This is a genomic window from Xanthobacter sp. NM-25 (assembly GCF_022138605.1).
In the GTDB taxonomy this organism is placed as follows: Bacteria; Pseudomonadota; Alphaproteobacteria; order Rhizobiales; family Xanthobacteraceae; genus Xanthobacter.
In genome coordinates, this window is record NZ_JACBFS010000001.1 from 55,375 (window position 1) to 113,045 (window position 57,671).

The following is a 57,671-nucleotide window of genomic DNA, read 5'->3' on the forward strand; positions in this document are numbered from 1 at the left end:
TGCTGCCCTGGCTGGCTGAGGCCAAGCGGCTGCGGGGGGTCGAGGAAATCCCCGGCGCGCGCTCCAACAGCACCATCATGTCGTGGGCGCGGCGCTGACATTCGATCTTGCGCGCGCTGACATTCGATTTTGCGCGCTACACTCCGATCTCGACCCGCGGTTGTTCGACACTACGTCGTGGCCGGTGGTGTTCGCCCATTTTCCCGAACTCGGCGAGCCCGACCGCGTCGAGCGCCTGCTGAGCGGCGTGACCCGGGTGCTGGCGCAGGAAACCCCTTTCGTGATGGTCTGGATTCCACCAACGCACGACCATGACGACGAGCCCCATGCGGATGAGAAGGCCGCGACTGTCTGGCTGAAAGCGCACCGGGCTCGGCTCAATGCACACTGCCGGGGCTATCTCTATCTGGTGCGGGACGAGAAACTGGCCGCAGAGCTGGACGGCCGCATCCGCACCGTCGCCCGAATGTATGCCTTCCCCCTCCGACTTGTGCCCTCACGCGAGGCGGCCCTCGCCGCGGCAGCCCCACTGTTGCGATCGGCGCCAAGCGCCTGAGGCCACGCGCCTGAGGCCACGCGCCGCGCGGACACCCATCGCCACCGCGCGACCGCCACCCACCGGCGGCCGTGCACCCGCTCGCCCGTCGCCACGGCGCCCCCCTCCATCCAAGCGAAGCCAACGGCGCCACGCGGGCGCGCCACAGCACGCGCGCAGGCGCAAAGCGCCGCAGCACATCCTGAAATCGCCGATTGAATGGAAGGTCTCGGATCGCCAGCCGCTGTCGGATGGCAAGATGGTGCCGCGGAAGGGATTCGAACCCCCGACCCACGCATTACGAATGCGTTGCTCTACCAGCTGAGCTACCGCGGCACGCCGCTTCTCATACGGGCACCATCCGGCATTTTCAAGGGGAAGGCTGTGGACGACCCCAGCCGCGCCGCACCCTTTCGCGGGATCCGCGCGCCAGCCCTAATAGGTCAACACCGCCGGCAGGGTCTTCGCCTCCTCGATCCAGCGCGCCACCATGCTTTCCGCCGGCAGGGCGCGCACCAGCTTCTTAGTGGCGTTCACCTCGGCCATGGCCTTGGTGAGATTGGCGGGGTTGCGGGTCTTCAGCTCCTTCACCGTGTCCACGCCAGCGGCTTCCAGCAGCTCGGAATACTCCTCACCGATGCCCTTTACCCGCATCAGATCCGCCATATTGGCCCATTTGAGGATGCGCGGCGCCTCAATCCCGGTCTTCGCGGCCAGGTCCTGACGCCCCTTGGGGCTCGCGGCCGCCGCCAGCAGATCCGCCGTGGTCAGGATGCCGACCCCCTTCAGCTTCTCCGCGAAGACCGGCCCGATGCCTTCGATGTCAATGACCGGATAGGACATGTCTTTCCTCCCGAACACGCGATTCCCAAGCAAGACGCCGCTATCAGGGCACAACCTGCGTCAATTGCAAGTCACCGGGCGCCCCGACATGACACCCCGCTCACAGAACCTGCCGCAGACCGGGCACCGCGCGCACCACCGCGTCGATTTCCGCATCGCCTACGCTTTCGCGGGCATAGGCGACGATGTCGCGCACCGCCTCCTGCACCTGCGGCATGGTGAGGCCCTGCGCCATCATGCGATCGGCCACATGCATCAGCCGCGCGACACCACCGAAATGGCGTTCCGATAGCGCCGGTGCCGGCTCCTCCGGCGTGGCGGCGAGCACCTCGGGAATCCAGGGATGCGCCGCCAGCAGCGGGGCCAGCGCCTCGTGGGGCGCCTCATGACACAGGAATTTGAGCACGATGCCGACCAGGCTGCGGGCCGTGCCCGGCGAGACATCGAGGTGCTGCGTCAGTCGGGCGATCAAATCGTCCATCGGGATCTCCTTGCGCCGCATCGCATGAGAGGGGCCGCACCTTGCCGGGGGCTGTCCTGGGACGCAAGAGGCCACGGGATGGCCACGGGCTAGCCGCGGGGCAGCCGACGGACGGGCACAAGCCCCTTGCCCCTGCGCCCCCAAGCGCGCGAGAAATCTAGGAACCGATTCACCCCCAGCCGGCCGCTCGCGGCCGAGGGATGCGCCATGACACAGCCCGTTTCGAGCCCGGATATGGACGGCAAGATCTTCCTTGGCCGGCTGGAGCCCCCCACCGGCGGCAAAACGGCCAGCACCGGCGTGGTGGAAGGCGGTGAATACCTTGCTCTGCACCTTGCCAATCGCCACGGCCTGGTCACCGGCGCCACCGGAACGGGCAAGACGGTGACCCTCCAGGTGCTGGCCGAAGGCTTCTCCCGGGCCGGCGTGCCGGTGTTCGCGGCGGATGTGAAGGGCGACCTCTCGGGCATCGCAGCCATCGGCGAGGCCAAGGATTTCCTGCTGAAGCGCGCGGCCGAGGTGGGCATCACCTATCAGCCGGACAGCTTCCCGGTCATCTTCTGGGATGTGTTCGGCGAGAAGGGCCATCCCATCCGCGCCACGGTCTCGGAGATGGGTCCGCTCCTGCTGGCGCGCCTGATGGGCCTCAACGATACCCAGGAAGGCGTGCTCAACATCGCCTTCCGGCTGGCCGACGAGCAGGGCCTGCTATTGCTGGACCTCAAGGACCTGCGGGCGATGCTGGCCTATGTGGCGGAAAACGCCGCCAGCCTCACCACGCAATATGGCAATGTCTCCTCCCAGACGGTGGGGGCCATTCAGCGGCAGCTTCTGGTGCTGGAAAACCAGGGCGCCGACAAATTCTTCGGCGAGCCCGCTCTCGATATTCACGACCTGATGCGGATCGACCGCACGGGATATGGAACCATCTCGGTTCTGGCATCGGACAAACTGATGTCGTCGCCGCGGCTTTATGCATGCTTCCTGCTGTGGCTACTGTCCGAATTGTTCGAGCAGCTGCCGGAGGTGGGTGATCCGGACAAGCCGAAGCTCGTCTTTTTCTTCGATGAGGCGCACCTGCTGTTCGACGAAGCGCCCAAGATCCTACTGGAGAAAGTCGAGCAGGTGGTGAGGCTGATCCGCTCGAAGGGCGTCGGGGTCTATTTCGTCACGCAAAATCCCCTCGACGTGCCCGAAAGCGTGCTGGCGCAGCTCGGCAACCGGGTGCAGCACGCCCTGCGGGCCTTCACCCCGCGAGATCAGAAAGCGGTGAAGGCGGCCGCGGAGACTTTCCGGCCCAACCCGAAGCTGAACACCGCCCAGGTCATCATGGAGCTGGGCAAGGGCGAGGCCTTGATCTCGACCCTGGAAGGCAATGGCGTGCCGTCCGTCGTGCAGCGCACCCTGGTCCGCCCGCCGGCGGCGCGGGTCGGGCCCATCACCGAGGCGGAACGGGCGGCGGTGATGGCGCGCAGCCCCGTCGGTCATGCCTATGACACGCCGGTGGACCGCGATTCTGCCTTCGAGATGCTGCAGCGGCGCGCAGAGCAAAGGAGCACAGCTCCCGCCTCTGCCCCCGCCTCGCCCTCCGCCCCCAGCGGCGCGGCAGGCTCTGTCATCACCTCCGCCGGCGGCGGCCTGCTCGATGCGGTGCTCGGCACGGTGCTGGGGCGGCCCGAGGTTCGCACCGAGCCCCTGCCGCAGGGAAATACCCCGACGCCGCGCACGGCCGGTACCAAGTCCACCCGCAGTTCGGTGCCCAAAAGCTCCGTGCCCAAAACCGGCCGCAGCAGCACCCGCATGTCGACGACAGAAGTGGTGGTGCGGCAGGTCGCCCGCTCGGTCGCCACCCAAGTGGGCACCCAGCTGGGGCGCGCGATCCTGCGCGGAATCCTGGGCAATCTGAGCCGCTGAGCGCGGCCACCCGTTACCATATCCGGCCAAAAAGTAACACCCGACCCAGGTAGGGGGCGGTTGCCTCAGGGGTGCCGAAGAGATAATCTCCCATGTTACCGGTGCGATTGCGGGGTCGTGCTGGAGGTTCATTGATGCGTGAGCGTCGTGTGAGAACCATGACGCTCGGCGCACAGTTCATCGGAGCGCCTTATGAAGGTGTTACCCACCGCCCGCATTCTTCTCGTTGATTCCCAATCCGACCGGCGCGATGCGCTGCGGCTTGCCCTGACGGCCTTCGGCGTCGGTGCGGTTCTGGAGGCGGCCTCCACCGCCGAGGCCGCCGAGCCGCAGTTTCAGGGTGCCGTCGACGTTCTGGTCGTCCATACCGATGACCCGGATCAGGCGCCAGAGAACCCCTTTCGGGATGGCAATGGTGTGCCCACCATCCTGATCGCGGAGCTCCCCACCCAGGCGTTGATGCGCCTGGCGGCGCGCGGCGGATACGACGCAGCCGTGGGGGCGCCACTGGCCCCGCGCCTGCTGTATCGGCGGATTGGTTCGGTCATGCAGCGGGCCCGGCGCGTGGTGCGCAGCCTGGCGCCGGATGCGCCTCGCGTTGCCAGCGAGCCCGCAGCAGCCCTCGTCCCGACCAACTGAAAACGGCGGTCCCGGCGCCCCAGGCCGATCGCCGGGGCGCGCGGGAGCGCTCACAGACGGAGCACTCTCGGACAGCGCGTGCGCGTGGCATTGGGCACGTTGGATCCCGGGGGGGCGTGGCGGGGAGCCAAGGCCTGCGCGCGCGGCTTGCCGGTTTTACGACGATACGGCCGACCTGAACTCCGTATGACGGGCAGGTTCGGCCGGAACACAGGACGGGCGGGCGAGCAGCGGCCTCCCTCTCGACCTGCACCTCCGCCCTGCCCGCCCAGCTTCGAGACGTCAGTCGGAGGCCACGCTTGGCCGCTAGAGCGAGCGGGCTGGCCCGCCGGTTCTCCACCAAAGGGGAGAGCGGGGTTGAGCCGCCCCGCCTGTCGCTCATGCTTGGCTGTCATGCTTGACTGTCATGCTTGGCTGATGGCCCTTCGCCAATCATGTCTTGCCCGCCGGCGTCCCCGGCGCCAGCATCCGCCGGGAATCACGCAGGCGATGCGCGGCATCGTGGCGGCGGCAGGAGGCAAGTGATGACGGCGGTAGATGCAGCGCTACAGGCGGTGGACCAGGGGCTGGATGGGGCGCTGGAGCGGCTGTTTGCCTTTCTGCGCATTCCCTCCATCTCCACCGATCCGGCACATGCGGCGGCCTGCCAGGATGCGGCGCAATGGGTGGCGGCGGAGCTGGCGAGCCTCGACATCCCCGCCGAAGTCCACCCGACCAAGGGTCACCCGGTGGTGATCGGCCGGACCGATACCGGCGCAGCCCGCCGGGTGCTGTTCTACGGTCATTACGACGTCCAGCCGGTGGACCCGCTGAACCTGTGGCAGGATCCTCCTTTCGAGCCGCATTTCGGCGAAACCGCCGATGGCCGGCGCACCATCGTGGCCCGTGGGGCGGCGGATGATAAGGGGCAGGTGCTCACCTTCCTCGGTGCCCTGCGGGCGCTCAAGGAGAGCGGGGGCCGGCTGCCGGTGGATGTGACGATCATGCTGGAGGGCGAGGAGGAATGCGGCTCGCCGAGCCTGCCGGCGTTCCTTTCCGCCCATGCGGGTGCGCTCGGAGCGGATCTGGCGCTGGTGTGCGACACCGGCATGTGGGACCCCAAGACCCCCTCCATCACCACCTCGCTGCGGGGCATTCTCCACACCGAGCTGACCATCCACGGGGCCAATCGCGACCTGCATTCCGGCCTCTACGGGGGGGCCGCCGCCAACCCCATCCATCTCCTCTCGCGCATCCTCGCCGATGCCCATGATGCCGACGGCCGTGTGGCCATCCCGGGCTTCTACGACGAGGTCCGCGAGATGCCCGAAGCGGTGCGCGAGCGCTGGAGAAGCCTCAACCTCTCGGCCGAGGGCTTTCTCGGCCCGGTGGGTCTGTCGATTCCGGTGGGCGAGCGCGACCGCATGCTGATCGAGCAGATCCAGTCCCGCCCCACCTTCGAGGTGAACGGCATCTACGGCGGCTATATCGGCGAGGGCACCAAGACCATCATCCCGTCCAAGGCCACGGCCAAGATTTCCTTCCGCCTGGTGGCGGATCAGGACCCCGCCAAGCTGTGGGCGGCCTTTGCCGCCTTCGTCCGCGCGCGGCTGCCGGCGGATTGCACCATGGAGCTGAGCGAGGGGGACGGCGCCCGCGCCTTCCTGGTGCCGCCGGACAGCCCGGACCTCGCCAAGGCGGCGGCGGCCCTGGAACAGGAATGGGGGGTGAAGCCGGTGACCATCGGCACTGGTGGGTCGATTCCCATCGTCGGCCAGTTCAAGCAGCGGCTCGGGGTCGATACGCTGCTGATCGGCTTCGGCCTCGATGACGACCGGGTGCACGCGCCCAATGAGAAGTATGACCTCAGCTCGTTCCACAAGGGCACGCGCAGCTGGGTGCGCATTCTGAGCGCCCTGGCGTGAGGCGGCGGGGGACGCGCGAAAAAAGTTATCGCCGCTATCCCCAGACTTATCAACGGTGCAAGATTTCCCCCGGGCGGTGGGCCGGAATCCGGCCGCCTGGGGGTCTTCGGCACGGACTCTTAAGGGTCCTGTCTGCTAAACGAGGCCTCCAAGCTGTGGACTCGTGACCATGCTCGATCTTCTCGACAAAGGGGACCTCGACCCCTCCTATCGCCAGGCGCCGCACAATCTGGAAGCGGAGCAGGCGCTGCTGGGCGCCATCCTGGTCAACAACGAGGCCTTCTACCGTGTCTCCGACTTTCTGGAGCCGCGCCACTTCTTCGAGCCGCTGCACGGCAAGCTGTTCGAGATCATGGGCGCGTTGATCCGGGCCGGAAAAATCGCCACCCCGATCACCCTCAAGACCTTCCTGCCGGCTGAGCTCGACATCGGCGGCCTCACCGGCCCGCAGTACCTGGCCCGGCTGGCGGCGGAAGCCACCACCATCATCAATTCCGAGGATTACGGCCGGGCCATCTACGATCTGTCGGTGCGCCGCGACCTGATCCAGATCGGCGAGGAAATCGTCAACGAGGCCTATGACGCCGGTGTCGAAGCCTCGCCGCAGGAGCAGATCGAGCAGGCGGAAAAGCGCCTTTACGAGATCGCCGAGACCGGCCGCTACGATGGTGGCTTCCTGAAGTTCGGCGACGCGCTGCGCGAATCCGTGGACATGGCCTCCAAGGCCTTCCAGCGTGACGGGCATCTGTCGGGCATCGCCACCGCCCTCGACGACCTCGACCACCAGATGGGCGGCCTGCAGCCGTCGGATCTGATCATCCTGGCCGGCCGTCCGGCCATGGGCAAAACCTCGCTCGCCACCAACATCGCCTTCAATATCGCCGCCGCCTATCGCGGCGAGCAACGGGCCGATGGCTCCATCGAGGCGGTGTCGGGCGGCGTGGTCGGCTTCTTCTCGCTGGAAATGTCGTCGGAGCAGCTGGCCACCCGTATTCTCGCCGAGCAGGCCGAGATCGCCTCCTACAAGATCCGCCGTGGCGACATCTCCGAGGCCGAGTTCTCCAAGCTCGCCGCCGCCGCCCAGACCATGCAGTCCATTCCGCTCTATATCGACGACACCGGCGGCATCTCCATCGCCCAATTGGTGGCGCGGGCACGGCGGTTGAAGCGCCAGCGCGGGCTCGATTTCATGGTGGTGGACTATCTCCAGCTCCTGTCCGGCTCCAGCAAGTCGTCGTCGCAGAACCGGGTTCAGGAGATCACCGAGATCACCACCGGCCTGAAAGCCTTGGCGAAAGAACTGCAAGTGCCCATTATGGCGCTGTCGCAGCTCTCCCGTCAGGTGGAGAGCCGGGACGACAAGCGGCCGCAGCTGTCCGACCTGCGTGAGTCCGGCTCCATCGAGCAGGACGCCGACGTGGTCATGTTCGTGTTTCGCGAGGAGTACTATCTCAAGAGTCGCGAGCCGAAGCAGGGCACAGAGGAGTGGTTCAAGTGGGAGATCGACATGAAGGCCGCGGAGAACACGGCGGAAATCATCGTCGGCAAGCAGCGTCACGGCCCGACGGGGACGGTGAAGGTGCATTTCGAACCCCAGTTCACCCGCTTCTCGAACCTGGCGCGGGAGGATCACCTGCCGAACCGGGACTGAGCGGCACCCCCCTGCCCTCGCCCCCCACACCAGCGGAGGATCCGGAGCAGGCCGCGCGTGACGCGCGCGATGCCGGCGCCATCCTCACCATTGATCTGGCCGCCATCGCCGAGAACTGGCGCACCCTTTCCGCCCTCGCCGCCCCGGCGGAATGCGCGGCGGTGGTGAAGGCGGATGCCTATGGGCTCGGCATCGCTCAGGTGGCCCCGGTGCTGTGGCGCGCGGGGGCCCGCACCTTCTTCGTCGCCCATCTCAATGAGGCGCTCACGCTGCGCAGGCTGCTGCCCGAGGCCACCATCTACGCCCTGAACGGCCTGCTGCCGGGCACGGCGCCGCAGTTCGCCGCCCATGAGATCCGCCCGGTGCTGGGCTCGGAGCCGGAAATCGCCGAATGGAGCGCGGCCTGCCGCGACAGCGGCGTGAGCCGGCCGGCGGCCATTCATGTGGATACCGGCATGCATCGCCTGGGCATCGCCCTCGATGAGGCGGTGCGACTGGCGGAGACCATGCCCACCCTCGGCTTCAAGCCGAGCCTGATCATGAGCCATCTGGCCTGTGCCGACACCCCCGGCCATCCGCTCACCGCCCGGCAGCGGCTGGTGTTCGCCGATGTGGCGCGCCGCTTCCCGCGGGTGAAGGCCTCGCTGGCCAATTCCGCCGGCACCCTGATGGGCCGGGATTTTCGCTTCGACCTGGTGCGGCCCGGCATCTTTCTCTACGGCGGCGTCGCCATCAACGGCGTGCCACCGCTGAAGCCGGTGGTGCGGCTGGAGGCGAAGGTGATCCAGGTGCTGGATGTGGCGCGGGGGGAAACGGTGGGCTACGGCGCCACCGAGCGCCTGCAACGCGACAGCCGGCTCGCCACCGTCCATATCGGCTATGCGGATGGCTTCTTCCGCGCCGCCGGCTCCACCGACGAACGCAAGGCGGCGAAGGCCGGCGCGGTGGCCATGCTGGGCGGCCAGCCCTGCCCCCTGGTGGGGCGCATCTCCATGGATCTCGCCACCCTCGACATCACCGACCTGCCGCCCGGCACCGTCGGGCGCGGCGATCCCGCGGTGTTCCTGGGCGACGGCATCGGCGTCGATGATCTCGCCACCGCGGCGGGCACCATCGGCTATGAGGTGCTCACCAGCCTCGGCAAGCGCTACCTGCGCCGCTACGTGGGGGCGTGAGCGGGAGACGTGAGCGGACCTGACGTCGCGTCCCGGCGCCACCGGCTGGGGCGCGCGCGCCACACCGCCCCTCTATCTCCCCCACCGCGCACGCGGCCTCTCGACCTTCCCGGCGAACACCTCTAGCGTCCGCCTGTTCGTGGGGAGGCCCTCATGTCTGATCGATTCGCCTTGTCGCCGGAGCATTCCGGCCTGATTGACCGTTTCGTTTCCTCCGGCCGTTTCGACGGCCCCCATGCGGTGCTCAGCGCCGCCCTCTCGCTGCTGGAGGCCCGCGAGCGGGAGCGCAGCGAGAAGCTCAGCGCCCTGCATTCCGCCCTGGCGGCGGAGGCCGGCAAGCTGGCCTTCGACGTGGATGAGACCTTTCGCGAGATCGAGCGGCTGATCGGCTCCGGCCTCGGCGCGCCAGGCCTGCGCGAAGCCTGCTGAACGGCACGGGGCCAGCCGGATGCGGCGGCCGGCCCGGTGCCCTCACGGCAGAGCCCGCTGCTGGGCGACGAGCCTCTGGCAACGATCGACCGTGCTCATGAGCAATGCTGATGAGCAGGTCTTGATGCGTGCGTGCCGGCGGGCATCGGGGAGCGCCCCGGATGCCCCTTCGGCCCGGCGGCGGGTAGGCGCGCGCTTTGGCGCGTGATAGTTTCGGCGGGTGATGGTCTAGAGTGCGGCAGGCGAGGCGGATTCGGCCGCCCGCCCTTCGGATCTGTCATGGCCAAGCGCGACCACACCTTCGTCTGCCAATCCTGCGGCGCGGTCTATTCCCGCTGGCAGGGCAAGTGCGATGCCTGCGGCGCCTGGAACACCATTTCCGAGGAAGTCGCGGTGGTGGCCAGCGTGCCGGCCGCCCAAAGGTCCAGCCGCAAGGGCCGCGCCTTCGCGCTCGAGAGCCTGGAAGGCGGCGGCAATCCCGCGCCCCGCATGGTCTGCGGCATCGGCGAGCTCGACCGGGTGGCCGGTGGCGGCTTCGTGCCGGGCTCCATCCTGCTCATCGGCGGCGACCCCGGCATCGGCAAGTCGACCCTGCTGGTGCAGGCGTCGGCGGCGCTGTCGGCACGCGGGCTGAACGTGGTCTATGTCTCCGGCGAGGAGGCGGTGGACCAGGTGCGCATGCGCGCCCAGCGGCTCGGCCTGGCCGCCGCCAAGGTGGGGCTCGCCGCGGAAACCAACGCCGAAAACATCCTCGCCACCCTCGCCTCGGGTCCGCCGGTGCATGTGGTGGTCATCGATTCCATTCAGACCATGTGGTCGGACAGCGTGGAATCCGCGCCCGGCACGGTGACCCAGGTGCGCACCTCGGCCCAGCTGCTGGTGCGCTACGCCAAACAGACCGGCGCCTGCGTGATCCTGGTGGGCCATGTGACCAAGGATGGGCAGATCGCCGGCCCCCGGGTGGTGGAGCACATGGTGGACGCGGTGTTCTCCTTCGAGGGGGACGGCGGCCATCAGTTCCGGGTGCTGCGGGCGCAGAAGAATCGTTTCGGCCCCACCGACGAGATTGGCGTGTTCGAGATGACCGGGCGTGGCCTGCGCGAGGTGGCCAACCCCTCCGAGCTGTTCCTTTCCAACCGCGACAGCGGCGCGCCCGGCACCGCCGTCTTCGCCGGCATGGAAGGCACCCGGCCGGTGCTGGTGGAGATCCAGGCCCTGGTGGCCCCCTCCTCCCTCGGCACGCCGCGCCGGGCGGTGGTGGGCTGGGACCCCAACCGCCTCTCCATGGTGCTGGCGGTGCTGGATGCGCGCTGCGGCGTGCGCCTCGGCGGGCACGACGTCTATCTGAATGTCGCCGGCGGCCTCAGGATCGGCGAGCCGGCGGCGGATCTGGCGGTGGCGGCGGCGCTGGTCTCCTCCCTCACCGGAGCCCCGCTGCCGGCGGACGCCGTCTATTTCGGCGAGGCCAGCCTCACCGGCGCGGTGCGCCCCGTTTCCCAGGGGCCGGCCCGGCTGAAGGAGGCGGCCAAGCTCGGCTTTGCCCGCGCGGTCATTCCCGCCGGCGGCCAGGAGGGCGCCGACGGACTGGTGGAGATCGACTCCATCTCCTCCCTCGCCCAGCTGGTGGCGGGCATCGCCGCCCGCGCTCCGCGTAAGGCAGCCATGCGCAAGCCACAGGCGGACGACGCCGATGAGGATGGTCCGCGCCGGCCCGCCGGCAAGCGCGCCATCGCCGCGACCACCACCCCGTGGGATGACGAAGCGGACTGAGTTGAGATAAAGGGCAAGGGGAGGATGACGCCGACCGATGTGCGGGCTATATCACGCGCGCGGCGGCCCCACGCGGTGCGGACCCGCAGGATGAGCGCCTGTCGCCCCACACCGACCACGGACCGATGCACCGATGCCTGTCACGCTACTCGACATCATTGTCATTTCCGTGATGCTGATTTCAGGAGTCCTCGCCATGGTGCGGGGCCTGCTGCGCGAAGTCTTCAGCATCCTGTCGTGGGCGGTCGCCGCTGGCGTGACGCTCTATTTCTACAAACCGGCGCTGCCGTACGTGAAACAATATATCTCCCAGGACACCGCCGCCATGGCGGCCACCCTGGGCCTCTTGTTTCTCGGCACGCTGCTGATCGCCTCCATCATCACCGCGCGGATCTCCGACATCGTGCTCGACAGCCGAATCGGCGCGCTGGACCGCACCTTGGGCTTCGGCTTCGGCCTCGCCCGCGGCCTGCTCGTGATGGTGGTGGCTTTCATGTTCTTCAATTGGCTGGTGCCGCTCAAGAGCCAGCCGCCGTGGGTGGTGGACGCCAAATCGCGTCCGGCGCTGGAAAGCGCGGGTGACTGGCTGATGGCCCAGTTGCCGGATGACCCTGAAAACACCATCTTGAACAAGTTCAAGAAGCCACCCGCAGGTGAGGAGGGCGATGCGCCCGCCGCACCGGCAGCGGGTCAGCGTTCGCAGAACGACGGTTCGGGCCTTGGGGGCACGACCATGGCGGCAAGCACCGCCCCGGGATCCACGGCAGGGAGCGCCGGCTACCGGCGCACGGATCGCCAGGGCTTTGAGCAGCTGCTGGAAAGCACGCGCGGCACCGGCCAGTAAGGTCGCCCGAGCGGAGGTGCAGGATGGACAGGACACAGCTGGACGACATGAACGGCGCCGAAGGGAGCCACGGCTCCGACCATGGTTCCCATGCCCAGGAGCCCGGACAAGGTCGCGCCATCGACCTTGATCTCGATGGCGACCGCCTGCGCGAGGAATGCGGGGTCTTCGGCATCTATAACCACCCCCACGCCGCGGCGGTGACGGCCATTGGCCTGCACGCCCTGCAGCATCGCGGCCAGGAAGCCGCCGGCATCGTCTCCTTCGACGGCCGGCGCTTCCACTCGGAACGGCGCCTCGGCCTCGTCGGCGATGCCTTCTCCGACGGCGCGGTGATCGATCGCCTGCCGGGCGATTCCGCGATCGGCCACGTGCGCTATTCCACCACCGGTGAGACCCTGCTGCGCAATGTGCAGCCGCTGTTCGCCGAGCTCGATGCCGGCGGCTTCGCGGTGGGGCACAACGGCAACCTCACCAATGGCCTCACCCTGCGCAAGCAGCTGGTGCGGGAAGGGGCCATCACCCAGTCCACCACCGACACCGAAGTCATCCTGCATCTGGTGGCCCGCTCGCGGAAGCCGCGCTTCATCGACCGCTTCATCGACGCGATCCAGTGCCTGGAGGGCGCCTATTCCCTGGTGGCGCTCACCAACAAGAAATTGATCGGCGCCCGCGATCCCCTCGGCATCCGCCCGCTGGTGCTCGGCACCCTGGAAGGCTCGCCCATCCTCGCCTCGGAGACCTGCGCCCTCGACATCATCGGCGCGCGCTATGTGCGCGACGTGGAGAATGGCGAGGTCATCGTCATCGACGAGGACGGGCTGCAGTCGTTCAAGCCGTTCCCCGAGATGCCGGCCCGCCCCTGCATCTTCGAGTACATCTATTTCGCCCGCCCGGATTCCGTGGTGGGCGGGCGTTCCGTCTACCAGGTGCGCAAGACCTTCGGCCAGGTGCTGGCCCAGGAGAGCCCGGCCAATGCCGACGTGATCGTGCCGGTGCCGGATTCCGGCGTGCCGGCGGCCATCGGCTTCTCGCAATATTCGGGCATCCCCTACGAGCTCGGCATCATCCGCAACCACTACGTGGGCCGCACCTTCATCCAGCCCACCCAGACCATCCGCGACCAGGGTGTGCGCATGAAGCATTCCGCCAACCGCTCGGTGGTGGAAGGCAAGAGCATCGTGCTGGTGGACGACAGCCTGGTGCGCGGCACCACCTCGGTGAAGATCGTGCAGATGATGCGCGATGCCGGCGCCCGCGAGGTGCATTTCCGCATCGCATCGCCGCCCATCACCCATCCCGATTATTACGGCATCGACACGCCGGACCGGGACAAGCTGCTGGCCGCCACCCACGACCTGGAAGGCATGCGCCGCTATATCGGCGCGGATTCCCTGGCCTTCCTCACCGTGGACGGCGTCTACCGCGCCATGGGCTATGAGGGGCGCGATCCAGCCCGGCCGCAGTTCACCGACCACTGCTTCACCGGCGACTATCCCACCCCGCTGACCGACCGCTCATGCGCGGCCGGCGCACAGCAATTGTCGCTGCTCGCCGAAGCCAGCTGAGGTCTGCGCCGCGGTCGGCGACACCGGCCGCGGCGGCCCACCCCAGGGCATCGCGGGCGTGCCACGCCCTGCGCCGACAGGCCCGCACCGGCCCCGCTGACGGCCGGACGCGCGATAGCCGCGTCAAGGGGCCCCCTGACGCGGCTCTTCCTCTCTGCACCACCAACGCCCGCGGAGCTTTCATGACCGACCTCAGCCCCACCGGCGATGCCCCTGCCCTGCCGCTGGCCGACAAGGTGGCCCTCGTCACCGGCGCCACCCGGGGCATCGGCGCGGCGACCGCCCTCGCTCTGGCCAAGGCCGGCGCCCATGTGGTGGCGGTGGGCCGCACCGAAGGGGGCCTGGAGGAACTGGACGACGCCATTCAGGCCATCGGCGGCAGCGCCACCTTGGTGCCCCTCGACCTCAAGGATGGCGAAGGCATCGACCGGCTGGGCGGCGCGCTCTACCAGCGCTATGGCCGGCTCGACATCTATGTGGCCAATGCCGGCGTGCTGGGACCGCTCTCTCCCCTCGGCCACGTGCTGCCGAAGGACTGGGATGACACGGTGGCGGTGAACCTCACCGCCAACTGGCGCTGCGTGCGCTCATTCGATCCGCTGCTGCGGCTGTCCACCTGCGCGCGGGCTGTGATGATCTCCTCCGGCGCGGCCCATAAGGCCAAGGCCTATTGGGGGCCCTACGCCATCACCAAGGCGGCGCTGGAAGTGATGGCCCGCACCTGGGCGGCGGAGGCCATCAACGGCAATCTGAAGGTGAACCTCTTCAACCCCGGACCCATCCGCACCCTGATGCGGGCCAAGGCGTTTCCCGGGGAGGACCCCATGACGCTGCCGACCCCGGAAGAGGCCGCCGCCGCCATCCTGCCCCTGTGCCTGCCCGACTTCACAGAGACCGGCAAGCTCTACGACTTCCCCCAGCGCAAGCTGCTGTCCTTCCAGATGCCCGCCTGAGGCGACGCCTGCGGGCCAGGATACCTGCAACAGGCGGCCGTAGGAGAGGCGCATCCCCTCTCCCGCTTGCGGGGGAGGGTCAGGGAGGGGGCAAGCCCGCCTCATAGACGGCGACCATCGCATTTCAGCGTAGTCCGCAACGCGTAACCTTTGCCTGGTGGCGGAGCGCAACTCCCAACGATTTGCCCCCTCCCCAGCCTCACCCGCTTGCCCCCTCCCCAGCCCTCCCCCGCAAGCGGGAGAGGGAGCAGCGGCGGGACAAGCTCGGTCGGCGCATCAGCCGCATAACATGCGTTGGCGGTCGAGAGCGCCTCGCGCATTTTCGCGCAGGGTGGACACCGCTTCGCGTGAAAATGCGGGCTCGATCGCGGAGAGCGCGGTCGCCGCGATCGCGCCAGCTTCCACTGCCGCGCGGACGGGCCAAAGGCCCCGTGCCCCATCCGGCCGAAATGCCCTCTCAGCCCGCCACCCGTGCGCGGGCGGGTGCGTCGGGCTCCAGCGCGCCAAGCGTCTGATCGCCTACCCCCGCCTCACTCAGCGCGGAGCCATAGAGCACGATGCAGGGGCCGGTGGCGCCGGCGGCCACCGCCGCCTGCACCGCCTCCACCAGACGGCCGATGGGGGCGCTGACGATGTGTTCATCCGGCCGGGTGGCGGAGAAGATGGCCACCGCCGGCGTGGCGGCATCGAGCCCCGCCGGAAGGAGACGCGCCACCAGCGCCGCCAAAGTGTGGCGGGGCATATAGACCACGGTGGTGGCGCCGGGATCGCTCAGGGCCTCGAAATCGAGATCCTCGGGCAACTGGCCGTTGCGGGCATGGGCGGTGACGAACTGCAGGCGCCGCGCGTGGTCGCGATGGGTGAGGGAGGCGGCGAGCCGGCTGGCGGCCCCCTGGGCCGTGGATATGCCCGGCACCACCTCCACCGGCACGCCGGCGGCGCGGCAGGCGGCGATCTCCTCCCCGGCGCGGCCGAAGATCATGGGCTCGCCTCCCTTGAGGCGCACCACCCGGCGGCCCTCACGGGCGAGCCGCACCATCAGCGCATTGATGTCGTCCTGCTTGCAGGAGGGGCCGTAGCCGGTCTTGCCCACCAGCATCTTGCGGGCCTCGCGCCGGGCGAAATCCAGCACCTCCGGTGACACCAGCTGGTCATAGAGCACCACGTCCGCCGCCTGCAGGGCGCGCACGGCCTTGAGGGTGAGCAATTCCGGATCCCCCGGCCCCGCCCCCACCAGAACCACGGAGCCGCCGGCCGGCGCCGGCGGGGCGAGGAGTGTCGCCTGGATGTCCGCATCGGGCATCGCATGGGGTGTTGCGAGGGCACGGGCGCTGAAGCGCTCCCAGAAGGCCCGCCGCGCCGGCGCGGCCACGTCCTTGAGGCCCGCGCGCCAGCCCTTGGCGGCTTCCGCCCACGCCTTGAAACCCGCCGGCAGCAGCGCCTCGATGCGGGCGCGCACCGCCTGGGCGAACACCGGCGCCGCTCCATCGGTGGAGATGCCCACCACCAGAGGCGAGCGATTGACGATGGAACCGAAGGTGAAATCGCAGCGCGCCGGATCGTCCACCACATTGACCGGCACCCCGGCGGCGCGGGCGGCGGCGGCGAAGCGCGCGCCCTCTTCCGCATCCTCGAACGCTCCCACCGCCAGCGCGACGCCGGTCAGATCCTCAGGGGCGAATGCGCGGGGGTGCAGCGTCACCGGCCCCTGCGGCGGTGTGGCAGCCAGATGGGCGAGATCGGCGCAAGGCGCCGGCGCGAACACCTCCACCCGCGCCCCAGCGGCGGAGAGCAGTTCCGCCTTCCAGCTCGCCGCGCGGCCATGGCCGGCCACCACCACGCGCCGCCCGTTGAGGCCGAAGAACACGGGCAGGCGCGCCAGAGGCGCCATGCGGCCAGCATCGGGGGCAGACACGGCATCAGCGCCGGAAACGAGCTTTGGGGCGACCACGGGAACGCAACTCCAGTCCATGAACGGCCGACGTTTCCGCCGGCTCATTTCACAAACTAAATGAGCGCACCCGCATATTCAACGCATAAATATGTGATATTTATCATTCACATTATTATTGAGTTTAATGTGCCTCGTCCCAATTCTTCGCGGCGCGGGCCTCCACCTTCAGGGGCACCCTCAGCTCGACGGCGGGCAGCGCGGCCTGTTCCATCACCTGCTGCACCAGGGGCAGGGTCTTTTCCGCCTCGCCCTCGACCACCTCGAACACCAGTTCGTCATGCACCTGCAGCAGCATGCGGGCGGAGAGCTTGGCCTTCGCCAGGGCCGGCTCCATGCGGATCATGGCGCGGCGGATAATGTCGGCGGCAGTGCCCTGCAGCCTGGCGTTGATGGCGGCGCGCTCGTTGAACGCGCGGATGGAGGGGTTCTTGGCGGCGATGTCGGGATAGTGGCATTGCCGGCCGAACAGGGTCTCCACATAGCCGTGCTCGCGGCAGAAGGCCTTGGTCTCTTCCATATAGTCGCGGATACCCGGGAACCGCTCGAAATACTTCTTGATGTATTGCCCCGCCTCTTCGCGGGGAATACCAAGCTGGTTGGCGAGGCCGAACGCCGAGATGCCGTAGATGATGCCGAAATTGATGGCCTTGGCCCGGCGCCGCACCTCGCTCGGCATATCCTTCACCGGCACGCCGAACATCTCGGACGCGGTCATGGCGTGGATGTCGAGCCCGTCCTGGAATGCCTGCCGCAAGGTGGGGATCTCGGCGATCTCGGCGAGCAGCCGCAGCTCGATCTGCGAATAATCCGCCGACACCAGCAGATGGCCGGGCTCCGCTACGAAGGCGCGGCGGATGCGCCGGCCCTCTTCCGTGCGCACCGGAATGTTCTGCAAATTCGGGTCCGAGGAGGACAGGCGCCCGGTGGTGGTGGCCGCCAGCGCATAGGAGGTGTGGACGCGATGGGTGTCGCGGTTCACGAAATTGGGCAGCGCATCCGTGTAGGTGGAGCGCAGCTTGGAGAGCTGGCGCCATTGCAGGATCTTCTGCGGCAGCGGGTGGCCGGTTTCCGCCAGCTCCTCCAGCACGTTGGCCTTGGTGGACCAGGCCCCCGTGGGGGTCTTGGAGCCGCCCGGCAGGCCCATCTTGCCGAACAGAATGTCGCCGATCTGCTTGGGGCTGCCCACGTTGATCTTCTCGCCGGCGAGCTCCGAAATCTCGTCCTCCACCCGGGCCGCGCCCTGGGCGAATTCCGAGGACAGGCGCGCCAGCAGCGCCTTGTCGATGGAGATGCCGCGCGCCTCCATGCGGGTGAGCACGGGGATGAGGGGCCGCTCCAGGGTCTCATAGACCGTGGTCTTGGCCTCGGCGACGAGACGCGGCTTCAGGGTCAGCCACAGGCGGAAGGTCACGTCGGCGTCTTCCGCCGCATATTGGGTGGCCGGCTCCAGGGCGATCTTGTCGAAGGTCACCTGCGCCTTGCCCTTGCCCACCACCTCGGTGAAGGCGATGGGGGTATGGCCCAGATGGAACACCGAGAGTTCATCCATGCCATGGCCGTGCAGGCCGGCATCCAGGGCGTAGGACATGCACATGGTGCATTCCACTGGCGCCACCGTGATGCCGTAGCGCGACAGCATCAGCGCGTCATACTTCACATTGTGGCCGATCTTGAGGGTGCCGGTGTCCTCCAGCAGCGGCTTGAGCACAGCAATGGCCTCGGCCAGGGGGATCTGCCCCGGCAGCAGCCCTTCGCTGAACAGGCCGTCTCCCGCCCCCACATGGGCCAGGGGAATGTAGCAGGCCACATTGGGCGCCAGCGCCAGAGACACGCCCACCAGATCCGCCGACATGGGATCGAGCGAAGTGGTCTCGGTGTCGAAGGCCACCACCCCCTGGTCCATGGCGCGGGCGCACCAGTCCTTCAGTTCGGCAAGATCGCTCACCGTGCGATAGGCGCTGCGGTCCACCGGCGTGGCGCGCGCCGCCTCGGCGCGGGCATGGGCGAGTTCCGAGGGCCTGGGCAGAATGTCCACGCCGCCACTTCTCGCCGGCGCGGCCGCCTTCTCTTTGCCCTTGGCCGCCTGCGGCGCTTCCGCCTCCGTCTCGCCGGGGGTGAACAGGCCCTGGGGGGCGAGCTTGGGGTCGGGGTCGATGGCGCCCGCATCCACCCCGAAGGCCTCCGCCACCCGGCGGGTGATGGTGGTGAATTCCATGGCCTTCAGGAAGGCCACCAGGGGCCGGGCGTCGGGCTCCTCCAGCACCAGATCGGCCAGCGGCACCTCCACCGCCACATCGCGCACCAGCTCCACCAGCTGCTTGGAGATGCGGGCGGATTCCGCATTCTCCAGCAGCGACTGGCGGCGCTTGGGCTGCTTGATCTCGGAGGCGCGGGCCAACAGCGTGTCCAGGTCGCCATATTCGTTGATGAGCTGGGCGGCGGTCTTGATGCCGATGCCGGGCACGCCAGGCACGTTGTCGGTGGAATCCCCCGCCAGGGCCTGCACATCCACCACCTTGTCCGGCGGCACGCCGAAATATTCCACCACCTCGGCTTCGCCGATGCGCCGCTCGGGCCGCGCCCCGCGCCCGCCGCTTTCGCCGGAGGCCGGGTCATACATGGCCACATGGGGGCCGATGAGCTGCATCAGGTCCTTGTCGGCGGAGACGATGAGCACCTCCGCCCCCGCCTTCACCGCCTGGTCCGCATAGGTGGCGATGAGGTCGTCGGCCTCGTAGCGCGCCTGCTCCACCGGGATGAGGCCAAACGCCCGCACCGCTTCGCGCATCAGCGGGAACTGGGGAATGAGCTCGTCCGGCGGATCGGAGCGGTTGGCCTTGTACTGGGGGTAGAGCGCCTTGCGGAACGAATCTTCCGACTTGTCGAAAATGATGGCGAGATGGGTGGGCTTGATGCCCACCGCGCCGTCGCGCACGAACTGGAACAGCTTGGTGCAGAACAGGCGCACCGCCCCGGTGGGGAGCCGGTCGGAGCGGAAATTGTACTTCCGGTCCTGGTTGATGGACTGGAAATAGGCCCGGAACACGAAGGAGGAGCCATCCACCAGAAACACGCGGTCTCCGGGCTGGATCGAGCGGGGCGAAGGGGACATGGCAACATCCATCGTGGCGCCGGGCGGCGCGGGTCAAAGCGCCCGCACGATGCCCCACCCCCGCCCCGCGAACAACCCCGCGGGGCCCGTCGTCCCCCTTCGCGGCTGGCGCGCCCTCAGTGGCCCAGCACCGCCAGCAGCAGCAGAGCGACGATGTTGGTGATCTTGATCATGGGGTTCACGGCGGGTCCCGCCGTGTCCTTGTAGGGGTCGCCCACCGTATCGCCGGTCACCGAGGCCTTGTGCGCCTCCGAGCCCTTGTAGTGGCGCACCCCGTCCTTATCCACGAAGCCATCCTCGAACGACTTCTTGGCATTGTCCCAGGCGCCGCCGCCGGAGGTCATGGAGATGGCCACGAACAGGCCGGTGACGATGACGCCGAGCAGCATGGCCCCTACCGCCGAGAAGGCCGCCGATTTGCCGGCCACCCCGCCGCCCGCCACCGCATAGATGACGAAATAGCAGACGATGGGCGACAGCACCGGCAGCAGCGAGGGGAGGATCATCTCCTTGATGGCGGCGACCGTGAGCATGTCCACGGCGCGGGAATAATCCGGCTTCTCGCTGCCGGCCATGATGCCCGGCTTCTCGCGGAACTGGCGCCGCACCTCCTCCACGATGGCCCCCGCGGCCCGGCCCACCGCCGTCATGCCCATGGCGCCGAACAGATAGGGCAGCAGCCCGCCGAACAGCAGGCCCACCACCACATAAGGGTTATCGAGGGAGAAATTGGGCGTGACGCCGAAGAAATAGGTGCCCTCGGCGGCCTGGGAGATGAAGTATTTCAGGTCCTGGTTATAGGCCGCGAACAGCACCAGGGCACCAAGGCCGGCGGAGCCGATGGCATAGCCCTTGGTGACGGCCTTGGTGGTGTTGCCCACCGCATCCAGCGCATCGGTGGACTGGCGCACTTCCTTGGGCAGGCCAGCCATCTCGGCGATGCCGCCGGCGTTGTCGGTGACCGGGCCGAACGCATCGAGGGCCACGATCATGCCCGCCAGCGCCAGCATGGTGGTGGCGGCGATGGCGATGCCGAACAGGCCGGCCAGCCCATAGGCCGCCAGGATGCCGGCGATGATGACAAGGGTGGGCAGCGCCGTCGCCTCCAGCGACACGGCAAGCCCCTGGATGATGTTGGTGCCATGCCCGGTGACCGAGGCCTGGGCGATGGAGCGGACCGGCCGATAGCCGGTGCCCGTATAATATTCGGTGATGACGACGATGGCCGCAGTGACCAGCAGGCCGACGATGCCGCACACGAACAGCGCGGTGCCCGAGAAGCTGGCTCCGTCGATGGGCCCGAAGCCGGGCAGCAGCCAGGTCACCAGCGCCAGAGCCAACACCGAGAGGCCGGCGGTGGCCAAGAGGCCGCGATAGAGCGCCCCCATGATGGAGGAGGTGGGCCCGAGCTTCACGAAGAAGGTGCCGGCGATGGAGGTGAGGATGCACACCGCGCCGATGGCCAGCGGATAGAGCTGCAAGGTGTGCAGGGTGGCCGGGGTGGCGGCGAAGAAGATGGCGGCGAGCACCATGGTGGCCACCACCGTCACCGCATAGGTCTCGAACAGGTCGGCCGCCATGCCGGCGCAGTCGCCGACATTGTCGCCCACGTTGTCGGCGATGGTGGCGGGGTTGCGCGGATCATCCTCCGGAATGCCGGCTTCCACCTTGCCGACCAGATCGCCGCCCACGTCGGCGCCCTTGGTGAAGATGCCGCCGCCGAGCCGAGCGAAGATGGAGATGAGCGAGGCGCCGAAGCCCAGCGCCACCAGCGCATCCACCACCACCCGGGCGTTGGGGGCAAAGCCGAGCAGCTGGGTGAGCACCAGGAAATAGGCGGAGACCCCGAGCAAGGCGAGGCCCGCCACCAGAAGCCCGGTGACGGCGCCAGCCTTGAAGGCGAGATCGAGCCCCCGGGCCAGGGAGAGGGTGGCCGCCTGGGCGGTGCGCACATTGGCCCGCACCGACACATTCATGCCGATGAAGCCGGCGAGCGCCGACAGAATGGCGCCGATGGCGAAGCCCGCCGCCACCAGCCAGCCCAGGAACACGCCCACCAGGACGAAGATGACGACGCCCACCACGCCGATGGTGAGATACTGGCGCTTGAGATAGGCCTGCGCCCCCTCGGCAATGGCGGCAGCGATTTCCTGCATGCGGGCGCTGCCGGCATCCGCCTCCATCAGGCTGCGGATGGCCCAGATTCCATAGGCGACCGCCAACAGGCCGCAGGCGATGATGAGCAGCAGTGCCAGCATGAGCCTCTCCCCAGCGTTTTCAGAGTCGTCATTCTTATACCTGAGAGTGTGAGAGGATTGACGACACCCGGCAAGGGACCAGCCGCGCGCTGCGGCAGAACCGCGAGCCGGAGCGCTGCAGTGCGGCAGAGGCACGGGAAGGCGGGGGCGACGAGAACATTCAGCCCACCGCACCGAGCGACCCGCTTCCGCCTCAAAAACGCCCGGCCCTTTCGCTACCCCGCCGGCGCCGGCCGGGATTGACGGGAGAGCATTGCTCCCCTAACCCCTGCGGCCTGCTCCCAACAGCCGAAGAAGTCCCCGCGCATCATGGTCGAGACCGCGCTGAAGTCGCCCCGCATCTCCTTCGTCTCCCTCGGCTGCCCCAAGGCGCTGGTGGATTCAGAGCGCATCGTCACGCGCCTCAGGGCGGAGGGCTATGAGCTCACCAAGACCCATGCGGGGGCCGATCTCGTCATCGTCAACACCTGCGGCTTCCTCGACAGCGCCAAGGCGGAAAGCCTCTCGGCCATCGGTGAGGCGCTGGCGGAGAATGGCAAGGTGGTGGTCACCGGCTGCATGGGTGCCGAGCCCGAGCAGATCACCGCCGCCCATCCCGGCGTGCTCGCCGTCACCGGGCCGCAGCAATATGAGAGCGTGCTGGCCGCCGTGCACGAAGCGGTGCCGCCCAAGCACGATCCCTTCCTCGATCTGGTGCCCGACCAGGGGGTGAAGCTCACCCCGCGCCACTATGCCTATCTGAAGATCTCGGAGGGCTGCTCCAACCGCTGCACCTTCTGTATCATCCCCAAGCTGCGCGGTGATCTCGTCTCCCGCCCGGCCGGCGAGGTGCTGCGCGAGGCGGAGAAGCTGGTGAAAGCCGGCGTGAAGGAGCTACTGGTCATCTCCCAGGACACCTCCGCCTATGGCCAGGACCTGCGCTATGCGCCGAGCCTGTGGAAGGGCGCCGAGGGCGAGAAGGAAGTGGCCACCCGCTTCCTGGACCTGGCCGCCGCGCTGGCGGATCTCGGCGCCTGGGTGCGCCTGCACTATGTCTATCCCTACCCCCATGTGGACGCGGTGATGGAGCTGATGGCGGCCGGCAAGGTGCTGCCCTATCTCGATATTCCCTTCCAGCATGCAAGCCCTACGGTGCTGCGGCGGATGAAGCGCCCGGCCTCCCAGGAGAAGACGCTGGCCCGCATCCAGGCGTGGCGCAGCGCGGTGCCGGACCTCACCTTGCGCTCCACCTTCATCGTCGGCTTCCCCGGCGAGACCGAGGCCGAGTTCCAGGAGCTGCTGGACTTCATGGAGGAAGCGGAGATCGACCGCGCCGGCGCCTTCAAGTTCGAGCCGGTGGCGGGCGCGGTGGCCAACGGCCTCGACAATCCGGTGCCCGACGAGGTGAAAGCCGAGCGCTATGATCGCTTCATGCGCACCCAGCAGAAGGTTTCCGCCCGCCGGCTGAAGCGCAAGGTGGGCACCCGCCAGCAGGTGATCATCGATGCGGTGACGCCCACCGGCGCCATCGGCCGCACCAAGGGTGATGCGCCGGACATTGACGGCACGGTGAAGGTGGCGTCGCGCCGGCCGCTGCGGGTGGGCGAGATCGCCACCGTGAAGATCGAGGCCGCCGGCCCCTACGACCTCTCCGGAACGGCCGTCGGCTTCTGACCGATTTGCCGGCGATGGCCCTCTCGCAAGAGGGGCTTGGGGTGCCTATGTTGAGGGCCCTCACCGGCGCGCGCGTCCTGGCCCGCGCCTCAAGATCCGCACAGATCTCCCGGAGCCCTCCATGCTGGAGTATCGCCCGCTCGGGCGCACCGACATCAAGGTGTCGTCTGTCGCCCTCGGAACCATGACCTTCGGCCAGCAGAATACCGAGGCCGAAGGCCATGCCCAGCTCGATTATGCGCTGGATCACGGCATCAATTTCATTGATACGGCCGAACTCTATTCCATTCCGCCGCGACGGGAGACCCAGGGCTCCACCGAGCGCATCATCGGCACCTGGCTGAAGGCGCGCGGCAATCGCGACAAGGTGGTGCTGGCCTCCAAGGCGGTGGGCCCCACCACCAACACCTGGTATCGCGCCGACGGCGCGAGGCCGCGCCTCGACGCCGCCAACATCCGCGCCGCCATCGACGGCTCGCTGCAGCGCCTTCAGACCGATTATCTCGACCTCTACCAGCTCCACTGGCCCGATCGCGCCGTGCCGATCTTCGGCAATGCGGCGCCCGCCCGCGCGCCCGGCGACGGCGCTGAAGTGCCCATCGAGGACACTCTGGCCGCCCTGGCCGAGCTGGTGAAGAGCGGCAAGGTGCGCCACATCGGCCTGTCCAACGAAACAGCCTGGGGGCTCCACGCCTTCCTGCGCGCCGCCGATGCGGGAATCGGCCCGCGGGTGGTCTCGGTGCAGAACGCCTACAACCTCATCAACCGGACCTATGAGGAAGGGCTGGCCGAGTTCCACGCCCGCGAGGGGGTGGGCCTGCTCGCCTATTCGCCCCTGGGCCAGGGCTACCTCACCGGCAAATACCAGCGGGGCGCACGGCCGGCGGGGGCGCGCAGCACCCTGTTCGATCGCGGCCAGCGCTATGAGAAGCCGGGCACCGAGGCGGCCATCGACGCCTATCTTAAGCTCGCCGCCGAAATGGGCCTGACCCCGGTGGCGCTGGCGCAGGCCTTCGTCACCTCGCGTCCGTTCGTCACCGCCACCCTCATCGGCGCCACCAGCATGGCCCAGCTCGAGGCCTGCCTCGCCGGCGCCCTCACGCCCCTGAGCGCCGACGTGCTGGCCCGCATCGACGCGCTGCACCAGATCCACGGCAATCCGGCCCCCTGAAACACGAACGCCCGCTCGGGGGACCGAGCGGGCGTTCTCGCATCTTGCGGTGCGGCCAAACGGCGGGGCTCAGCCCTCGTCGTCGTCCGAATGCTCGGGCGGGACCAGGCCCTGCAGGCCCGCGAGGAGCTCCTCCTCGGTCATGCGGTCGAGCATGACGTCGCTGTCGTCGCCCCCACCTTCGCCGGACGCGATCATGGGCGCGGCCTCGGGCTCGGGCTCATCCACCTCGGTGTATTTCTGCAGCGAGTGGATCAGATCTTCCTTGAGATCCTCGGGGCTCACCGTTTCGTCGGCGATCTCGCGCAGCGCCACCACCGGGTTCTTGTCGTTGTCACGATCGATGGTGATCTGGCTGCCCGAGGAGATCATCCGGGCGCGGTGGGCGGCGAGCAGCACCAGTTCAAACCGGTTGTCTACCTTGTCGATGCAATCTTCAACCGTGACGCGGGCCATGGGCTCGGCACTCCCTCATGCGCAAACGCGCTGGATCATAAGCCTGGGAAGAGCGGGTCGATACAACAAATCGAACCTCTGGGCAAGCCGAGGGTGCCTTTTTCGCTTGCGTTGGACCGGGCTTCGTCGGAGAAAGGCAGCGGACGGTGCGGGTTACAGCCGTTCCAGCGTTACGCCCATCCCTTTCGACCGGCGGAAATTTTATGCAGGGCCTTGAAAAGATCGCTCTTCTGATTGATGGCGCAAATCTGTACTCGGCAACCAAGGCGCTCGGCTTCGACATTGATTACAAGCGGCTGCTGAAGGAGTTCCAGAGCCGGGGCTATCTTCTGCGAGCGTTCTATTATACCACCCTGATCGAGGATCAGGAGTATTCCTCCATTCGTCCTCTGCTCGATTGGCTGGACTACAACGGCTATTCGGTGGTGACCAAGCTCGCCCGCGAATTTACCGACGCCCAGGGGCGCCGGCGGGTGCGCGGCAACATGGACATCGAGATCGCCGTGGATGCCATGGAGCTCGCCGAGCACGTGGATCACATCGTGCTGTTCTCCGGCGACGGCGACTTCCGCTCCCTGGTGGAAGCCTTGCAGCGCAAGGGCATCCGGGTGTCGGTGGTGTCCACCATCTCCACCCAGCCGCCGCTCATCGCCGACGATCTGCGCCGCCAGGCGGATGTCTTCATCGACCTCGTGGAACTGCAACCCAAGATTGGTCGCGACCCCTCCGAGCGGCAGGGCCGCATGCAGGAGACGCCCCGATTCCTGGAGCGGCGTGGCGCCACCGCGGGCACCGACAGCGACAATTGCTGAGCGGTCCCATGGCGCGCGTTCTGGAGGTGGAGCCCGCGGGCGACTGCCCGCTCTGCCCTCGCCTTGCCGGCTTTCGTGACGACTGGCGGGCGGCGGAACCGGGCTGGTTCAATGCGCCCGTGCCCACGTTCGGACCGAAGGACGCGCGGCTGCTCATCGTCGGCCTCGCCCCCGGCCTGCGCGGCGCCAACCGCACCGGGCGGCCCTTCACCGGCGATTATGCCGGCGACCTGCTCTATGCGACGCTGCTGGACTTCGGCTTCGCCACCGGCCATTACGATGCCCGACCCGACGATGGGCTGGCGCTGCAGGATGCCCGCATTGTCAACGCGGTGCGTTGCGTGCCGCCACAGAACAAGCCGACGACAGAAGAGATCCGCACCTGCCGGCGCTTCCTCACGCCCCTGTTCACCGGCATGCCGCATCTGCGCGCAGTGGTGACCCTGGGCAAGATCGCCCACGATTCCACCCTGGCGGCGCTCGGCGCCCGGGCTTCACACCTCAAGTTCGGCCACGGCGTCAGCGGCGACATCGCCGGCCTCAGGGTGTTCGCGAGCTATCATTGCTCGCGCTACAACACCAATACGGGTGTGCTGACACCGGCCATGTTCCGCGCCGTATTCCAGGACGTGCGCGCGTTCCTGGCCACCCCGGCGCGCTGAGGCGTCCTATTCTTCCCCTTCGTCCCGCGCGGCGGCGCGGGCCTGCAGATGCGCCAGCACCTGGGCCGCATTCTCGTCCGGCGGGAACACCGGATAGAAGACGTGGGAGATGGCCCCTTCGTCGATGATGAGGGTGATGCGCTTCAACAACACCGCGCCATCCACCTCGAACGTGGGCAGCCGGACCGCCTGGGCGAACTCCCGGCGATGATCGGACAGGAGCGGGAACGGCAGCTCCAGCCGCTCCACCACCTCGGCCTGATAGGGCGTGTCCTGCACCGAAAGGCCGAACACATGCTCCACGCCCACCGCCTTCAGTGCCGCATAGTGATCGCGGAAGGCGCACGACTGGGGCGTGCAGCCGCGCGCGCCGGGAATGGCATCCCAGCCATCCGGCAGGGGCTCGCCCGGCACCCCGGTGCGCGGATAGACATAGACCACCGCCCGGCCGGTGAGGGAGGACAGGTCCACCCGCTCGCCATTGGTGGCCGGCAGGCCGATGATGGGCAGTTCGAGCCCCGGCAGGTGATCGGCGGCGCCATCGTCCTGGGGCGCGGGCAAGTCATCCGGCAGCGTCTGATACTCGGCCATGGCCCCTCTCCGCACTGGTGGGGCCGCGCCAGGCGCCGGCCCGGAACAGGTGAATCAGCCGCGCTCGCGCATGAGCCGCGCCTTGTCGCGGGCCCACGAGCGCTCCTTCAGCGCCTCGCGCTTATCGTGGCTCTTGCGCCCCTTGGCCAAGGCGATCTCCACCTTGGCCCGGCCGCGCTCGTTGAAATAGATCTTCAGCGGCACCACGGTCATGCCCTCGCGCTCCACCGCATTGCCGAGCTTGGCGATCTGCCGCTTGTGCAGCAGCAATTTGCGGGGTCGGCGCGTCTCGTGGTTGAAGCGGTTGGCTTCCAGATATTCGGGAATGTAGGCGTTAAAGAGCCACATCTCGCCATTCTTCTGGGCGGCGTAGCTCTCGGCGATGGTGGCCTTGCCGGTGCGCAGGCTCTTCACCTCGGTGCCGGTGAGGGACACCCCGGCCTCGAACACTTCCTCGATGGCAAAGTCGAACCGGGCCCGCCGGTTCTCGGCGGCCACCTTGCGGGGGGCGTCTTTCTTATTGTCGCTCATGACAGGGAATGTGGCCTTCGGATGCCGCCGGCACAAGCGGCATGAGGGGGCGCCAGCCCGCAGGCTGGCGCCCGTGTGTTCAGTTGATGAGGCCGGCGTGGACCATGGCCGAATGCACCACCGCCTTGGTGGGCTCCGACACCGGCACCAGCGGCAGACGGACCTCGTCTGTCATCTTGCCCAGCAGGGTCAGGGCATATTTGGTGGGGGTTGGGTTGGTCTCCACGAACAGCGCCGAATGCAGCGGCATCAGCTTGTCCTGAATGGCGAGCGCAGTCTTGAAGTCGCCATTGAGGCAGGCATTCTGGAACTGCGCGCACAGCCGCGGCGCCACATTGGCGGTCACCGAGATGCAGCCCGCACCGCCATGGGCCATGAAACCGAGCGCGGTGGCATCCTCGCCCGAGAGCTGGACGAAGTCCGCCCCGAGCACCTGCCGCTGCAGCGACACCCGCGCCATGGAGGCGGTGGCATCCTTCACGCCCACGATGTTCTTGATCTCGAACAGGCGGGCCATGGTCTCCACCGACATGTCCACCACCGAGCGGCCGGGAATGTTGTAGATGAAGATGGGCAGGCTCACGGCGTCGGCGACAGCCTTGAAGTGGTGGTACAGGCCCTCCTGGCTGGGCTTGTTGTAATAAGGCACCACCACCAGCAGGGCGCTGGCGCCCACCTTCTCCGCATGGCGGCCGAGGGCGATGGCTTCGGCGGTGTTGTTGGAGCCGGCACCGGCGATGACCGGCACGCGGCCAGCCGCCTGCTCCACCGCCCAGGCCACCACTTGGTTGTGCTCGTCATGGGTCAGGGTCGGGCTCTCGCCCGTGGTGCCGACCGGAACCAGGCCATGGGAGCCCTCGGCGATCTGCCAGTCCACGAAGTCGCGAAACGCTTTCTCGTCCACCGCCCCATCGCGAAACGGGGTGACGAGGGCGGTGAAGGAGCCGCGGAAGGGCGACGGGGACGGGATGGGCGACATGGCGGGCGCCTTGCTTCCTAACGTTCTGGGTTGCGACACGCGATTGGACCGGAATGACGGCATCGTGATGACACCAGCGACACCCTGGGCGGGTGGCGCTCCGCACCAGCGTGGATCGCATCCCATAGCCTGTTGCGAGCGTTCCGGAAAGGCCTTCGCGCCCACAACCTCGCCAGCCGCGCTTTTGCCGCGATCTCAGATCAAGTTGCACACCCAAGGTGAGGCACACGGAACACGCGCAAGCCAGACGTGCGGGTCTGGTTAGGGTTTCGTCAAGGCCCCTCGCCCAACATGGCGGCCAAACCCGAAGCGCGCCCCGCAACGCGAGGACCCCGAATGTCGCCCTTCTCGAGCCTGATCTCCGCGAGCGCCCTGGCGATCTCCGTCGCCCTGGCTGGTGCCGCGTATGCGGCGCAGGGAACGGCCCCCACGCCGACCGCCAAACCCGCCGCCGCCAAAAGCTCCAAGACCAGCAGCACCCACGCGAAGCCGGCGCCCAAGCCGCAGCCGAAGCCGGTGGCCAGCAGCAGCAAGTCCACCAAATCCACCAGCTCCAAATCCACGAAGAGCACCGCCAAGCACGAGAGCGGCAGCAAGACCAGCAGCAAGAGCGGCTCGCGCAGCACCGTCGCCCATGTGGCCCCGCCGCGTGCGCCGACGCCGGCGCCGGCCGCGCCGGCGCTGGCCACATCGTCCTCCATTCCCTCCGGGGAGCTCGGCACCCTGCGTGCGGCCGTGAGCGCCGCCCGCAACGGGCGCGCCAGCGAAGCCATGTCGGCCGCCCGCCAGCTCGATGATCCGGTGGCGCGCAACCTCGTCACCTGGCTGGTGATCCGCCATGCGCCCAATGACCTCGGCTTCGAGAACGTCTCCGAATTCCTGCGCGCCAATCCCGGCTGGCCGACCCAATCCACCCTGCGCCGGCGTGCCGAGCGGGTGCTCTACCAGGAGAATCGTGGCCCGGAGCGGACCCGCGCCTTCTTCGCCGACCAGCCGCCGCTGACCGGCGAGGGCAAGGTGGCACTGGCCCGTGCCCTCATCGCCTCCGGCGACCGCAAGGACGCGGTGGACTGGGTGCGCGAGGCGTGGCGCGAGGACGACCTCAACGAGCTGTTTGAAAAGCAGATCATGGAGGAGTTCGGGTCCGTCCTGACCCGCACCGACCACAAGCTGCGCGCCGACCGCTTCAGCTACAAGCCGGACACCGACCGCGCCCTGCGCGCCGCCGCGCGCGCCGGCTCCGACGTCGTGGCCCTGACCAAGGCGCGCCTGGCCATCGCCCGCCGCGAGTCCAATGGCGACAAGCTGCTGGCCAACGTGCCTTTCACCCTGAACAGCGACCCGGCCTATCTGTTCGCCAAGGCGCAATTGCTGCGCCGGGCCGACAAGCCCAGCGATGCCGCCCGCGCCCTGCTGTCCGGCGCCTCCGCCCCCGAGGCCAATGCGGACCCGGACGAATGGTGGATCGAGCGGCGCCTGGTAACCCGCGAGCTGCTGGATGCGGGAGATCCGCAAACCGCCTACAAAGTGGCCGCCACGGGGGTCGCCCCCAAGGCGGACAACTACCGCGCCGAACAGCAGTTCACCGCCGGCTGGATCGCGCTGCGCTTCCTGCGGGACCCGCAGACGGCCGCCGCCCATTTCGCCCGCATCGGCCACGGCCAGAAGCACCCCATCACCTTGTCCCGCGCCGCCTACTGGCAGGCTCGGGCGGCCGAAGCCATGGGCGACAGCGGGCGCGCCCGCGCGGCATATGAGCAGGCGGCGCGCTATCCCGCCACCTATTATGGGCAGCTGGCCCGCACCCGGCTCGGCATGTCGCCGGTGGTGCTGCGCACGGCCGATGTCTCGTTCAACGACCGCAACACCTTCTCCCGCCTGGAGCCGGTGAAGGCCATCCGCATGCTCTACGCCATCGGCGAGCGCGAAATCCCCATCACCATCTATTACGACCTGGCCTGGCGGCTGGAGGATTCGGGCCAGCTGGCGCTGCTCGCCAACCTTGCCGAATCCAATGGCGATGCCCGCGGCGCCCTGGTGGTGGGCAAGGAAGCCATGGCCGAGGGCCACCCGCTGGAGCGGGAGGCGTTCCCCACCTTCGGCCTGCCCAATTACACGGCCATCGGCCATCCGGTGGACAAGGCCGCCGTTTATGCGGTGGCCCGGCAGGAAAGCCAGTTCAACCCGCGCACCCTGTCCAGCGCCAAGGCCATGGGCCTCATGCAGGTGACCCCGGCGGCCGGCCGGCAGGTGGCCAAGGTCACCGGCGCCTCCTTCAGCGAAGCGCGGCTGATGAGCGATCAGTCCTACAATGTCCAGTTCGGCGCGGCCGAGCTGGGCGAGCTGGTGGATCAGTACGACGGCAATTATGTGCTGGTGTTCGCCGCCTACAACGCCGGGCGCGGCAATGTCGCCAAGTGGATCCAGCGCTATGGCGACCCTCGCGACCCCAATGTGGACGTGGTGGACTGGGTGGAGCTGATCCCCTTCTCCGAAACGCGCAACTACGTGCAGCGGGTGATGGAGAATTACCAAGCCTACAAGGTGCGCTTCAACATTCCCTCGAAGCTGCAGATGGAAGCGGACCTGCGCGGCAGCGGCCGCTGAACCGCGCAGGCCCTCGCACGCCGCCCCAAGGCGGGCGGAGGCCCTTTCCTGGCCGTCACCATGAGCGCCGCTGCGCGCAAGATGGATGCCCTGCCCCGCACCACGCCCGCTTCAGGACACGGTGATGACCCCGCGCGACATGGTGGCGCGAAGGCGATAGCGCCGGGTGCAGGCGATGGAACCGGCGGATGGTGGCTGGACGTGAACCGGGCCACAGGGCGGGAACGCGCGCGGCCGGGAGCCTGCGCGCCGGTTACCATCTCAACGCCCTGCGCCACGGGGGTCCGCACGCATGAAATCCCCTCTCGGCGATCACCGCCCCGGCACGTGCAGTGCCGCGGTGGATGGGCCGTGGGCGCGATTCAGCCGCCGGCACCTTGCCCTGATCGCGTCACCGCGATTGGCCATGGCGCCTTAAGTCGTGCAGCATACCGGCCCCCGCCGCACCCTGGCAGGTGCGGCCGGACATCAGGCATTTAGCGAACGGCAACGGCACACCCAGTGAACCCCAGGGGGCTTTCCAGTGCCAAGCCGGGGGCCGAAGCCGGGCCTGCCCTTCGTTCAGACCGCGTCGTCCGTCGCGCCGGGCGAGGAGGCGGTCGGCGCCGACGGCCCGGGCGCGCCCTCCCCCGCCAGGGCGCGGGCCTGGTCGATCCAGTTCTCGCGTTCGATCCGGCCGGGAAAGGCGAGATAGCTGCCCACCCACGCCACCTGCTCCGGCGTCCAGGCGGCGATCTGGCGGAAGTGATAAATGCCGAGGGCGTTCAACCTCTGCTCATTCTGCGGGCCGATTCCCTTGAGCTGCTTGAGATCGTCGGCGGTGCCCTCAGGCGCGGCCAGGATCGGCGGCTTGCTCCCGGGATGGGCCGCAGTGGCCGCGGCGCCAGCGCTCCCGCCGGGCGGCGCCGGTGAAGCCGGAGGGTTGGCCCGCCTGGCCGGCGCGCCGCCGGTCAGCAGATGCCCGAACAGATCCGCCGTGCGCGCGGCGGCGGCCGCCGCCAGATCATCCGCCTTGTCCGGCTCACCCGGCAGCGCTGAAGGGCCGGCGCCCGTGGCCGGCTCTGCCGGCGCTTCGGCGGCTGCGGCCGGGGCGAGCGTCTCGACCGGACGGTCATCCTGAGCCACCGTTGGGGCGGGTGGCGGAATCGGTGGAGCATCCTCGGGCTTCGGCTCCGTGGATGCGCTGGAGCCGCCGGGCAGCGCCTCTTCCCGTGGCGGGCGCGCCTGCCGCAGCCACCAGCCGGCAATCAGGCCGAGCAGAAAGGCCCCCGCCAGCAGGATCAGCACATCTACGTTGAAAGCCGTCACCGCGCGCCTCCCGATCGCCGCCGCTTCAAGGCATAGCCTGTCACCACTCCGATGATGAACGCAACGAGAAGATGTGGCCACAAGGACAGCGCAAGATAGATCATGGCGCGTGCCCCTCCTTCACCACGAAGGCGATGCGGCGGTTCTGCGCCCGCCCAGCCTCCGTGTCGTTTGCCGCCACAGGCCGCGTCGCCCCATAGCCGATGGCCGCGAGGCGCTCGCGGGCGATGCCCGCCTCTGCCAGGACATTGGCCACCGCCTGCGCTCGGGCTTCCGACAGGCGTTGGTTGGTGGCCTCGTCACCCACCGTATCCGTATGGCCGCCGATTTCCACCACCGTGGAGGGGCAGCGTTGCAGCACATAGATCAGGTGATCCAGAATGCCGACGCTCTGCCGGTCGATCCGCGCGCTGCCGGTATCGAACAGAATGGTGCCGCGCCCCATGAGCTCCGACAGCAGGGCCTGGCACTCCTGCGCTCCCACGAGGGGGCCCGGCACTGCCACATCGAGGGCAGTCTCGGCGCTGAACGGCGGCTTGAGGCCACGCTTGAGATCCTCCTCGATCTCGCGCGCGGCTGCCCCCCGCAGCGCCGCGCCGGTGAGGCGCAGTTGCGTATCGGTAAGGGTCAGCTCGCCATTACCCATGCGGGCCAGCTGGGCGAGCCCGGTGAGCGCGGCGGGCAGAAAGCCCGCCGGCGCGCCACCGCCGACGGCCGAAAGATCGTTCACCTTCTCCTTCAGAAAGTCCCGCTCCAGCGCAACCTGCAGCGCGGCATGGGCCTTATCATCCGGGTAGAAGCCCGAAACCGTGAGGCCGTCGCGATCCCGCCGCACCGCGAAGACGTAAGGCGAGATGCGCGGCGGCTCGAGCTTGGCGGTGTTGACCGAGAAGCTGCCGGGCGTCGCCGCCACTGCCTTCATCACCGAAACGAACGCCGCCGAATCCATGGCCTCGCCAGAAAGCGAGAGTTTCGTGCCGCTCACGTCTGCCGTGCCGCTGCGCAGCTTGGCGAGCTGGGCCACCGCGAAATTCGCCTGAGCGCCCCACACATCGGGGGCGGGCCCCCCGGTCGCGACCCGCATTTCATCCTGCACGGGCACGCCGGGAAAGGCGCTGCGCACCGCATCCTGCAACAGACGCCGGGCCTCGTCCGAGGGAATGTAGCCGGTGAGGCGCACCGCATCCGCCGTGCGCTCGACGCTCCAGGTGAACGGCACCGCGCGGGGCGGCTCCACCGCGAAGCGGGTCACCTGGAAGCCCTCCGGCGGCGTGCGCCGCAGGGCGGACAGGGCATCGAACGCCTTGAAGGTCGGCGCCTGTCCCTCGATGGAGATGGCGCTGTCGGACAGGCTTGCCCGCAGCTCGGGCGCTTCGGCCAGCACCCGGCCCACATAGCGCACGGCCTTGAGCCAGAGATCTGTGCTCGGCGCACCATCGGCGAGCCGTGCGTCGTCGCGAATCTTCACCCCTGGCAGGGCGGCCGCCAGCACGCTGGCCACTTCCGCCCCCGCTTCCTCCGAGGGCACATAGCCGGTGACCCGCACCATCTCCCCCTCCCGGCTCGCCGACCAGAAGAAGGGCGAGGCCACCGGCGGCCGCACCGCGAAGCGCGCGAGCGTCATGCCCTGCGGCAGCGGCCCGCGCATGGTGGCGGCCAAGGCATCATAAGTGGCAAGATCCGGCGCCCGCCCCTCAATGGCGATGGCGCCATCGGACAGGGTGATGCGCCCCGATGGCAAGCGGTTCAGCTGCTCCAGGCCAAAGGTGACCAAGGCGGCGAAATCCCCGGGCGGGGCCCCCCGCGCGCGTACCAGGCGTTCCTGCCCCGACACCACATCTCCCGATGCCTTTGCGGCAGCGAGAATGCGCGCCAGCACATAGCGCGATGGCACATAGCCATCGAGGGCCAGCTTGCGGCCGTCTTTCACCGCGCTGAACGTGAAGGGTCGGCGCTCCGGCAACAGGGTCGTGGCATCGCGCACGGTGCGCACGCCGAACATGGTTTCCAGCGAGGTGCGCACCTTCACCCGCGCCTCTTCCGCCAGCGACTCGCCCTCGAGGGTCGCGTCGCGCCCCTCGAACCGGGCGCGCGCCCAGGATTCGCCGCTGCGCGCCAGCACCGCTTCCGCGCTCTGGGTGAGATCCGCCTCGATGGGCCCGCGCGCTGTCAGCAGGGTGAAGGCGGCGAGCACCGCCCAGGCCGCCACCCCGGCCACCAGCACCCAAGGGCGCCAGCCGCGCCGCCGCGGGCCGACCGTTCCATGGTGATTCGACAATCCCTCGCGCCCTCCACCCTCCGTCTTGCCGCCCGACGCAGCACCGGCCATCGCCTCTCGTCCCCCGCCCGCTCATCCATTCGCGTGCGGAGTTCAGCACATTTGACGGCGGTTCCGAAAGCCCGAACACGCCCGTGTGGCGAACCCTCCCCGCCTCTGTGGTGTCCAGCTGGCGCCGCCCCCGGCGTCCCCCTGTGTTCTTCCATGCGCAAAAACGAAAACGGGCCCCCGAAGGGGCCCGCTCTTGGCTGACCAGAGGTCAGACTCAGAAATCGCGCGTGGCGATCAGCAGAACCTCGCTGGCGTCCACCGAACCGCGGCTCGGACCATAGCCGGTCGCCACGTAGTCGTTCGCCTTGTTGTAGTTCCAGTCGTACTGGAGCGCGATCATGAGATTCTTGACCGGGGTGAAGCCGATATAGCCACCCACGTTGCCGTTCACGCCGCCCGAGCTGCCATACATGGCCTGCACCAGTGCGTCGTCGAAGTCATAAGAGGCGTAGCCACCGAACACCGCGGTGCTCCACTTGGCGTTCCAATTGTGCAGCAGCGAGGCCGTGACGTTCCAGCCGCTGACCTTGGTGAGACCACCCACGCCGATGAACGCATCCGGCGCGGCATACTCGCCGCTAGCATCCTGAATGCCGAGATAGGACATGGCGCCATCGGCATAAGCCGCCTGCAGATAGAGCGTGTCGCCCTCACCCAGAGTGGGCAGGTTGAACATCACGCCCGCCTGCAGCGCATAGCCCCAGCTGTCTTCGGACGACAGGGTGTTGAGCACCGTCAGGGCGCGCACCTGATGCAGCGCACCGGAGAGCTGGACCGTGCCCCACTGGCCCTCATACTTCAGGTTGCCGACGATATCCGGCACCTGCCAACCCGCCTGATAGCTGTCCAGGGCACCCGGCAGCGCCGGATCCTGAATCAGCACACCCGCGCCGCGCTCGGCCGAATCTTCCAGCGACAGCGTGGCGCTGAAGCCCTGCCCGAACTCGGCCGTGTAGGCCACCATGTTCAGCCGCGTGTCCGAACCGACGGTCGCCGGATCGGTACCCAGGACGTTGGCGTTCGCATAGAAATCGAAGAACGACTGGGTGTGACCGGCGGTCAGGCCGGCAAACTGAACATAGGCGTCCCACAGCTGGATTTCGCTCGAATTGGGCCCGTCGGACCACGCGTCGGACGTGCGCCACTTGAAGCGCGCATCGATATAGGAACGCAACACGCCATATTCCGTGGCGGTCCGGGCATCCATGATCACGCCGGCCGTGGCGATGGAATAGCTGTCGTTGTTGGTCGCCAGATAGTTGGAATAGGTGTTGTAATAGCCTTCCGCCCACACATAGCCGCCAACGCGCAGGCAGGTGTCGGTGCCCGGAATGTAGAGAAATCCCTCACCCATGGCGAGGCACTGCTTCACATAGGCCGGCGCCGCCTTGGTGGTGTAGGGCAGATCAGCAGCCAGAGCCGCGGACCCCATGAAACCCGTCGCAGCGATGCCCAGCGCAAGGCGCCCCACCCCGTTGGACAGCAAGCGACGTGAAACACAAATGGTCATCGGAACCCCCATGATACATTATATCAATTGCCGAAATGGCATATCCCCCGGGCAACAGCAAGTCGGAAATCACCTCTGCGGTGAAAACTCCTGCGGTGACCGGAGCTGAACTGCTGCCCTGCGTCCGAACGCGCCCACCGCCGGCGACTCGAGAGACACCGAGCCAGCCCCTAACGGGCCACGCGAACCGTCTTCATTTGCGATTGTGAGACACGTCGGACTGAAAAGGAATAGGTACGCCGCCACTATTGCAGCGTTCTAAAGTGTAGCAGCAGCAAAACTGCATCGCATATCTCCCAAACAAGAGACTTTTGATGCTGCAGCAAAGAAAAAGGGTCCCGGCGATATTCGCCGGGACCCTCTCCATCAACGCTTAAGCGATGATCAGAAGTTCCGCTGGACGCGGACACCACCCGACCACAGGTCGGTGGAGCCACCGTAACCGGGAGCCGCAGCGGTGTTGTAGGGCAGGCTGCCGTCGATCTTCGAGTACAGCACTTCCGCGCCGATATCGAGGTTCTTCACCGGCGACCAGATGGTGTTCGCACCCACCTGCCACACGTCAACGTCGAGATAGCCGTTGGCGGTCGCGAAGGCGGAGTCGGGAGCGTCGACGCTGGCGTAGCCGGCATAGACGGCCGAACGCAGGCCGGGGGTCCAGAAGTGACGGAACTGACCGGACACCGACCAAGCGGTCGAGGTCGAGTAGCTGCCGAAAGCGTCGGACACGGCGTCAGCCAGACGATACAGCGCATCGCCGGTGCCGTAGCCGTTCACACGACCGAGGGCCTGCGAGGTGCCGGTGGAGGAGCCGGACAGACCCACATAGTTGAGGGCGCCGTCAGCATAGGCAGCGGTGAAGAAGATCGAGTCGCCAGCGGCCAGCATGGGCAGCTTGAACTCGAGGACACCCTGGATCGCCCAACCCCACTGGTCGTTAGACGACTCGTACATGTCGATGCCGCCGAGAGCGACACGCATCTGGTGCGCAGCCGCGGACAGCTGAGCGGTACCCCAAGCCTGGCTCAGGCGCAGGTTGCCGACGATGTCGGGGATCTGGGTGCCGCCAGCGGCATCATCCGGAGCAGGAGCGGTCCAGTAGCCACCGTAGGTGGAACGGGAAGCGTTGTCTTCGAGGGCGATGGTCGCCGAGAAGCCGTTGCCGAACTCAGCGGTGTAGCCGATGAGGTTCGTCCACTTGTCCGACTTCGTGTACGGGGTGGTGTACATGAAGTTCATGCCGGAGTCGAAGAACGACGACGTATAACCGGCGGTCAGGCCCGCGAACTGGATGAACGCGCGCTCGAAGTAGATGCCCTGAGACTCACCGTTGCCAGTGGCATTGGCGGTGGTGTCAGTGGTGCTGTTGATGCCGAACCGCACGTACGAACGCAGGGTGCCGTACTCGGTCTGAGTGCGGGCGTCCATGTCGAACACGCCACGAGCACGCATGATCACGTCGCTGGTGCGGTCGGTATAGGTACCGCCGGTGATCATCGGGTTGAAGGTACCCGTCGCGTTGAAATAGGTATCGAAACGGGCATAGCCGCCGATCTTGAGGCAGGTGTCGGTGCCGGGGATGTAGAAGTAGCCAGCGCCATACGCAGCGCAGACCTTCACATACTCGACCGCCTTCGCCTTGACAGGCAGGTCGGCGGCGTGGGCTCCAGCCACCGCGACGAGACCCGCCGCGCTGCCGAGGAGAAGGCTCTTCACCATCTTCATCGTGACCTCCAAAAGTTTAATCCGAGGGAGCGAGTGCCGCTTCGCCGGTGCGACTGCACCATTGAGAGGTTCTTGCCCCGATTACCACCTACGCACTGCGCCATGTTCCGTGGCTTCAACCCGCGGTGGTCGACCGGGGACTGCCCCCCTTCGTCGCAAAGCCAACATACAAAAGGCGGAAGCGTGATCAATCAGAACAGCACCAAACTCGGGCCCTGAGGGGTGGTTTTCAGATAGGTGTTGCAAGAAGAGCACGTATTTGTGAGCGCCTACCTGAATACCTTGCCGCCCTTCACCCGCCTCCCCTTAATCAATTGTTAATAAATCATTTTCTGTCGCGCGACACGGATCGCCAGTCGGTGCGATTCAAGGCGCTGCGGGGGATGCGGGGCCGCCAGGCTGGTTCAGCGCACGCCCCCACGCCCGCGGCGCAGCGGTATTTGATAACCGCACCGCCGGGCCCCTGAGGCGCGCCTGCGGTCAGGATTCGCCCGCTTCGCCACAAATCGCGGAAGAACGGTGCCGGACGGATTCTCATCAGCTCCCTCCCCCGTCGCGTTGGGCGAGGCGCGAGACGGCAGCGCCGCAAGCATGATGTCTCAGTCGCGGTGATCAAGAGGCACACGCGGTCCTCGCCCGCCAGGCTGGCGGCCACAGCCGGTCTCGTACGGCCGCATGTGGCGGAGCTTGGCGATAGCAGGCAGATGTTCCGCCTGATGCGCCTTCCGTCAGCGGCTCGCCCGTCGGCTGACGCCCCACCGCCGCCCAACCTCCTTGCGGTCGATGCAGACGAGCTCGCCCTTGGCGCGCATCACGGTCTTAGCGCGCATCACATGGAGATGCGTGACGCGCGACGGGCGCCTGTCATCTCCAAGCATCCGGGGGCGCTGCCGCGTGCCTGACCGCACATCGATGCACCGCGACTCGTCCACATGGCGATGGTAAGAGTCCCATGTCGCCGCCGCCGTTCAGAATTCCATGCTCTGTAAGGCTGAAGGACATGGTTACCTCCGTGTCATTTGTGCGGAGCAAGGCCAGCCACCTGCACGATGCGAGAGGAAGGTGACCATGGCCCGGGGCCAATCATCGATACCGTCTGCCGTGCCAGAGCGGACGTCCCCGGTTGGGCTTCAATCCTACATCAGTGGGACAATGCTCTTGAGCGGCGATGGGCCGGCCTGGACTGACGTCTTCCTACAGGTGTTCGCTCACAATCAGGTTCAGGCGCCTTTTCTGGTTCCCGCCGTCGCGGAACCGATGATCGTCTGGGTCATGTCCGGGAGCGCCATAGTCGAAGAACGAGAGCTTGGCGGCGACTGGATGGCAAGCCGCGTGGCGTTGGGCGACTTCTTTCTCACCCGCTCGTCGACACCTTATGAAATGCGCTGGCAAGCCGAGCGAGGTCAGCCCTTCCGCGTCATGCACCTCTATGTCTCCCTGCCGCTGTTTGCGCGCGTTGCCAAAGCAATGCACGGCAAGGACAGCGCAAACGTGACACTGAAAGAGGTCTCCGGCAGCCATGACGCGACGCTCTCGCAGATCCTGAGCCTTCTCCACGGAGAACTGACAACCGATGCCGGAGCAAGCCCGCTTTATGTCGAAGGGCTGGCACAGAGCCTCGCCGTCCATCTCGTGCGTCACTACGCCATCGTCGATGGCGACACGCGCGGGCAAAGTGTGCTGCCCGGTGCAAAGCTCCGCCGCGCCATCGCCTCCATGGAGGACCGGCTGGACGAGCCGCTCGACCTCGGCCGCCTGGCGCGCGACGTCGGTCTCAGCGCATTCCATTTCAGCCGATTGTTTAAGAGAGCGACAGGCCTTCCCCCTTCGCGCTATTTCATTCGGCGGCGGGTGACCAAGGCGCAGCAACTTCTGCAGGAAACGGACGCCAGTATCATCGAAATCAGCTTGGCCGTGGGTTACTCGAGCCCCAGTCATTTCGCACAGATTTTCCGCCGCGAAACGGGTCTTTCGCCAAGCGACTATCGCGGAGCCCGCTCGGGCATCTGACCAGACCGCACGAATACAGCAAAATCCCGACAGCCCTGGCAAAGGCCCAAGAGAGAGAAGAGCCTTGGCCCTCTAGGCTTCTTCTTGTCGAAAGCGAGCCCTTCTCCAGCTTTGGAGCGGTCTCGCAAGCAACAAGGAGACAGGTCATGACGGACATCAATGGCAAGGTCGCGCTGGTGACCGGCGCGTCGAGCGGCATTGGCGCGGCAACGGCGCTTGCGCTTGCCGAAGCCGGCGTGAAGGTCGGCCTCGCGGCGAGGCGCACCGATCGGCTGGAAGAGCTGAAGGCCGATATCGCGAAGAAGGGAGGCGAGGCCCTGGTCATCGCGATGGATGTCGTCGATCCGGCTTCCGTCGAAGCCGGCGTCAAGAAGCTGGTCGATGCTTATGGCGCGATCGACATCCTCTTCAACAATGCCGGCCTGATGCCACTTTCCGACATCGACCAACTCAAGACATCCGAGTGGCTTCGCATGGTCGACGTCAATGTAAAAGGTCTTCTGAACACGACAGCAGCCGTTCTGCCGCAGATGATCCAGCAGCATTCCGGCCACATCTTCAACACGTCCTCGATCGCCGGCCGCAAGGTCTTCAAGGGCCTATCGGTCTATTGTGCGACGAAACATGCGGTGACCGCCTTTTCCGACGGCCTTCGCATGGAGATCGGCGAGAAGCACAACATTCGCGTCACCTGCATCCAGCCCGGCGCAGTGGCCACCGAGCTTTACGAGCAGATCACCGATGCGGGATACCGTCAGCAGATGGATGACCTCGCAAAGCAGATGACCTTCCTGCAAGGCGCCGACATTGCCGGAACCATCCTGTTCGCGGCTCAGGCGCCGGCCCATGTCAATGTGGCCGAACTCTTCGTCCTTCCGGTCGATCAGAGCTGGTAATGCCATCATCTGCCATCCGCCTTCCCGCTCCAAACGGGACGGCGGATGAGCGGGAAGTTGCCCCATGAAGGAAGGACCTGAACGGCCTCGGGTTCGCCGGAGGCCGCTTGGTTTGAACCAGCTCACCCGTGAGAGTCGACGTTCTCCAAGAGCATGCCGAATCGACCAGGGGGCAGCTCAGCCGCACATATCCGCCGAAAGCCGGCGATAGCGCTGGGGCAGATGCCGGAGCACGCATTTGCCCGGGAGGAAACTTCTCACAAACACCAGCTACATAAGGCAGATAGAGTGGCGGAGACGGAGGGATTCGAACCCTCGAGACCCTTTTGGGGGTCTGCTCATTTAGCAAACGAGTGCCTTCAGCCTCTCGGCCACGTCTCCGGCCCCCCTCCTATGCCGAACCCGGGTCGCATTTGCAAGGCGCCTCGGCGCCTTCCTGACCGAAATACGACTTCTCTTCCACGATCTGTGAGCCGGACAAAAGGTTGATCCGCCGCTTCAGCTCCGAGCGCTGATCGTTCAGGCGATAGACTGAGCGCGCCGCCGCCACGAAATGCGAATCGAAGCGGCCGTCGCGCTCCATCGCACGCAATTCGTCCTCCACCGCCCACAATTGCCGGTTCACCTGCAGCAGCGCCGCGGCGAGATCCGTGAAGGCGCCCTCGAGGCCATGCTGGCGCTGCAAGGCGGTCAGCTCTGCCAGCTCGTGCAGCACATGGGCCTGCTGGGCGGCCTGCGCCATGTGCGCGGCCTTCAGCTGCAGAATCGAGATCTTGTCGAACAGCTCCCCCACCGAGATGGGCGCCAGGATGAGCGGATCAGACATGGACCTCAGCCCTCCTTGGCGGTCACCAGCGGGCGCGTCGCCGCCACCACGCGAGTGAAGACCTCGCTCCAGTCCCCGGCCCGCTGCTGAGGAAACAACCGCAGGTGCGGATAGAACACAGTGTGCGCGTCGCCCAGCCCCCACCGCCATTCCGGCACCGCGCGCAACAGAACGAAGGTGAGCCGCCCCCGGGCGCCGGCCAGATGGCTCATGGATGTGTCGCAGGTGATCACCAGATCGAGATGCTGCAGCACCCCCGCCGTGTCGACGAAACTGCCATCGGCGTCGCGGCCCTCGGGCAGACGCAGCACCCGGTCGGCGAACGGCACCTGCGCCAGTTGCTCCAGGCCGGGGCCCCATTGCAGGCACACCAGTTCCACCCCCTCCATCTGCGCCAGCGGGGCAAAGGCGGCGAGCGGCACCGAGCGCCCCACATCCACCAGGGGCGAGGGATTGCCCTGCCAGCAGATGCCGATGCGGAACCGGACCGGCTCCGGCACCGGCTCAGGCGCCTCGGCGGGGCCATCCCCCTCCGTCTCGGCGGGCGGCGGCGCGGGATCACATCCCAGGGTGCGCCAGTGCGCCACCCGTTCCGGATCGGCGGTGAGATAGGGCGGCTTGGGCCAGGTGGCGGGGTCGGGCGCGATCAGGCCGGGCAGGCTCCCCATCGGCACCCAGCGCAGGCCGGGAGCGGCGAGGTCCAGTCCGTCAAGATCGCTGACCACCGACACGCGCGCATCAATGCGGCGCAGCAGCGCCACGTGGCGGGGCGCCACCAGCCAGCGGACCCGCAGGCCGCGATCGGCCAGCAGCCGCAGCAGCCGCCCGAACATGAGGTGATCCCCGAGCCCCTGCTCGCCGAGCACGATCAGCTCATCCACCGGCTCCACCCCATCCCAGCGGGCAAAGCCCAGGGGACGGAAGGACGGCGGCACCAGGGCCACGCGGCTCTCATAATCGGCCCAGCCGGCGCTCCAGCGCCCGTGGGCCAGATGCTCCGCCGCCGCGAGATAGCGCACCTGCGGATCGGAGGGATCGGCTGCCACGGCGGCGGCGAGGGCGGCGTTCGCCTGCGGTCGCCGGCCGAAATCCGCCTCGAGCATGGCCAGGGTGACCTGCGCCGGCGCAAAGCCCGGGTCGAGGGCGATGGCAGCACGGGCATCGGCCAGGGCGCCATCGCCCTCGCCGAGATCGCGGCGCGCCTCTGCCCGCTCTGCCAGCAGCGGCACACAATGGGGATCGAGGGCGATGGCGGCGTTGCAGATGGAGAGCGCCTCCCGTGGCGCCCCCTCCACCCGGGCGAGGCGCGACAGATCCGCCCGCCAGGCCAGTTCTCCCGGCGCCAGCGCCACCGCGGCCTCGAACGCGCTGCGGGCGGCGGCGCACTGCCCCAGGCCCAGTAGGCCACGGCCGCGGAACAGATGCGCTTCCGCGGCGACGGACGGCGAGCGCAGGGCCTCGTCGGCCTGCGCCACCGCATCGGTGAAGCGACCAGCCCGCAGCAGCACCTCCGCCAGACCGAGGCGGTGCTCGGGATGCCACGGCTGCATGGCGGTCAAGGCTTCGTAATCGGCGAGCGCGCGCGCCTGCGCGCCCACGTGGAGCAAGGCCGCGGCGCGGTAGGCAAGGGCTTCGGTGGCGCGGGGATCGAGCGCCAGCACCCGGTCGAACCGGGCGATAGCCTCCCCCTGGCGCCCCAGCAGGCTCAGCAGCTTGCCCGCCAGGTAATGGGCCTCGCCGAGGTCGGGGGCGCGCTGCGCTGCCGCCTCATAGGCGGCCAGCGCCTCCTCCAGCGCCCGATTGGCCTGCAGCGCGGCCCCCAGCAGCACGAAGGCATCGGCCTCACCGGGATAGCTCTCGCGGGCGCGCCGCGCCGCCGCCAGAGCTTCCTTGCTCCGCCCCGCCTGCAGAAGGGCGAAGACCAGCAGGCGCTGCACCTCGAAGGCGGGCTGGCTGCGATTGAGACGGCGATAGATCTCGATGGCGTCATCGAGCTTGCCCTGACGATGCAGTTCAGTCGCCCGACTGAACGCGGCGCGTGCATCGTGGGACATGGGCGGGCGGCTCCTGGCCTGGCGTCAATGCCGGTCGACGCCTGTCTTAGAGCACCTCAGGGTTGGAGGGAACGCCCTGGCCCCCGCAAAATGCGCAAGAGTGCTGTGGTGCCGCCGGTTCACCGCCACAACCAACCCCGGGCGCGCCTCAGCTGCGCGCCCGCTGCCCGAACAGCACCGATTGCGCGTCCTTGTCCTTGGCGAGATCGAGCTGCGCGCGCTGCTCCACATTGACGGACAGGCCGCGCTGCACCGCCGGCCGCGCCATCACCCGCTCCAGCCACCCCTTGAGATAGGGGAATTCCTCGATGTTCTGGCCCTGCTTCTCCCAGGACTTGGTCCAGCCGACGCAGGCGATGTCGGCGATGGAATAGGCCCCGGCCAGATAGTCCCGATCCTTGAGGCGTGTGTTCATCACGCCATAAAGGCGGTGCACCTCGTTGGTGTAGCGCTCGATGGCATAGGGAATCTTCTCCGGCGCATAGATGCGGAAATGATGCGCCTGGCCGGCCATGGGCCCGAGCCCGCCCATCTGCCAGAACAGCCACTGCTCCACCTCGACCCGCGCCCGCTCCTCGGTGGGATAGAACATGCCGGTCTTGCGGCCGAGGTACTGCAGAATGGCGCCCGATTCGAACACCGAGATGGGCGCGCCATCCGGCCCCTCCGGATCGACGATCGCCGGCATCTTGTTGTTCGGGGAAATGGCGAGGAATTCCGGCTTGAACTGGTCACCCTTGCCGATGTTCACCAGTCGCACATCGTAGGGAAGCCCGCACTCCTCCAGCATGATGGAGATCTTCCATCCGTTCGGCGTGGGCCAATAATAGAATTCGATGGGCTTGACCTGGGCCTGTGCCATGAATCGCTCCCCGAAACGCTGTGGTTCTGGCCGATTATGGCGGCCGCGTGGCTAGACGTAGCCACCCCGGCGCCGCTCGGCAAGAGCGGCCCGGTTGGGGCCGCCAGCGGCTGCACCCTGCCCCAAGGCGCGCTCACAGGGTGATTTTGAAGCCGAAGTGCGAGCGCGAGAAGCCCAGCTTCTCATAGAAACGATGCGCATCGACGCGCCGCATGTTCGAGGTGAGCGCCAGCGTGGCCGCGCCCGCCGCCGATGCTTCGGCCATGGCGCACTGCACCATGCGCGCGCCGAGCCCGCCGCTCCGCCGATCGGGCGCGATCTGCACCGCCTCCAGAATGGCGCGCAGAGCGCCGCGACTCGGCAGCGCGCGGGCGAGCACCAGCTGGAAGGTGCCCACCACCTGCCCATCGAGCTCCGCCACATAAAGACGGGTGGCGGGATTGGCGCAGATGGCACGGAACGCCGCCAGATAGTCTCCCGCCACGTCCGGCGCGGTGGTGTCCCCATGGCCGCCCAGATCGTCGGCGGCGAACATCGCCACCAATGCCGGCAGGTCACGCTCACCCGCCAGGCGCACGCTCAGCCGATCGGCATCGCGCGTCAGCGACACAGCGGATCGTCCGGCGACAGGGGCGTGAACTGCCAGTCGCTCCAGCGGTGCGGCGACATCAGGGGCGACCACCATTTGACCGCCATGGAGACGGTGTTGTGGTCCTCGGGCGGCAACAGCAGCTTCGGCAGGCCGTTGACGATGCCGGTAATGCGCGCGCAGCCGGTGGCGGGCCGCGGCGGCGGGCGGTATTGCGGCTCCTTCACGATCACCACACGGGCGCCGGGAATCGCCGCGCGGAGCCGGCCGGCGGAGGTGCGGTCATCGGCCACCAGGGTCGGCGACGGCCCCAGGGTGCGGCTGACCGCGGCCTGGATCTTGTAGAGCGGCTCGGCCGCCACGCAGCGCCCGCACAGGCGGGGATCGGGCCACAGGGGAATGGCCACGCGCACCGCGATCACGCCCACGCTGATGGCGAGCAGAATGCCGAGATAGGCCGGCACCCGCCCCCGCCAGCCGCCGATGCGCTCCAGCTCGGCGAACACGTAGACCGGCAGCATCAACAGGAAGACGTGGAAATAGCGATCACGCAGATTGGACGAGCTGGCCGCCAGGATGCCGATCAAGGTCACCACGAGACCGATGACGATGAGGTTGCGCAGTACCCGGCGGGCGGCGTCCCGCGCGGCATCGGCATCGACCCGCGCGCCCTCGCCGCGATTGAACGGCAGGAACACCAGGCCCGCCACCGCAATGAACGGCAGCGCATAGCCCACCAGCGCCACCACATAGCTCTGCACCACGTCATCCCAGCCGGCGGGAATACGGCCGATGGTCTGGGCGGTGGCCGCCACCACGTCCTGGTCGAGCATGCGCAACGCCAGCGCATAAACCGCCAGCGGCGCGGCGGCCACCAGCAGCGTCAGCACGATGCGCCGATCGAACAGAGCGCGGCGATAGCTGGGTTCCAGCAGGCAGGCGACGATGAGCACGCCGAGAAACGCCACGAATCCGAACTTGCCGAGGATACCCACCGCCACCCATGCCCCGAGCCCCGCATAGAGCCGCGCGCTGGGCTGCCGGACGATGGCGATCAGCGTCAGCATGGCGCCGGCGATGGCCACGATCATGACGTTGGAATGGGTGAGGATGCGGTGGCTGTGATAGCCCACCACCCACAAAGCGGAGAGGGAATACACGGCCAGCGCCTGCAGGCGTGGATCGACGATGACGCGACGTGCCACCCGGTAGACCAGCATGGCGCACGCGAACAGCAGCACATAGCGCAGGATCGCGAATGATAGCGGACCGGTGCCCACGAGCTGCTGCAGGCCGTACAGCAGCCAGTCGAAGAACGGCGGATTGCGTGGAACGTAGCTCAGCTGCAGCGACTGGACGAGATAGCTCTCGACCGCGTCGTCCACATTGATGGCCGCCTCGAAGAAGATAGCGACCAGCGCATGCAGCAGCATCCAGAGGCCGACGATCACCATGACCCCGCGCGGGCGGGCCCAGAACGGCAGGGGGGCCGTCTCACACGCGCCACCAACGTGGGGCGACGAGCTGACGGGACGTGCTTGAAGCTCATTCACGGGGACAGCGCACTCCGCGGACGTCGAAGACCGCTTCTATAGCCACCATTCATGCACGACGCTACCGCGCAACCGGCGGTGTCGCAGCGGCACGCGCTCCGCTCGCGCGCTACTGATGTGAGCGCTCCAGCCGGGCCTGCAGGAATCAGAGGGTCGCGAGAATCGCGAAGCCGGCATCAGCGGCGGGCACCGCGTCGCTCACCTCCTGCAGCGCCAGGTGATCCACCCGTGCGCCATGCGGGCCACGGCGGCAGACCTCCACCATCTGCGCCACCTGCCGCGCCTCGCCGGCGAGCAGCGCCTCCCCGGTGCCGCTGGCCCGGTTCCGCACCCAGCCGCTGAGCCCGCGGCGGCGCGCCTCGTCGGCGCACCAGGCGCGGTAGCCCACGCCCTGCACCCGCCCCCGGACGGTGACCCGCACGATGGTTCTGTCACCCTCCCCTTCCCGCGCCGCCGGCGGGTTCACGGAGTGGCCTTGGCAGGCGCGCAGGCGGCATCCGCCGGCAGCGCCTCGAACGCCGCCATGCTGCCCACCAAAGCGAAGCGCCCGTAATCGATGCGCAGGTCACCCACCACGCCATTGTCGAACAGGGAGAAGCTCATCACATAGGCCGGGCCGTCGGAGACCGCCCCCGGCTCGTAATAGCTCACCGCCACCGGATAGGAGACGTGCCCAGCCAACGCCGCCTGCGCGGCCGGCACCAGGCGGCCGTCGCCGCTGCGCGCCGCGCCGATCACCGCAAGGGTCTCGTAGACCTTGGCCGGATCGGTGGCGCCGTCATAGACCTTGGCGGCCACGGTGCGCTCCCCGGCGGCGGCCGCCGCCAGCACCCGCCGCACATGCTCCGTAGGCATGAGAATATGCCCGTCGAGGGTAACCTCGCGGTCCTGCGGCTTGGTGACGGTGACGCTCAGCCGATCCGGGGTCGGCCGCCCCACGCGGGCTTCCACCTCCTGGGTCTCGTCATCCCCCTCGGTGGTGCTGACGAAGCGATAGGCGTCGCCATCCCCCGCCTCCCATGCCTTCGACATCACCGACTGGCGGCTGGTGCCGCCCTCGCCGCCCGAGCTCTCGCTGGTCTGGCGGGTGATGGTGGTGTAGCCGGCACAGGCGTTTCCGGTGATCTCGTAATCAATGCGCCCGCGCATGTCTTCCAGCTGCCCGGTGGGCTTGGACCCGTCGAGGGTGAGGGCATAGGCCGCCCGGTGCGCCAGCAGCGCCATGGCCGCCGCCGGGCCGGTGGCGCCAAGGCTCACACCGAGCATGGCGAGGGCACAGGAAACCGCGATCCCGCGCATATGCCGCCTCATGTTCGCTCTCCCGTCTGCGCCCCGCGGGGCGGCGAAATCAAAACCAGCGCGTGCTTGCACCATGTGCGCCTATGGGCGAAGAGGAGGGCCCAATTGCGCACACCGTGTGGCAGGAGTCTCCCCCATGACATCGTCCGTTGAAAAGAAGCTCGCCGAACTCGGCATCACCCTGCCCACCCCCACGCCGCCGCTCGCCAATTATGTGCCGGTGGTGCAGACCGGCAACCTGCTGTTCATCTCCGGCCAGCTCTCCATCGACACCGCCGGCAAGCTGTTCGCCGGCAAGCTCGGCGGCGACGTCGACATCGCCACCGGCCAGGCCGCGGCCAAGGCCAGCGCCATCAATCTGCTGGCGCAGACCAAGGCCACCATCGGCGACCTCGACAAGGTGGTGCGCATCGTCAAGCTGGTGGCGTTCGTGAACTCCACGCCGGATTTCGTGGACCAGCCCAAGGTGGTCAACGGCTGCTCCGACTTCCTGGTGGAAGTGTTCGGCGACAAGGGCCGGCATGCCCGCTCGGCGGTGGGCATCGCTGCTCTGCCGATGAACGCGGCGGTGGAAGTCGAAGCCGTCATCGAAGTGGCCTGAGCCCGCGCGATGAGCGGCCTTGGCTGGCTCACCCGGCGACCGGTCGCTCATCGGGGCCTGCACGATTCGGCCGCCGGCATCATCGAGAACACCGCCTCGGCGGTGGACGCGGCGGTGGCGGCGGACTTCGCCATCGAGGTGGATCTGCAATTGTCCGCCGATGGCATCCCCATGGTGTTCCATGACGACACCCTGGATCGCCTCACCACCGCGGTGGGGCCGGTGGCGGAGCGGACCGCCACGGCGCTCGCCGCCGTTCCCTTCAAGGCCACCGCCGACCGCATGATGCCCCTGGAGGCGCTGCTGGCCCGCGTGGACGGCCGGGTGCCCCTCGTCATCGAGCTGAAGAGCGGGGCGGTGCCCGCCTTCGATCTCGCCGCCACGGTGGCGGCCCGCATCGCCGCTTATCGGGGGCAGGCCGCGCTCATGTCGTTCGATCCGCGCCTGCTGCCGGTCATCCGGCGCACCGCGCCCCGGGTGCCGCGGGGCATCGTCGCCGAGCAGGACTTCGCCGCCGATGAATGGCCCGGCCTCAGCTGGTGGCAGCGGGCGATGCTCGGCCACCTGCTGCACTGGCCAGCCTCCCATTTCCAGTTCGTGGCCTATCGGGTGGCCGATCTCGACGCCTATGCCCCGCGCGTCGCCCGCACCTTTGGCCTGCCGGTGCTCACCTGGACCGTGCGCACCCCCGCCGATCGCGCCCGCGCCGCACGCTATGCGGACCAGATGATCTTCGAGGGCTTCCGCCCCTGACCGGGTGCGACGGTCCGTCGCGCTGGTGGCGGTTCGTTGCGGCGCACACCTTTGCAGGATGCCCGACGCACGCATCCGCATCCTCTCCGCTTTGTCCGAGATCCCCGCGGCCCAGTGGGACGCCTGCGCGGCGGGCGGCGCGGCGCGGCCGGAACCGTTCGTGAGCCACGCCTTCCTCTCCGCCCTGGAGGAGACCGGATGCGCCAGCGCGCGCACCGGCTGGCACCCCCAGCATCTGGTTCTGGACGGCGCCGACGGCACGCCGGCGGCCGTCGCTCCGACCTATCTGAAAAGCCATTCCCGCGGCGAATACGTGTTCGACCAGGGCTGGGCGGATGCCTTCCAACGGGCCGGCGGCGCCTATTATCCCAAGGTCCAGGTGGCGGTGCCCTTCACGCCGGTGACCGGGCAGCGCCTGCTGGTGCGCGACACTACCGATGCCCACGCCCGCCCGGCGCTGGCGGCGGGCTTGAAGGAGCTGGTGCGGCTGCGCAGCGCCTCCTCGGCGCACGTCACCTTTCCGGTGGCGGAGGAATGGCAGCAGCTCACCGCTCTCGGCTTCCTGCCCCGCACCGATCGCCAGTTCCATTGGACCAATGCCGGCTACGGCAGCTACGACGACTTTCTCTCCGTGCTGGCCTCGCGCAAGCGCAAGGCGCTCAAGAAGGAGCGGCGCGAGGCGCTGGGCGACGGGCTCAGCATCGAATGGCTCACCGGCCCCGACCTGACCGAAGAGGCGTGGGACGCGTTCTTCGCCTTCTATACGGACACCGGCGACCGCAAATGGGGCTCGCCCTATCTCAACCGAGCCTTCTTCTCGGTGCTCGGCGCGCGGCTCGCCGACCAGATCCTGCTGATCATGGTGCGGCGCAACGGACGCTATGTGGCGGGCGCGCTCAATTTCATCGGCGCGCAGACACTCTATGGCCGCTACTGGGGCTGCATCGAGCAGCACCCCTTCCTGCATTTCGAGGTCTGCTACCACCAGGCCATCGACTTCGCCATCGCCCGCGGCCTGAAGGTGGTGGAGGCCGGCGCCCAGGGCGAGCACAAGCTGGCGCGCGGCTATCTGCCCGTCACCACCTATTCCGCCCATTACATCGTCCACCCGGGCCTGCGCGAGGCGGTGGCCCAGTATCTGGACCGTGAGCGCGCCTATGTAGAGGAGGACGCCGCCATTCTCACCGATCTCGGCCCGTTCCGACGCGGCAGCACGCAGGATGAACAGGATTGAGCAGGCGCACGCGCCGCGTCATGGCAGCGGCGCCACAGCCTGATGCCGAATGCGTTTTCCCCACGCGCCCACGTTGCGGGACCTCAAGGCCCATCGCTATAGTCCCGGCTCCCGCAACGAGGGGGTGGACATGACGTATTGTTGTGGAGTGCTGGTGCGCGACGGTCTGGTGCTGATTGCCGACACACGCACCAATGCAGGGCTCGACAACATCTCCACCTTCCGCAAGCTGCAGATCTTCGAGGAGCCGGGCCGCCACGTCATCGGCATCGCCTCCGCCGGCAACCTGTCGGTGACCCAGTCCGTCCTCAGCCTGCTCAACGAGGGGGTGGAGGACGAGGAGACCGGCGAGCGGCACCAACTGCGGGAAACGCGCAGCATGTTCCAGGCTGCCCAGCTGGTGGGCCGCGCCATCCGCCAAGTGCACCACATGAACGGCGTGGTGATGGAGCAGTCGAGCGCCATCAATTTCGAGGTGTCCTTCCTGCTGGGCGGGCAGATCGTCGGCGGCCCCATGCGCCTGTTCATGATCTATTCAGCGGGCAACTTCATCGAGTGCACCCAGGACACGCCCTTCCTGCAGATTGGCGAGCACAAATACGGCAAGCCGGTGCTGGATCGCGCCGTGAGCTACGAGATGGAGATCTCGGACGCCCTGAAAAGCAGCCTGATCTCCATGGACTCCACCATGCGCTCCAATCTCGGCGTCGGCCTGCCCATCGACGTGCTGGTGGTGTGCCCGGACAAGCTCCAGGCCGAGCTGAAATACCGGATCGAGCCCGGCGAGCCCTATTTCCATGATCTGCGCGAACGCTGGTCGGCCGCCCTGCGGGCCGCCCACAGCTCCATTCCGCGCCCGCCCTACATCAAGTGCGCGCAGGGCTACGCCACCCCGAAATCCGCCGAGCCGGAAGAGGCGTGAAGCGCCGCGCCTCCCCCGCCAGCAAAAAGGGCGCCCGCGGGCGCCCTTTTCTCGTTATGGCTCCACCGTATGGCCTCAGGCCTTGGGCTCCAGCTTGGCGGAGATGATCTTATCGGGATCCTTCACCGGCTCGCCACGCTTGATGGCGTCCACATTCTCCATGCCCGAGGTCACCTCACCCCAAACGGTGTACTGGCCGTCGAGGAAGCGGGCATCAGCGAAGCAGATGAAGAACTGGCTGTCGCCGGAATCCGGATTCTGCGCACGGGCCATGGAGACCGTGCCGCGCTTGTGCGGCAGGGCGTTGAACTCGGCCTTCAGCTTCTTGCCGGAGCCGCCCATGCCGGTGCCAGTGGGATCGCCGGTCTGCGCCATGAAGCCGTCGATCACGCGGTGGAACGGCACGCCGTTGTAGAAGCCGTCCGACACCAGCTCCTTGATGCGGGCCACATGACCCGGCGCCGCATCGGGGCGGAAGGCGATGGTCACCGGCCCCTTGGTGGTCTCGAGGACCAGAACCTCTTCACTCATGGCAAATTCCTTTCGATGCCTCCAGGTCCGCGTCGGGCGCGCACCCTGGCGCGCCCGTTCCGGGCGCCCATCCGAAGGCCGGCAGCGATAACCGCTCCGCCGGCGAGGTCAAGACCCGGGGTTCTTCGACATGAAGGCCCCGGCGGTCGTTCCTGGTGCGTGCCGTCGGCAACGCACCACAGGCGTCAAGCGATGTCACCTGAAGCGACGTCACTTGAAGCGACGTCACTTGAAGCGACGTCACGTGAAGCGATGTCACTTGGCGTCAGCGGCCACCTGCATCTTCACAATGCGATCGGGATTGGACACGCTGCCGTTGTTGGCGGCAGAGCCCTTCTTGATCTTGTCGATATATTCCATGCCCGACACCACTTCGCCAACCACGGTATACTGACCATTCAGGCTCGGGGTCTCGTCGAGCATGATGAAGAACTGCGAATTGGCGCTGTTGGGATTGGACGCGCGGGCCATGCCGACCACGCCGCGCTTGAACGGCACGTTGGAAAACTCCGCCGGCAGGTTCGGATACTTGGAACCGCCGGTGCCGTTGCCATACTGGCCATCACCGGTCTGCGCCATGAAGCCATCGATCACACGGTGGAACGGCACATTGTTGTAATAGCCCTCACGGCTCAGGGTCTTCAGGCGCTCGGCATGCTTGGGCGCGAGATCCGGACGCAGGGCGATCACCACCCGGCCATAGGGGGTGTCGAGATAAAGCGTGTTCTGCGGATCGGGCTTCGACTGCGCCGCCGCCGGCAGGGCGAAGGCGAGCGCGATGAGGAGGCCGGCTGCGATTCGGCCAAAGACGCGCATCATGAAGATCTCCTCGGAAAGGCCCCCTTGGGGCACGAAAGGCACGGCGCGCCTGCGACGCCGCCGCACGACGGAACTCAGCGAGAGAACTCAGCGAGAGAACTTGGTCTTGAGCCGTGCCAGCACCGCCGCCGGCACGAAGGCGGAGACATCTCCGCCCATGGCAGCGATCTGCCGGACGAGCGTGGCGGTGATGGGGCGGACCGAGGGCGAGGCCGGCAGGAACACCGTCTGCAGTGCCGGCGCCATGGCCGCGTTCATGCCGGCCATCTGCATCTCATAATCCAGGTCGGTGCCATCGCGCAGGCCACGAATGAGCAGGCTTGCCCCCACCTCGGCGGCGGTGTTGACGATCAGCCCGTCGAAGGTCACAGCCTCGATGGTGGCGCGTTCCGCCGCGGCCACCGGCCCGCACACCTCCAGCAGCATGGCGAGGCGTTCTTCGGCCGCGAACAGGGGGGCCTTGCCGGGATGGATACCCACCGCCAGAACAAGCCGGTCCACCAGCCGGCAGGCCGCCCGCACCACGTCCAGGTGACCATTGGTGAGGGGATCGAATGAACCGCCGTAGATGGCCGTCCGCGTTTCCATCAGTGCCTCCCCGCCTCGCGCGGTGTTGCCCGCCGCATGGATGCCGCCCCACACACCGCCCGGATCTGCGCGGCGGTCGCGACGCGATGTACTGGAGCCGCTTTGCTGGATGCTCTAGCCGCCCCTGCCCGCAGGCGCAACCGGCCCCACCCGGAGGCACGCCGCGGCCTAGCGCCGGCCGGCCGCCAGCAGCACGGCGGCCCCACCCACCAGAATGCCGGCGGATACCCGATCGGCGATCCGCGTGAAGCGCCCGGCCAGGGCCGCCCGGGCGCGATCCGCCGCCAGCGCCCACAGCACATCGCCAATCAGCGCGATGGCCGCGAAGATCACCGCCAGCAGCGCGATCTGCGGCACCGGATGAGCGGCATTGGTGACGAATTGCGGCAGGAACGCCGCGTGGAACAGCAGGGTCTTCGGATTGGCAAACGCCACCGCGAGCCCCCGCCCCAACGCCGCATGGGCGGATGGCGCGGAACTCGCCGGCGGTGCCCCGGCGCTGCGCCACTGGCGCACCGCGAGCCACACCAGATAGGCGGCGCCGCAATAGCGCACCAGATCGAAATGGTGGGAGAAGGCCTCCACCAGATAGGCAAGGCCCGCCGCCACCACGGCCAGCTGAGCAATGAGCCCCACATTGACCCCGGTGGCGGTGAGAATGCCCGCCCGGCGGCCATGTTTCAGGCTGGTGCCGACGATGAGAGCCACGTTCGGACCCGGCGTCATCGCCAGGGCGATGCAGGCGAGCACGAACAGCGCGAGGCTCTCCAGGGAGATCATGCCTCCGGCGCCCCCGCCTCATCGTCGCCATCGGCACTCCCCTCGACGGCGCCGTCGTCACCGGCGGTGTCCTCGCTGATGTGCTCCACCGACATGACACGTTCGCCTTCGGCGGTATCAAAGACGATGACGCCCTGGCTGGCCCGGCCGACGATGCGGATCCCGTCCACCGGGCAGCGGATGAGCTGCCCGCCATCGGTCACCAGCATGATCTGGTCCTGGTCCTCCACCGGGAAGGAGGCCACCAGCCGGCCGTTGCGCTCGTTCACCGCCATGGCGACGATGCCCTTGCCGCCGCGGCCGGTCACCCGATACTCGTAGGACGAGGTGCGCTTGCCGTAGCCATTCTCGGAGACGGTGAGGATGAACTGCTCCAGCGCCCCCATCTCCGCATAGCGCTCCTGGCCCAGCTGGCCATTGCCGCTGGCGCCCTCCTCGGCGTCCACCTCACCGGCATCGGTGGCTTCACCCCCGAGCGCGCGCCGCATCTTGATGTAGGCGAGACGCTCCTCGGCGGGGGCATCCACATGGCGGATGATGGCCATGGAGATGATATGGTCCCCCTCCTCCAGGCGGATGCCACGCACGCCGACACTGTCGCGGCCCTTGAACACCCGCACCTCGGTGACCGGAAAGCGAATGCACGCCCCCGCCGCCGTGGTGAGCAGCACGTCGTCGTCTTCCGTGCACAGGCCCACGTCGGCGATCGCCTCGCCTTCGGCGAGCTTCATGGCGATCTTGCCGTTGCGGTTCACCTGCTGGAAATCCGTGAGCGCGTTGCGCCGCACCGTGCCGCCGGTGGTGGCGAACATGATTTGCAGGCGCCCGTTCTCCCCCTCGTCCTCCGGCAGCAGCACCACCGACGTGATCCGCTCATCGGAGTCCAGCGGCAGGATATTGACCAGTGCCTTGCCACGCCCCTGCGGGGCCGCGGCGGGCAGGCGCCACACCTTCAGCTTGTAGACCTGCCCCTTGGAGGAGAAGAACAGCACCGGCGCATGGGTGGAGGCCACGAACAGGCGGGTGACGAAATCTTCGTCGCGCGTCTGCATGCCGGAGCGGCCCTTGCCGCCGCGCCGCTGCGCCCGATAGGTGGAGAGCGGCACGCGCTTGATGTAGCCGGCGTGGGAAACGGTAACCACCATCTCCTCGCGCTGGATCAGATCCTCGTCATCGAGATCGCCGAAATTCTCGATGATCTCGGTGCGGCGCGGGTTGTCGAACTCCGCCTTGATGGCGAGCAGCTCGTCGCGAATGATGCCGCGCATACGCGGCCGGCTGGCGAGGATGTCCAGATAGTCGGCGATCTCGGCCGCCAGCTTGTCCAACTCGTCGGCGATCTCGTCGCGGCCCAGCGCCGTGAGCCGTTGCAGGCGCAGATCGAGGATGGCGCGGGCCTGCTCCAATGATAGCCGATAGGTGCCGTCCGCATTGAGCTTGTGGCGGGGATCGGCGATCAGCGCGATCAGGGGTGCCATGTCCTTGGCCGGCCAGTCGCGACCCATGAGCGAGTCACGGGCGCTCGACGGGTCCGGCGCGGTACGGATGAGGCGGATGACCTCGTCGATATTGGCGACCGCGATGGCGAGGCCCACCAACACATGGGCGCGATCGCGCGCCTTGCGCAGCAAGAACTTGGTGCGGCGGCTGACCACTTCCTCGCGGAAGGCCACGAACGCCGTCAGAATGTCGTGCAGCGCCAGCACGCCCGGCTTGCCGCCCGACAGCGCCACCATGTTCACGCCGAACGACGTCTGCAGCAGGGTCTGGCGGTAGAGGTTGTTGAGCACCACGTCCGCCTGGGCGTCGCGCTTGACCTCGATCACCACCCGCAGGCCGTCGCGATCGCTCTCGTCGCGGATCTCGGAGATGCCTTCGATGCGCTTATCGCGCACCAGTTCGGCGATCTTCTCGATCATGGTCGCCTTGTTCACCTGATAGGGAATCTCGGTGACGATGAGCGCTTCGCGATCCTTGCGCAGACTCTCGATGGCCACCTTGGCACGCATCAGGATTGAGCCACGCCCGGTGAGATAGGCCTGGCGGATGCCGCTGCGACCCAGAATGAGCGCACCGGTGGGGAAATCGGGGCCCGGCAGGATATCCAGCAGCGCCTCCGGCGTCAGCGCCGGATCGTCGATCAGGGCGATCGTCGCGTCGATCACCTCGCCCAGATTATGGGGCGGAATGTTGGTGGCCATGCCGACCGCGATGCCGCCGGCGCCATTGACCAACAGATTCGGGAACTTCGCCGGCAGAACGCTCGGCTCGTGCTCGCTGCTGTCGTAGTTTTCCTGAAAGTCGACGGTCTCCTTGTCGAGATCGTCGAGCAGCGCATTGGTGACTTTTTCGAGCCGCACCTCGGTGTAGCGCATGGCGGCCGGAGCATCGCCGTCCACCGAACCGAAATTGCCCTGGCCATCCACCAGCGGCACCCGCATGGCGAAGTCCTGGGCCATGCGCACCAGCGCATCATAGACCGACTGATCACCGTGGGGATGGTATTTACCGATGACATCGCCCACCACGCGCGCCGACTTGCGGTAGGACTTATTCCACTCGTAGCCGTTCTCCGACATGGAAAACAGGATGCGGCGATGCACCGGCTTCAGGCCGTCGCGCACGTCCGGCAACGCGCGAGCGACAATGACGCTCATCGCATAGTCAAGATAGGAGCGCGACAGCTCCTCGGTGATGGAAACTGGCGTGATGTCCGAGGGCGGCTCGCCTCCGGACTTCGGCGTCTCGGGCTCGGCCAAAAGTCAACACCTTCATGGCGATTGGAGTTGTTGACTTGTAGCCGATTCACCCTCCGGACGCCAGCGAAACCCCAGCGCAAGGATTATTTTTTAACGTTGTATTTCAATATGTTATGAGGATCAGCCCGACCCTCGCGCAGACATCTTGTCCGTTTTGCGTCACAGGCCCTCGTCCGCGCATCCAATCGCGACCCGCGCAAGGCGCTCACGGCACCCCTCAGACCACCACAA

General features: G+C 67.7%; 48 protein-coding genes and 2 tRNA genes (1 of these 50 running past the window's edge). 23 read left to right on the forward strand and 27 right to left on the reverse strand.

Annotated features, from left to right (window positions below):
- Nucleotides 1-98, forward strand: partial view of a peptidoglycan-binding domain-containing protein gene (locus MEU52_RS00295; protein WP_238121950.1) — the 3' end only. Its footprint begins 232 nt before the window's first position; 98 of the gene's 330 nt are visible here — the last part of the coding sequence; its start codon lies off the left edge, out of view; the stop codon is at nt 96-98.
- Complete coding sequence (locus MEU52_RS00300) at nt 83-556, forward strand: hypothetical protein (RefSeq protein ID WP_238121949.1); 474 nt, start codon at nt 83-85, stop codon at nt 554-556. Before MEU52_RS00295 ends, MEU52_RS00300 begins: the two co-directional genes overlap by 16 nt.
- Before the next feature lie 239 nt (nt 557-795).
- On the opposite strand, the gene MEU52_RS00305 is transcribed toward MEU52_RS00300, so the two are convergent.
- The 3 genes from MEU52_RS00305 to MEU52_RS00315 form a co-directional block, all read right to left on the reverse strand.
- A tRNA-Thr gene (locus MEU52_RS00305) sits at nt 796-871 on the reverse strand.
- 99 nt (nt 872-970) lie between these two features.
- Nucleotides 971-1,378 (reverse strand): DUF4332 domain-containing protein, encoded by a 408-nt coding sequence (locus MEU52_RS00310; protein ID WP_238121948.1) that lies wholly within the window; start codon nt 1,376-1,378, stop codon nt 971-973.
- A gap of 100 nt (nt 1,379-1,478) precedes the next feature.
- The gene (locus MEU52_RS00315) at nt 1,479-1,859 is read right to left on the reverse strand and encodes a hypothetical protein (protein WP_238121947.1); all 381 of its coding nucleotides are present in this window, start codon (nt 1,857-1,859) and stop codon (nt 1,479-1,481) included.
- Nucleotides 1,860-2,066: 207 nt separating this feature from the next.
- Between MEU52_RS00315 and MEU52_RS00320 the strand changes: the two genes are divergently transcribed.
- The 10 genes from MEU52_RS00320 to MEU52_RS00365 all read left to right on the forward strand — a co-directional run bounded on the left by MEU52_RS00320 (nt 2,067) and on the right by MEU52_RS00365 (nt 14,706).
- Nucleotides 2,067-3,773, forward strand: a complete 1,707-nt coding sequence (locus MEU52_RS00320; RefSeq protein WP_238121946.1) for a helicase HerA-like domain-containing protein — start codon at nt 2,067-2,069, stop codon at nt 3,771-3,773.
- A gap of 192 nt (nt 3,774-3,965) precedes the next feature.
- Nucleotides 3,966-4,412: a hypothetical protein gene (locus MEU52_RS00325; RefSeq protein WP_238121945.1), complete on the forward strand. Its 447-nt coding sequence runs from the start codon at nt 3,966-3,968 to the stop codon at nt 4,410-4,412.
- A gap of 524 nt (nt 4,413-4,936) precedes the next feature.
- The gene (locus tag MEU52_RS00330; protein WP_238121944.1) at nt 4,937-6,316 is read left to right on the forward strand and encodes a dipeptidase; all 1,380 of its coding nucleotides are present in this window, start codon (nt 4,937-4,939) and stop codon (nt 6,314-6,316) included.
- 169 nt (nt 6,317-6,485) lie between these two features.
- Entirely contained in the window at nt 6,486-7,967 is a 1,482-nt protein-coding gene (locus tag MEU52_RS00335) for a replicative DNA helicase (RefSeq protein WP_238121943.1), read from the forward strand.
- Between the two features lie 89 nt (nt 7,968-8,056).
- A complete protein-coding gene (gene alr, locus MEU52_RS00340; protein WP_337927629.1) occupies nt 8,057-9,142 on the forward strand; it encodes an alanine racemase in 1,086 nt (361 codons plus the stop codon).
- Nucleotides 9,143-9,295: 153 nt separating this feature from the next.
- A complete protein-coding gene (locus MEU52_RS00345) occupies nt 9,296-9,571 on the forward strand; it encodes a type II toxin-antitoxin system ParD family antitoxin (RefSeq protein WP_238121942.1) in 276 nt (91 codons plus the stop codon).
- 279 nt (nt 9,572-9,850) lie between these two features.
- On the forward strand, nt 9,851-11,341 hold the full coding sequence (gene radA, locus MEU52_RS00350) for a DNA repair protein RadA (protein ID WP_238121941.1): 1,491 nt from the start codon (nt 9,851-9,853) through the stop codon (nt 11,339-11,341).
- A 133-nt stretch (nt 11,342-11,474) separates the two neighbouring features.
- A complete protein-coding gene (locus tag MEU52_RS00355) occupies nt 11,475-12,185 on the forward strand; it encodes a CvpA family protein (RefSeq protein ID WP_238121940.1) in 711 nt (236 codons plus the stop codon).
- Nucleotides 12,186-12,208: 23 nt separating this feature from the next.
- The gene (purF, locus tag MEU52_RS00360; RefSeq protein WP_238121939.1) at nt 12,209-13,753 is read left to right on the forward strand and encodes an amidophosphoribosyltransferase; all 1,545 of its coding nucleotides are present in this window, start codon (nt 12,209-12,211) and stop codon (nt 13,751-13,753) included.
- 182 nt (nt 13,754-13,935) lie between these two features.
- Nucleotides 13,936-14,706, forward strand: a complete 771-nt coding sequence (locus MEU52_RS00365) for an SDR family NAD(P)-dependent oxidoreductase (protein ID WP_238121938.1) — start codon at nt 13,936-13,938, stop codon at nt 14,704-14,706.
- Between the two features lie 457 nt (nt 14,707-15,163).
- Here the strand turns inward: MEU52_RS00365 and cysG are convergent, their stop codons facing one another.
- The 3 genes from cysG to MEU52_RS00380 form a co-directional block, all read right to left on the reverse strand.
- Nucleotides 15,164-16,597, reverse strand: a complete 1,434-nt coding sequence (cysG, locus tag MEU52_RS00370) for a siroheme synthase CysG (RefSeq protein WP_238122041.1) — start codon at nt 16,595-16,597, stop codon at nt 15,164-15,166.
- Nucleotides 16,598-16,781: 184 nt separating this feature from the next.
- Nucleotides 16,782-19,772, reverse strand: coding sequence for a DNA polymerase I (gene polA / locus MEU52_RS00375; protein ID WP_238121937.1), 2,991 nt, complete (start codon nt 19,770-19,772; stop codon nt 16,782-16,784).
- A gap of 116 nt (nt 19,773-19,888) precedes the next feature.
- Nucleotides 19,889-22,030 (reverse strand): sodium-translocating pyrophosphatase, encoded by a 2,142-nt coding sequence (locus MEU52_RS00380; protein WP_238121936.1) that lies wholly within the window; start codon nt 22,028-22,030, stop codon nt 19,889-19,891.
- A 309-nt stretch (nt 22,031-22,339) separates the two neighbouring features.
- Here MEU52_RS00380 and rimO point away from each other — a divergent pair, with 309 nt between their 5' ends.
- Both rimO and MEU52_RS00390 read left to right on the forward strand, forming a co-directional pair.
- On the forward strand, nt 22,340-23,683 hold the full coding sequence (gene rimO / locus MEU52_RS00385; protein WP_238121935.1) for a 30S ribosomal protein S12 methylthiotransferase RimO: 1,344 nt from the start codon (nt 22,340-22,342) through the stop codon (nt 23,681-23,683).
- A 124-nt stretch (nt 23,684-23,807) separates the two neighbouring features.
- Nucleotides 23,808-24,854: an aldo/keto reductase gene (locus MEU52_RS00390; RefSeq protein WP_238122040.1), complete on the forward strand. Its 1,047-nt coding sequence runs from the start codon at nt 23,808-23,810 to the stop codon at nt 24,852-24,854.
- Nucleotides 24,855-24,923: 69 nt separating this feature from the next.
- On the opposite strand, the gene rpoZ is transcribed toward MEU52_RS00390, so the two are convergent.
- Entirely contained in the window at nt 24,924-25,310 is a 387-nt protein-coding gene (gene rpoZ, locus MEU52_RS00395) for a DNA-directed RNA polymerase subunit omega (protein WP_238121934.1), read from the reverse strand.
- A 203-nt stretch (nt 25,311-25,513) separates the two neighbouring features.
- On the opposite strand from rpoZ, the gene MEU52_RS00400 reads away from it, so the two are divergent.
- Entirely contained in the window at nt 25,514-26,122 is a 609-nt protein-coding gene (locus MEU52_RS00400) for a LabA-like NYN domain-containing protein (protein WP_238121933.1), read from the forward strand.
- Nucleotides 26,123-26,142: 20 nt separating this feature from the next.
- The gene (locus MEU52_RS00405; protein WP_238122039.1) at nt 26,143-26,784 is read left to right on the forward strand and encodes a uracil-DNA glycosylase; all 642 of its coding nucleotides are present in this window, start codon (nt 26,143-26,145) and stop codon (nt 26,782-26,784) included.
- Nucleotides 26,785-26,790: 6 nt separating this feature from the next.
- Here the strand turns inward: MEU52_RS00405 and MEU52_RS00410 are convergent, their stop codons facing one another.
- From MEU52_RS00410 to dapA, 3 genes are all read right to left on the reverse strand, one after another.
- On the reverse strand, nt 26,791-27,375 hold the full coding sequence (locus tag MEU52_RS00410) for a peroxiredoxin (RefSeq protein ID WP_238121932.1): 585 nt from the start codon (nt 27,373-27,375) through the stop codon (nt 26,791-26,793).
- Nucleotides 27,376-27,429: 54 nt separating this feature from the next.
- Entirely contained in the window at nt 27,430-27,906 is a 477-nt protein-coding gene (gene smpB / locus MEU52_RS00415; RefSeq protein WP_238121931.1) for an SsrA-binding protein SmpB, read from the reverse strand.
- Nucleotides 27,907-27,985: 79 nt separating this feature from the next.
- Nucleotides 27,986-28,885 carry a 4-hydroxy-tetrahydrodipicolinate synthase gene (gene dapA, locus MEU52_RS00420; RefSeq protein WP_273546213.1) on the reverse strand — a complete coding sequence of 300 codons (900 nt, stop codon included), beginning with the start codon at nt 28,883-28,885 and terminating at the stop codon, nt 27,986-27,988.
- 336 nt (nt 28,886-29,221) lie between these two features.
- Here dapA and MEU52_RS00425 point away from each other — a divergent pair, with 336 nt between their 5' ends.
- Nucleotides 29,222-31,492 carry a lytic transglycosylase domain-containing protein gene (locus MEU52_RS00425; RefSeq protein ID WP_238121930.1) on the forward strand — a complete coding sequence of 757 codons (2,271 nt, stop codon included), beginning with the start codon at nt 29,222-29,224 and terminating at the stop codon, nt 31,490-31,492.
- Nucleotides 31,493-32,053: 561 nt separating this feature from the next.
- On the opposite strand, the gene MEU52_RS00430 is transcribed toward MEU52_RS00425, so the two are convergent.
- From MEU52_RS00430 to MEU52_RS00445, 4 genes are all read right to left on the reverse strand, one after another.
- Nucleotides 32,054-32,800: a hypothetical protein gene (locus MEU52_RS00430; protein ID WP_238121929.1), complete on the reverse strand. Its 747-nt coding sequence runs from the start codon at nt 32,798-32,800 to the stop codon at nt 32,054-32,056.
- Between the two features lie 100 nt (nt 32,801-32,900).
- Complete coding sequence (locus tag MEU52_RS00435; RefSeq protein ID WP_238121928.1) at nt 32,901-35,078, reverse strand: OmpA family protein; 2,178 nt, start codon at nt 35,076-35,078, stop codon at nt 32,901-32,903.
- A 265-nt stretch (nt 35,079-35,343) separates the two neighbouring features.
- Nucleotides 35,344-36,639, reverse strand: a complete 1,296-nt coding sequence (locus tag MEU52_RS00440; protein ID WP_238121927.1) for a porin — start codon at nt 36,637-36,639, stop codon at nt 35,344-35,346.
- A 384-nt stretch (nt 36,640-37,023) separates the two neighbouring features.
- Nucleotides 37,024-38,364 carry a porin gene (locus tag MEU52_RS00445; RefSeq protein WP_238121926.1) on the reverse strand — a complete coding sequence of 447 codons (1,341 nt, stop codon included), beginning with the start codon at nt 38,362-38,364 and terminating at the stop codon, nt 37,024-37,026.
- Between the two features lie 1,068 nt (nt 38,365-39,432).
- On the opposite strand from MEU52_RS00445, the gene MEU52_RS00450 reads away from it, so the two are divergent.
- Both MEU52_RS00450 and MEU52_RS00455 read left to right on the forward strand, forming a co-directional pair.
- Nucleotides 39,433-40,374 carry a helix-turn-helix domain-containing protein gene (locus tag MEU52_RS00450; RefSeq protein WP_238121925.1) on the forward strand — a complete coding sequence of 314 codons (942 nt, stop codon included), beginning with the start codon at nt 39,433-39,435 and terminating at the stop codon, nt 40,372-40,374.
- Between the two features lie 146 nt (nt 40,375-40,520).
- Complete coding sequence (locus tag MEU52_RS00455; RefSeq protein WP_238121924.1) at nt 40,521-41,270, forward strand: SDR family oxidoreductase; 750 nt, start codon at nt 40,521-40,523, stop codon at nt 41,268-41,270.
- A 289-nt stretch (nt 41,271-41,559) separates the two neighbouring features.
- Here the strand turns inward: MEU52_RS00455 and MEU52_RS00460 are convergent.
- The 8 genes from MEU52_RS00460 to MEU52_RS00495 form a co-directional block, all read right to left on the reverse strand.
- Nucleotides 41,560-41,651 (reverse strand) — tRNA-Ser (locus MEU52_RS00460).
- 10 nt (nt 41,652-41,661) lie between these two features.
- Entirely contained in the window at nt 41,662-42,096 is a 435-nt protein-coding gene (locus MEU52_RS00465) for a DUF6165 family protein (RefSeq protein ID WP_238121923.1), read from the reverse strand.
- Nucleotides 42,097-42,101: 5 nt separating this feature from the next.
- The gene (locus MEU52_RS00470; RefSeq protein WP_238121922.1) at nt 42,102-44,150 is read right to left on the reverse strand and encodes a tetratricopeptide repeat protein; all 2,049 of its coding nucleotides are present in this window, start codon (nt 44,148-44,150) and stop codon (nt 42,102-42,104) included.
- A 148-nt stretch (nt 44,151-44,298) separates the two neighbouring features.
- Nucleotides 44,299-45,012: a glutathione S-transferase N-terminal domain-containing protein gene (locus tag MEU52_RS00475; protein WP_238121921.1), complete on the reverse strand. Its 714-nt coding sequence runs from the start codon at nt 45,010-45,012 to the stop codon at nt 44,299-44,301.
- A gap of 133 nt (nt 45,013-45,145) precedes the next feature.
- The gene (locus tag MEU52_RS00480) at nt 45,146-45,616 is read right to left on the reverse strand and encodes a GNAT family N-acetyltransferase (RefSeq protein WP_443266040.1); all 471 of its coding nucleotides are present in this window, start codon (nt 45,614-45,616) and stop codon (nt 45,146-45,148) included.
- Nucleotides 45,613-47,055 carry an ArnT family glycosyltransferase gene (locus MEU52_RS00485; RefSeq protein WP_238121920.1) on the reverse strand — a complete coding sequence of 481 codons (1,443 nt, stop codon included), beginning with the start codon at nt 47,053-47,055 and terminating at the stop codon, nt 45,613-45,615. The genes MEU52_RS00480 and MEU52_RS00485 overlap by 4 nt, the downstream gene beginning before the upstream one ends.
- 244 nt (nt 47,056-47,299) lie before the next feature.
- Entirely contained in the window at nt 47,300-47,575 is a 276-nt protein-coding gene (locus tag MEU52_RS00490; RefSeq protein WP_238121919.1) for an acylphosphatase, read from the reverse strand.
- A 41-nt stretch (nt 47,576-47,616) separates the two neighbouring features.
- Nucleotides 47,617-48,453: a cell envelope integrity EipB family protein gene (locus MEU52_RS00495; protein ID WP_238121918.1), complete on the reverse strand. Its 837-nt coding sequence runs from the start codon at nt 48,451-48,453 to the stop codon at nt 47,617-47,619.
- Nucleotides 48,454-48,589: 136 nt separating this feature from the next.
- On the opposite strand from MEU52_RS00495, the gene MEU52_RS00500 reads away from it, so the two are divergent.
- From MEU52_RS00500 to MEU52_RS00515, 4 genes are all read left to right on the forward strand, one after another.
- A complete protein-coding gene (locus tag MEU52_RS00500; protein WP_238121917.1) occupies nt 48,590-49,054 on the forward strand; it encodes a RidA family protein in 465 nt (154 codons plus the stop codon).
- Nucleotides 49,055-49,063: 9 nt separating this feature from the next.
- A complete protein-coding gene (locus MEU52_RS00505; RefSeq protein WP_238121916.1) occupies nt 49,064-49,807 on the forward strand; it encodes a glycerophosphodiester phosphodiesterase family protein in 744 nt (247 codons plus the stop codon).
- Between the two features lie 58 nt (nt 49,808-49,865).
- On the forward strand, nt 49,866-51,041 hold the full coding sequence (locus MEU52_RS00510) for a GNAT family N-acetyltransferase (protein ID WP_238121915.1): 1,176 nt from the start codon (nt 49,866-49,868) through the stop codon (nt 51,039-51,041).
- 130 nt (nt 51,042-51,171) lie between these two features.
- Nucleotides 51,172-51,963 carry a proteasome-type protease gene (locus tag MEU52_RS00515; protein WP_238122036.1) on the forward strand — a complete coding sequence of 264 codons (792 nt, stop codon included), beginning with the start codon at nt 51,172-51,174 and terminating at the stop codon, nt 51,961-51,963.
- A gap of 75 nt (nt 51,964-52,038) precedes the next feature.
- Here MEU52_RS00515 and MEU52_RS00520 read toward each other — a convergent pair whose 3' ends face one another.
- The 5 genes from MEU52_RS00520 to gyrA all read right to left on the reverse strand — a co-directional run bounded on the left by MEU52_RS00520 (nt 52,039) and on the right by gyrA (nt 57,440).
- Entirely contained in the window at nt 52,039-52,494 is a 456-nt protein-coding gene (locus tag MEU52_RS00520) for a peptidylprolyl isomerase (RefSeq protein ID WP_238121914.1), read from the reverse strand.
- A gap of 255 nt (nt 52,495-52,749) precedes the next feature.
- The gene (locus MEU52_RS00525; protein WP_238121913.1) at nt 52,750-53,313 is read right to left on the reverse strand and encodes a peptidylprolyl isomerase; all 564 of its coding nucleotides are present in this window, start codon (nt 53,311-53,313) and stop codon (nt 52,750-52,752) included.
- 87 nt (nt 53,314-53,400) lie between these two features.
- A complete protein-coding gene (gene coaD, locus MEU52_RS00530) occupies nt 53,401-53,901 on the reverse strand; it encodes a pantetheine-phosphate adenylyltransferase (RefSeq protein WP_238121912.1) in 501 nt (166 codons plus the stop codon).
- 168 nt (nt 53,902-54,069) lie between these two features.
- The gene (locus MEU52_RS00535) at nt 54,070-54,681 is read right to left on the reverse strand and encodes a LysE family translocator (protein ID WP_238121911.1); all 612 of its coding nucleotides are present in this window, start codon (nt 54,679-54,681) and stop codon (nt 54,070-54,072) included.
- Complete coding sequence (gene gyrA / locus MEU52_RS00540; RefSeq protein ID WP_238121910.1) at nt 54,678-57,440, reverse strand: DNA gyrase subunit A; 2,763 nt, start codon at nt 57,438-57,440, stop codon at nt 54,678-54,680. Before gyrA ends, MEU52_RS00535 begins: the two co-directional genes overlap by 4 nt.
- Between the last annotated feature and the right edge of the window lie 231 nt (nt 57,441-57,671).

Bases quoted from the DNA above. Each gene is read 5' to 3' on its own strand.
- MEU52_RS00310 (WP_238121948.1), bottom strand. From the start codon at position 1,378: ATGTCCTATCCGGTCATTGACATCGAAGGCATCGGGCCGGTCTTCGCG.
- MEU52_RS00315 (WP_238121947.1), bottom strand. From the start codon at position 1,859: ATGGACGATTTGATCGCCCGACTGACGCAGCACCTCGATGTCTCGCCG.
- MEU52_RS00320 (WP_238121946.1), top strand. From the start codon at position 2,067: ATGACACAGCCCGTTTCGAGCCCGGATATGGACGGCAAGATCTTCCTT.
- MEU52_RS00325 (WP_238121945.1), top strand. From the start codon at position 3,966: ATGAAGGTGTTACCCACCGCCCGCATTCTTCTCGTTGATTCCCAATCC.
- MEU52_RS00330 (WP_238121944.1), top strand. From the start codon at position 4,937: ATGACGGCGGTAGATGCAGCGCTACAGGCGGTGGACCAGGGGCTGGAT.
- MEU52_RS00335 (WP_238121943.1), top strand. From the start codon at position 6,486: ATGCTCGATCTTCTCGACAAAGGGGACCTCGACCCCTCCTATCGCCAG.
- MEU52_RS00345 (WP_238121942.1), top strand. From the start codon at position 9,296: ATGTCTGATCGATTCGCCTTGTCGCCGGAGCATTCCGGCCTGATTGAC.
- radA (WP_238121941.1), top strand. From the start codon at position 9,851: ATGGCCAAGCGCGACCACACCTTCGTCTGCCAATCCTGCGGCGCGGTC.
- MEU52_RS00355 (WP_238121940.1), top strand. From the start codon at position 11,475: ATGCCTGTCACGCTACTCGACATCATTGTCATTTCCGTGATGCTGATT.
- purF (WP_238121939.1), top strand. From the start codon at position 12,209: ATGGACAGGACACAGCTGGACGACATGAACGGCGCCGAAGGGAGCCAC.
- MEU52_RS00365 (WP_238121938.1), top strand. From the start codon at position 13,936: ATGACCGACCTCAGCCCCACCGGCGATGCCCCTGCCCTGCCGCTGGCC.
- cysG (WP_238122041.1), bottom strand. From the start codon at position 16,597: ATGGCGCCTCTGGCGCGCCTGCCCGTGTTCTTCGGCCTCAACGGGCGG.
- polA (WP_238121937.1), bottom strand. From the start codon at position 19,772: ATGTCCCCTTCGCCCCGCTCGATCCAGCCCGGAGACCGCGTGTTTCTG.
- MEU52_RS00380 (WP_238121936.1), bottom strand. From the start codon at position 22,030: ATGCTGGCACTGCTGCTCATCATCGCCTGCGGCCTGTTGGCGGTCGCC.
- rimO (WP_238121935.1), top strand. From the start codon at position 22,340: ATGGTCGAGACCGCGCTGAAGTCGCCCCGCATCTCCTTCGTCTCCCTC.
- rpoZ (WP_238121934.1), bottom strand. From the start codon at position 25,310: ATGGCCCGCGTCACGGTTGAAGATTGCATCGACAAGGTAGACAACCGG.
- MEU52_RS00400 (WP_238121933.1), top strand. From the start codon at position 25,514: ATGCAGGGCCTTGAAAAGATCGCTCTTCTGATTGATGGCGCAAATCTG.
- MEU52_RS00410 (WP_238121932.1), bottom strand. From the start codon at position 27,375: ATGGCCGAGTATCAGACGCTGCCGGATGACTTGCCCGCGCCCCAGGAC.
- smpB (WP_238121931.1), bottom strand. From the start codon at position 27,906: ATGAGCGACAATAAGAAAGACGCCCCCCGCAAGGTGGCCGCCGAGAAC.
- dapA (WP_273546213.1), bottom strand. From the start codon at position 28,885: ATGTCGCCCATCCCGTCCCCGTCGCCCTTCCGCGGCTCCTTCACCGCC.
- MEU52_RS00425 (WP_238121930.1), top strand. From the start codon at position 29,222: ATGTCGCCCTTCTCGAGCCTGATCTCCGCGAGCGCCCTGGCGATCTCC.
- MEU52_RS00440 (WP_238121927.1), bottom strand. From the start codon at position 36,639: ATGACCATTTGTGTTTCACGTCGCTTGCTGTCCAACGGGGTGGGGCGC.
- MEU52_RS00445 (WP_238121926.1), bottom strand. From the start codon at position 38,364: ATGAAGATGGTGAAGAGCCTTCTCCTCGGCAGCGCGGCGGGTCTCGTC.
- MEU52_RS00450 (WP_238121925.1), top strand. From the start codon at position 39,433: ATGGCCCGGGGCCAATCATCGATACCGTCTGCCGTGCCAGAGCGGACG.
- MEU52_RS00455 (WP_238121924.1), top strand. From the start codon at position 40,521: ATGACGGACATCAATGGCAAGGTCGCGCTGGTGACCGGCGCGTCGAGC.
- MEU52_RS00465 (WP_238121923.1), bottom strand. From the start codon at position 42,096: ATGTCTGATCCGCTCATCCTGGCGCCCATCTCGGTGGGGGAGCTGTTC.
- MEU52_RS00470 (WP_238121922.1), bottom strand. From the start codon at position 44,150: ATGTCCCACGATGCACGCGCCGCGTTCAGTCGGGCGACTGAACTGCAT.
- MEU52_RS00475 (WP_238121921.1), bottom strand. From the start codon at position 45,012: ATGGCACAGGCCCAGGTCAAGCCCATCGAATTCTATTATTGGCCCACG.
- MEU52_RS00485 (WP_238121920.1), bottom strand. From the start codon at position 47,055: ATGGTGATCGTCGGCCTCTGGATGCTGCTGCATGCGCTGGTCGCTATC.
- MEU52_RS00495 (WP_238121918.1), bottom strand. From the start codon at position 48,453: ATGCGCGGGATCGCGGTTTCCTGTGCCCTCGCCATGCTCGGTGTGAGC.
- MEU52_RS00500 (WP_238121917.1), top strand. From the start codon at position 48,590: ATGACATCGTCCGTTGAAAAGAAGCTCGCCGAACTCGGCATCACCCTG.
- MEU52_RS00505 (WP_238121916.1), top strand. From the start codon at position 49,064: ATGAGCGGCCTTGGCTGGCTCACCCGGCGACCGGTCGCTCATCGGGGC.
- MEU52_RS00510 (WP_238121915.1), top strand. From the start codon at position 49,866: ATGCCCGACGCACGCATCCGCATCCTCTCCGCTTTGTCCGAGATCCCC.
- MEU52_RS00515 (WP_238122036.1), top strand. From the start codon at position 51,172: ATGACGTATTGTTGTGGAGTGCTGGTGCGCGACGGTCTGGTGCTGATT.
- MEU52_RS00520 (WP_238121914.1), bottom strand. From the start codon at position 52,494: ATGAGTGAAGAGGTTCTGGTCCTCGAGACCACCAAGGGGCCGGTGACC.
- MEU52_RS00525 (WP_238121913.1), bottom strand. From the start codon at position 53,313: ATGATGCGCGTCTTTGGCCGAATCGCAGCCGGCCTCCTCATCGCGCTC.
- coaD (WP_238121912.1), bottom strand. From the start codon at position 53,901: ATGGAAACGCGGACGGCCATCTACGGCGGTTCATTCGATCCCCTCACC.
- MEU52_RS00535 (WP_238121911.1), bottom strand. From the start codon at position 54,681: ATGATCTCCCTGGAGAGCCTCGCGCTGTTCGTGCTCGCCTGCATCGCC.